Raw genomic sequence first — 57671 nt, 5'->3', positions numbered from 1 at the left:
TATTCCTGGTAATAGATGTTATAAAGGATTTAAATTAAATACTAATGAAAATCAGTTTTTAATTAGTAAAAATATTTTTTTTTTAATAAAAATAATGTCAAAATATTTTGAAAAATTAAATTTATATCCTGATTCTAATAATTTATTTTTTTTACAAATTATTAGTGTTTTTTTAAAAATAAATAAAAATAAAATTTTTATTTCAAACGGATCTGATGAAAGTTTATTTTTTATATTTTATTTATTTAAAAATTTTAAATTAAAAATTTCTAAAATTTCATATCCTTTTTATAATATTTATTTAAATTTTTACAAAATAAAAAATAAAAAAATAAATTTTAAAAAAATAATTAAATTTAAAAATATTTTATTAACAATCCCAAACTCACCCACTGGAGAAATATTTAAAAAAAAAAAAATTTTAAAAATAATAAATAAAAAAAATTTTTTAATAATAGATGAAGCGTATTCTGATTTTTATAATAAAGGTTATAAAAAATATATAAATGATAATAATAATTTATTAATAATAACAACTTTATCAAAATCATTTAGTGCTGCTGGTATAAGAATTGGTTTAGTTTTTTCTAATAAAAAAATTATTAATAAATTAAATATAATTAAAAAATGTTTTAATTCTTATAATATTAATACAATCAGTAGTTATATAGGTATAGAATGTATTAAAGATAAAAACTGGATAAATTATAATTTACAAAAAAATAATTATATACAATTATTATTTAATTTTTTTTTTAAAATAAATAATAAAGGTAATTTTATTTTTTTAAAAAAAAATGTAAATTATTATTTATTTTTTAAAAAAAAAAATTTTTTTTTTAGAAATTTTAAAAATTATATAAGAATAACAATACCAAAATTTTTTATTTTTAAATTAATAATAAATTTAAATTTTACATGGAGTTAAAGAGATTTGAACTCTTTATTTTTGCTTGCAAAGCAAATATTTTACCAATTAAATTATAACCCCTTTTTTATTCTAATGATTTTAATATTTTTATATATGGTTTTAATAAATTTAAAATTTTTGGTTGTCTAATTTTAATTATTACATTTAATTCTAATTGTCTAATTCTTTCTTTTGTTAGATTACATAATTTACCAATTTCTTCTAAAGTAAAAATTCTAATTTCTCCAATCCCAAATCTTAATCTTATTATTTTTTGTTCTTTTTTAGGTAAATTATATATTAGATTTCTAATTATATTTTTAAGTGCATTTCTAGCAAATTCAATTAAAATTGATTTTTCTTTTTCAGAAAGAAAATATTTTAATGATTGATTAAATAAAGGTTTATCAACAGATAAAAGTTCAATTTTTTTTTTATTTTTTTTTAAATTTGTTATTCTTATCGTAATTTTTTTAAATTTCCAATAACAAAATTTTAAAAAACTATTTTTATTTAAAATATTATTTTTAATAATTTTTTTAAATTCTAAATAACATTCTTGATATAAATCATTAAAAAAATTTTTGTTTTTATATTTTTTAATATTTTTATTTATAATTTTTATATTGTTATTAATAATTTTTTTATTTATTTTATTTATAATTACAAAAAAAATTTTTAATTCAAAAAAAAAAAACATGTTATTTTTTTCTATAATTTTTTCTTTAAAAATTAAATGATTGTTTTTTAATATTATTAAATTATTTTTTAAAAAATTTATTTTTTTTTCAAAAAAAACTAATAAATATCTTATTTTAATTTCATTAAAATAAAATTTAATTTTTTTAAAGTATAAATACAATATTTTACTAATAATAAAATTTTTTTTAATAATTTTTTTTTTAAAAAAAAAAATAAATTTTTTAAAAAATAATTTAATAATATAATTTTTTAATATAAAATAATTAATTAAATTAAAAATTATTATTTTTTTTTTTTGTAAATTATTTTTTAATTTAAAAATAAAATATTTTGTTTTTTTAAAATTATATTTTATATAATTATTATATTTTAAAAATTTAAAATATTTTTTACTTATTTTTTTAATTAAAAAAATGATGTTTTTTTTTTTTTTAAAAAAAAAATTTAAATTCATAATTTTAAATATTTTAAAAATGAAACAATACCAAATTTTTTAATATAATTATCTGGATCATAATTACATGGTAATGTTTTAGAAAAAATTCTTTTTTTAAATTTATTATATTTTGTTTTAATAATATAATCAGATGAATATCCTGCCAAATCTCCATCAAAACAAAAATAAATTTTTTTAAATTTATTTAATAAATTTATAATAATATTACAATTAATATTACTTCCTAATATTGAAATAGAATTATAAATCAAATTTTTTTTTAATGTTAATAAATCAAAATATCCTTCAACAATAATAATAAAATTATTATTTTTTACAGAATTAATACCATATAAATTAAAATTATTGTTTTTTGAAAAAAATAAATATTTATTTTTATTAGATAAATTTTTAATACCAATACTTTCTAATATATTATTTTCATTTAAAATAGGAAATATTAATCTATTTAATAATATATTATTAATATTTTTTATTTTTAAATTAAAATTTAAACATCCTAAATTAGCATTTAATGCAGTTATCATATTAATTTTTCTTATTAATAAATATTTTAACCAAAAATTTTTATATAAATATAAATTATATTTAGCATAATTAATTATTTTTTTATCAAAATATAATTCAAATTTTTTTACGAAAAAAATATTTTTATTAATTCCATATCTATTACAACCATAACAAATAAAAAAATTATTTTTAAAAGAAAAAGAAGCATTTTTATCATCGTGAAATGGACATTTAAAATTCATAAAATTTTTTTTATTATTTTATTTTTTTCTTTTTTTAAAATTTTAATTTTTTTTATATTTATTTTTTTAAATCTTTTTATAAAAAAATCAAAATTTTCTTTTTTATATCTTTTTAAAAAATACATTTTTATTAATTTTTTTTATTATTTTAAATATAATTTTTTTTGATTTTTCTAATTTATTTTTTATATTTATATTAAAATTTATTAAAAAAAAAAAATTTTTTTTAAAAAAAATTTTTACAATATTTATTTTAGGGGTTGGAAAAAAAAATTTTTTTAAAAAAAATTTAATTTTATAAATTTTAAATTTTTTAAAAAAAAAAAAAAAATTATAATTAATTATTATTTTAAAAAAAAATAATTTTATTTTTTTTATTTTTTTTATAAAAATTTTTATTATGTTAAAAGAAATATTTATATTTATTAATTTATATAAATAATAATTAAATAATAAAAAATTACAATAAAAAGTTTTTTTTTTATTTAAATAATTTTTATTAAAAATAAATTTTATTTTAAAATAATCAATTTCGTTATTAAAATTATTAAAATAATTATATCCTGAACATAAATCAAAATTAAATTTTAAATTAAAAATTAAATAATTTTGTCCTATTTTTTTTTTAAATTTGTATAAATTTAGTAAATTCATTTTTAAAAATAAAATTAACAATTCCTAATCCTCCATTTCTATTTTTAGCTACTATAATATCTATAAAATTAAATTTTTTTTTATGTAAAAACATTACTATATCAGCATCTTGTTCAATAGACCCTGAATCTCTTAAATCAGATAAAATAGGGATTTTTTCTACTCTATATTCAATTAATCTATTTAATTGAGATAATACAATTAAAACACAATTAAAATGTTTTGCTATTAATTTTAATGATCTTGAAATATCTGATATTTCTAATACTCTATTGTTTGAATAATACTCTGATTTCATTAATTGTATATAATCTATAATTATAATTTCAATTAAAAAATTTTTTTTTTTATAATAATCTAATTGGATTTCAATATCATTTGTAGATAAATTTGAACAATCTTTAATAATTAAATTTTCAAGTTCATAATTTTTAATTAAAAATGATAATTTTTTAAATTCTATATCTTCAAATTTATTTTCTTTAAAATTATTTTGATTTATTTTTAATATAATAGAAATTATTCTTAAAAAAATTTGTATTTTTGTCATTTCTAATGTATAAATTATTATTTTTTTATTTATTAAAATTAAATTTTGAATTAAATTTAAAGAAAAAGAAGTTTTTCCAATTGATGGTCTTCCTGCAATAATAATTAAATTTCCCCTTTGTAATCCATTTATTAATAAATCTAATTTTTTATAACCTGTTTGAAAATAATTTTCTTTTTGTAAAAAAAAATTAAATAATAATTTTTTATAATTTTGTTTTTCATTAAAAATATTGTTTTTTTTAAAATTTTGAAGAAAATCAATTTTTTTAAAAATATCTTCATTTAAATCTTCATAAAAAATTAATTCAAAAGAAATATTAAATAAATTTTTTAATATCTCTCTTTTTTTTGATTTTTCTAATAAATTTTTTAAATTTGATAATAAAATTTTTTCATCAAAAAAATCAATTTTTAAAAAATATTTTTTTTCTGAAAAAAATTTTTTTGTTGTATTAAAAAAAAAATCTTTTTCTTGTAAAATTTCATAAATAGCATTAGAAAGTGGAAGAAGGTTAAAAATATAATTTATAATTATAAATTCAGAATTTATATTAGAAATATTTTTAATCATAAAAATAATTTATTTTTTTAATATAACTTATAAAATCAATAGATAAAATATTAATTTTTTTTAAATTTTTTATTATTTTTGAATATATTTTATGAATTTTAAAATTTAATTTAATTAATATAGAAGGAAGAATTTTTAATTTTTTATTTAAAATTTTTTTAATTATATTAAAATTACTTATATAATTATTTAAATTTTTTTTTATAATTAAATAATTATATACTATATCTTTTTTTATTTTTAATAGTTTATAAATTTTTATTAAATTTTTTTTTTTACAATTAATTTTAATATAAAATAGTCTTTTAATTTTTTTATTATAAAAATAATTTCCAAAATCAATAATATTTAAAATATCATCTTTACATCTTATAAAAAACGATATTAAACTTTTTAAAAAAATACATATTTCTTTTTTTATATTTTTTAAAATAATGTATATATTATATATTTTCATAAAAAATTAAATAAAAAAATTCCATTTATAACATTTACATTTAAACTTTTTCTACAATAAGTATTAATTTTAAGTAATAAATCAAAATTAAATAATATTTTTTTTTTAATTGATTTTTTTTCATTTCCTATTAAAAAAGCAAATTTTTTTTTTATTTTAATATTATTAAAAAATAATTTCGCTTTTGTTGTTAAAGAAATTAATATATATTTTTTTTTAATAAAGAACAAAAAAAATATTATATTTTTAATATATATTATATTATTAAAAAAAGAATTTATTTTTTTTTTATAATAATAATTTATTATAGAAATAGAATTAAATATATAATTTGTTCTAACACAAACATTTATATTACCTATATTTTTTAATAAATATAAAATTGTAAAATTTTTTAAAAAAAATTTTTTTATAATATTATTTTTTATATATAAAAATAAAAATAAACTTTTAAAAAATTTTTTTTTTTTAAAAAAAAAATTAAATATTAAAAAAAAATTTTTTGTTTTTACTAAAAATTTTATTTTTTTTAATATTTTTCTAAAATTTTTTATAATCATATTTTTTTTTTTTTCGGATTGAACGGGAATCGAACCCGTGCTCTTCGACGTGACAAGCCAACATTTTAACCAACTAAACTATCAATCCATATTTAGGTAATACAAGATTTGAACTTGTAACTTTTAGTATGTAAAACTAATACTCTACCTATTGAGTTAATTACCTAATTTAATTAATTATTAATTAATTACAATTAAATTATTTCAAATTTATAAATATTAAAAAATAACATTATTATTATTAATTAATTAAAAATATTATTTTATTATTAATAAAAAAAATTTTTTTTTAAAAAAAATGAATTTTTTTCCTTTATATGATAAAATTGTTGTTACAAAAATAGAAATTAATAATAAAATTGGAGAATTATATATTCCAAATAATGAAAATAGTATTTTAAAAGGAAAAGTAATTAATATTGGAAATGGAAAAATTTTAGAAAATGGAAAATTATTTCCATTAACAGTTAAAATAAATGATATTATTTTATTTAAAGACAATTATAATATAGATAAATATAAATTTAATAATACTGAGTATTTTTTTTTGAAAGAATCTGAAATTATTTCTATAATTAAATAAAAAAAATGGGTTTTAAAAAAATAAAATTTGGAGATGAAGCAAGAAAAAATTTAGCAAATGGTGTTAATTTATTAGCAAATGCTGTTAAAACAACTTTAGGTCCTAAAGGGAGAAATGTTATTTTAGATAAAAATTTTAGTTCTCCGTTAGTTACTAAAGATGGAGTTTCGGTAGCAAAAGAGATTGAATTAAAAGATAAATTTGAAAATATGGGAGCACAAATGGTAAAAGAGGTTGCCTCTAAAACTTCTGATATTGCTGGAGATGGAACTACTACTGCTACAGTATTAGCTCAATCAATTGTTAATGAAGGTATTAAAGCTGTAATATCAGGTATGAACCCTATGGATTTAAAAAGAGGTATTGATAAAGCAATTTATCATTCAGTATTAGAATTAAAAAAAATTTCTATTCCTTGTATTGATACATTATCAATTTCTCAAGTAGGTACTATTTCTGCTAATGGAGAAAAAATAATTGGAAAAATAATTTCAGATGCTATGAATAGAGTAGGAAAAAATGGAGTTATAACTGTAGATGAAGGAAAAGGAATAGAAGATGAATTAGAAGTTGTTGAAGGTATGCAATTTGATAGAGGATATATCTCTCCTTATTTTATAAATAATCAAGAAAATATGTCATCTAATTTAGAAAATTGTTATGTTTTAATTACAGATAAAAAAATAAATAGTATTAGAGAAATTATTTCTATTTTAGAATTAATATCAAAAAAAAATAAATCTTTATTTATAATCGCTGAAGATATTGAAGGTGAAGCTTTAGCAACATTAGTAATAAATAATATTAGAGGAATATTAAAAATAAATGCTGTTAAAGCACCTGGTTTTGGAGATAGAAGAAAAGATATTTTAACAGATATTGCTATATTAACTGGATCTACTTTAATTTCTGATGAAATTGGTATTTCATTAGAAAAAATAAAAATTGAAGATTTAGGAATTGCAAAAAAAATATCTTCTAATAAAGATAATACTATTATAGTTGGTGGAAATGGAGATGAAAATAAAATTAAAGAAAGAATAAAAAATATTCAGAAACAAATTAAAGAATCTAATTCTGATTATGATAAAGAAAAATTACAAGAAAGAATGGCTAAATTATCAGGAGGTGTTGCAGTAATCAGAGTTGGTGCAGCAACAGAAATAGAAATGAAAGAAAAAAAAGCTAGAATAGAAGATGCTTTACATTCAACTAGAGCCGCAGTTGAAGAAGGTGTTGTTATTGGTGGTGGAGTTGCATTAATAAGAATTTTAGAAAAATTAAAAAATTTAAAAGGTGAAAATAATGATCAAAATTATGGTATATATATAGCATTAAAATCTTTAGAAACACCTTTAAAACAAATTGTAAAAAATTCTGGTGAAGAACCATCTATTGTTTTACACAATATAAAATCTTCATCAAAAAATTTTGGATACAACGCATCTAATGGTGTTTATGGAGATATGTTTAAAATGGGAATAATTGATCCAGTAAAAGTTACTAGAAGTGCATTACAATCTGCTGGTTCTATAGGAGGTTTACTAATCACAACTGAAGCAATGATTGCTGATTATGAAGAACAAAAAAATTAATATTTTCTTATAAATAAATAAATTTTATTTTTATAATTAATAATATTTTTTATATTTAATAAAAGAAATTTTTTTTTTATTTTTAAAAAAAAATTGTTATTTTTTAAGTAATAATTATTTTTTACAAAAATGAGTTTATTAAACTCATTATTTATATTATTGTATAAAAATAACTTATAAAAAAAAATTTCACTTATTTTAATTATACTTAATTTTTTTTTATAAATTATATTAATTTTTTTATATTTTAACAAATATAAATTTAAAGTTTTATATTTTATAATTAATTTTATATAATTTAAATTTTTTTTAATTATTTTATAATATAAACTTAAAAAATTATAATTTTCATAATTTTTTATAAAATATGCTTTAATTTTATCATTTTTTTTAAAATTTATATTATTTTTTAATATATATTTTTTACTAATATTATTATAACATAAAATTTTTTTATTTAATATTTTATTTATAATACATATAATAAATTTTTTAACAATATTTTTTTCAAAATTTTTTTTATAAATTTTTTTTAAATTTAATGAAACTTTTTTTAATTTTTTGTCAAATTTAATTATTTTTATTAAAATTAAATTTTTTATAAAAAAATAATTATATATTTTTTTTAAATTAGGAATATCTGTAATATGTAATAAACCATCAGCTTGACCAATATCAATAAAAATCCCATAATTAATAACATTTTTTATAATTCCTAAATATTTTTTATTAATTTTTATTTTATTTATTTTTTTTTTTTTTTTAAAATTAAATTTTCTAGTTGACAAAAATTTATCTTCAATATCAATTTTTTTAAATAAAATTTCAAATAATAATATTTTTTTTGGAAAAATATTTTTTTTTGTGTCTATTAAATTATTTGGTATAAAATATAAATAATATTTATCTACATAATAACCGAATTTTATTTTTTTAAATAAATAACTAAAAAAAAATTTATTTTTAATATTATTTTTTTTAACAACTTTATTTACAATATTTTTAAAATTATTATTATTATTATTATTATTATTATTATTAATTTTTTCTATTAAAACAGTTTTAATAAAATTCGTTATTATAAATTCATTAAAATATATTAATATATTATTTTTAAAATTATTTATAAACATAAAAACTATTTTTTTTATTATTAAATATAAAAATAAAATTTGGAAAAGATGATAAAATATTTTCTAAATTTGAAATTTTTAATTCTTTTTTACAAATATAAAAACTCATAAATAATCTATGATCATTTTTAGAAAAAATAAAATTATTATGAAAAATTCCTCCTTTTAAAATTAAATAATTTTTTTTAATTATAATTTTTATACCTAATAATAATAAATTATTATACATATTAATAAATCTATTTGATTCTTTATATTTTAATTCTTCTAAACCATAAATTTTTGTAATTTTTTTATAATTTATTAAGAATATTAATAATAAAGGTATTTCATCTATCATTCTAGAAATTATATTTGAAAATATTACATTATTTTTTAATTTTAATTTTAATAAAATAATTTTAACATTATGTTCATTATTTATTATTATTTTTTTAAAAAAATATATTTTTATACCACATTTTATTAAAAAATCAAAATATCCAATTCTAAATTTATTAAAATTAAAATTTAAAATTAAAATTTTTTTATTTATTATTAAATAATTAATTATAAATGATATTGAAGAAAAATCATTTGGAATAAAAATATTATTTTTATTTTTAATATTTATTATTTTTCTTTCTGTATGATCTCTAGTATTTTTTTTTTCTTTAATATATATTTTTATAAAAGAATTAATAGAATTTAATATTAAACATGATTTAATTTGCGAACTTATATTTATTAAATTATATTTTAAACCAAAATTATTTTTTTTAAATATAATAATAGGAGTAAAAAAATTTTTTTTACATTGTATAATATAACCAATTAAACATAAAGGTTTAATTACTCTATACATTGTTCTTTTATTTAAAGATTTATCTCCTATAATAAAACTATTATTTAATATTAATGATAAACTTAATCTAATTGTAGTACCAGAATTACCAATAAAATTTATTTTATTAATTATATTTTTTTTTTTTAAAAAGTTAATTACTAAATAATTGTTAATAGGTCCATAAATATTTACTGATAAATTTTTACATAAATTTATAGTAAAAATTACATCATTAGATTCTAATAAATTAAAAATTTCTATAATTTTTTTATTAATTAAAGAATATAAAATAGATCTATGAGACATAGATTTATCCCCTATATTTATTTTTTTTTTTTTTTTTAAAAAAAAATTTTTTTTAAAATATGATTTCATAATATATTGTAAAAACCTACAATTTTAATTTTTTTATATTTTAAATATTTCATAATAAATAATAAATATCTTAAACTAATTATAAAAATTTCATAAAAAAAAATTTTTTTATTATAATAAAAATTTAATATTTTATTTAAATGAAAAAAATTATTTAAAAAAAAACTTAATATTTTTTTTTTTTTATTAATATAATTATTTATTATGAATTTAGTTTTATTAATTAAATTATCTTTTAAAATAATTTTTTTAATACTTAATAAAAAAATTTTTTTTGAAGTAAAATTTGCAATATTGTATCCTTTATTAATAATTGAATTAGAATTAATAAAATTTATTTTTATTTTATTTAAAAAAAAAAAAATACTTTTTTTAATTTGTTTATAAGATTGTTTATGTAAATAAAAAAAATTATATTTTTTATATAAATATATATTATGTTTTATATTAATGATAATTACATTATTAATAAAAATATTTTTGTTTAATAATAAATTTATTGTATCTCTTACAATTCCACCATTATTATTTTCATAAGGTAATAAATTTTTTTTATTTAAATATAATAAATTTATATTTTTTATTGATAAAAAATTATATTTTTTATTTATTTTTGTAAAAAAAAGACTAAAACTATAATTTCCAATTGGTCCTAAAATTAAAAAATTTTTTTTTTTTAAATTATTTATTTTTTTAAATAAAGTAAAAATTATTTTTTTTTTTTTTTTTATATTAAACATATACTATTATCATTTTAGAATTTTTAAAACTATTATTTAAACTAATTTCAAAAAAATTTAATTTAATTATTTTTATTTTAAATTTATTTATTATTTTTATAAATAAAAAAAATTTTTTTAAATTATAATTATCAAAAATATTTATTATAAAAAAAAAATTTTTTTTAAAAAAATAAATTAATTTATTAAAGATAAATAAAAAATTTTTATTAATTAAAAATTTTTTTTCTTTATAATAATTAATTTTTAATTTATAAAAAAAATTTTTAATTTCACAACTATTAAATCCTTGATCATAAATTAATACATTTATATTAAAAATATTAAATCTTTTTAAAATAAAAAAAATTTTTTTTATTTTTATATTAAATATAAAAAAATTTTTTTTATATTTATTTCTAGATAAATATATAGAAAATAAGTTTTTATCTATAGCAATTAATTTAAAAAAATTTTTTGATAATATATAACCTCCTAATCCAAATGTTAAATCTAAAAAAAACATTTTTTTATTTAATTTATTTGGTAAAAAAGTAATATGTTTATTAATCATAAGAAAAATTTTGTTTTTAAATCTTAGCTACCTACCTTTTTTTAGTATTTTTAATTTACATTTTTTTTTAAAAAAAAATTTTTTTTATTTTTTTAAACTTTTCTTAATTATGTTATACATAAAAAAAAAAAAAAAAAAAAATTATCTTTTTGAATATTGTTCTTTTTTTCTAGATTTTTTATATCCATATTTTTTTCTTTCAACAATTCTATCATCGATAGAATAAAAATTTAATTTTCTAAAAAAGTATTTATAGTTATAATTAAACAATAAAATACATTTACATATAGATATTCTTATACTAAAAATTTGAGACATTTTTCCACCTCCTTTTGTTATTATATAAAAATTTTTATTATAAAAATTAGATAATATTAAAGGTAATAAAATAAAATTTTTATTAAAAATATTTCCAAAATATGATTTTAAATTTTTTTTATTAATAAAAATTTTACCATTTCCATTTATCATTATAACTTTTGTTTTATTAGTTTTTTTTTTTGAATATGATATATATTTCATTGTAAAAAAAATATTTTTTTCATTATTTTTTTTCTAATTTTATTTTTGGGTAACATTCTATATATACTTTTTTTTAAGAAAAAAATTTTTTTTTTAAAAGATAATTTTAAATTACCTATATATCCTGAATGACTTTTATAAAAATATTTTTTAATTAAAATTTCATTTATATTAATAAAAAAAATATTTATTGTTTTTTTTAAAAAATAAAAATTTATTAAAATTTTAACAATTACAGAACTAATTCTACCAATTATTTTATTTTTACAATTAATTATAATCATATTCTTATTAAAGATGAATAAAAATGAGAAAAAAATTTTTCAATTTTTGAAAAATATGAAGTAATTTTTTTAGAATAATTATTATTAATTGTTTTAATTATATTAATTTTTTTACAAAAATCATTAATATTTAATGAAGAAGAAAATTTAGAATTTTTGTTAGTAGGTATAATATGACTAGGTCCAATCATATAATCTCCATATGATTCACTAGTTTTATAATTTATAAAAATAGTTCCACAATTAATTATTTTATCAATAAAATAATTATATTTTTTTAAACATAACATTAAATGTTCTGGAGAAAAAAAATTTATTAATTCTAAAGAATTTATAAAATTTTTATATAATAAAAAACTATTATTTAAAGATTTAATTATTATTAATTTATTGTTTTGAAATTTTAATAATTTATATATTATAAAATATAATAAATTAATATAATTTTTATTGTTTGAAATTAAAAAACATTTTGAAAAAACATCATGTTCTAATTGAGAAAAAAAATCTAACGCTATTATATTTGGGTTAATTTTTCCATCACAAATTATCATTAATTCAGAAGGTCCTGCTAACATATCTATTCCTACATTACCAAATAATTCTTTTTTTGCTAATGTAATATAATAATTAGCAGGACCAGTTATTTTATTTATTTTATTTATATTTTTAGTTCCAAATACTACACAACTAAGAGAATGAACTCCTCCAGATAATAATATATTATTTATATTATTAATATAAGCAACTGAAATTAATAAATTTGAAATTTTAGCATTTTTTATAGGGGTTAACATTAAAGTAAATTTTGGTTTAAAAATTAAAGATGGTATACAATTCATATAAATTGATGAAGGATAAATTGTGTTACCTCCAGGTACATAAACACATATTTTTTCTATAAATACAATTTTTTGACCATAAATTATATCAATTTTATTATTTATTTGCCAAGAATTATTTAAATTATGAAAATGATATCTTTTTAATCTAATATAAATTTCTTTTATAATTTTTTTTTTATAATTACTTATTTTAAAATAACATTTTTTAATATTATAATTATTTAAAAAAATTTCTTTTACATTTTTTAAAAAAATTCCATCAATATTTTTTATATAAAATAATAATGCATTTTCACCATAATTTTTTATATCTTTTATAATATTTTTAACTTTATTTTTTATATTTATGTATTTTTTAATATAAAAATTATTTATTTTTAACATTTTTAATATATTTAATTATATTTTTTTTTAAATTATTATATATAATAAAAAAAATTATTTTTTTTATAAATTTTTTAGGAAATAATTTATTTTTTTTTAAAGTTATATTAGTTTCACTAATATCTATTATACCTATATTTTTAATTTTTAAAAAAAATTCTAATGAACTGTTAAATTTTATTATATTTATATTTAAATTATAATAATTACAAATATTAAAATATTTTGTTAATAAAAAAAAATTATTATTAATATATAAATAACTTTTTAGAAAAAATAATTTATTTTTTTTTATTTTTTTTTTAAATATTAAATCAGAACCAATAAATGAAATATTTATAATTTTATATTGATTAATTTTTTTAATATCTTTGTTTTTAATTATTATTAAAAAAATATTTTTTCTATTAGTTTTTAATATTATTTTTCTAAAAATATTGTTTATTAATTTTATATTTAAATTACTTAAAAAAAATAAAGAATTAAAAAAATTTCTACCTTTTGGAATTGAAATGAAAATCATTAAAAAATATATTTTTATAAAAAAAATAAATAATAATTCTAAAATCATAAATTATAATATCTTTTTTTATAAATTTATAAAAAAATTTTTTTTAATAAAATATGACACTAAAGAATTTATATTTAATATAAATAAAATAAAAAAAATATTTAAAAAAAATAAAAAAATTAATAAAAATGAATTATTTATGTAAAATAGGTATCAAAAAAATTTATATTTTATTAAAAAATAAAATAATTTCAAATTATGAACTTGTTAAAAATTGTTTAAATAATCTTTATAAACTAAAAAATAAAAATAATTTTAATATAGAAATTTTTTTTAAGGAATCATTAAATTTTGCAAAAAAAAATGATAAAGAAAATAAAATAAATATTCCAATTTCTATAAAAAATATTTTTAGTATAAAAAATAAATTTTTAACTTGTAATTCTAATTTATTAAAAAAATATAAATCTAAATATGATTCATATATTATAAAAAAAATAAAAAAAAATAATTTTAATATTTTATCAATAGATAATTGCGATGAATTTTGTGTTGGTGGAAATGGTTTAAATAATTGTTTAAATTATAATATATATAATAAAAAATTTATTTCTGGAGGATCATCATCAGGTTCTTCTACAAATATATCATTTGGAGGAAATTTAATTTCAATAGGAAGCGATACTGGAGGATCTATTAGAACACCTAGTTCTTATTTAAATATAATTGGTTTTAAACCAACTAATGGATCAATTTCTAGATATGGAATGGTTTCATATTCTTCATATTTAGATAATTGTTCTATTATTTCAAATAATGTAGAAGATTGTATATTTTTATTTAAATTATTAAAAAATAAAAATATAGATTTGTATTCTAATATAAATTATTTTAAAATAAATAAAAAAAAAAAAATAATATCAATAATTGATTATAAAGAATTTTATATAGAAAATGAATATATTGATATTTTTAATAATATAATATTTAATTTTGAAAAATTAAATTTTAATTTAAATAAAATAAATTTAAATTTAAAATCTTTTTTAAATATATATGATTCAATTTCTTCAAAAGAATTTTATTCGAATTCTTCTAAATTTGATGGAATTAAATTTGGTTTTAAAAAAAAAATATATAAAAATATAAATGATTTTATTAAATTAAATAGAATTTTTTCTAATAAAACAAAATTAAAAATTTTAAAAGGTTATAATTATTTACAAAATAATAATTTTAAAATAAATGAAATAAAAGAAATGAAAAAAATATTTGAAAAAATTTTTTTAAACTCAGATTTTTTAATTTTACCAACAAATATAAAACATTTTAAAATAAAAGATAATAAATTTAATGATTTAATAGATGTATTTACAACATTTTCAAATATTTTAGGTTATCCATCTATAAATATTAGATCAAAATTAAAAAATCATTTACCAATTGGTTTTCAAATTATATCTAATAAAAATTTTGATAATGATTTATTAAATATTGCTTTTTTATATGAAAATATATTATACAAAAATTATGTTTAAAAAGTATTATAAATTATTTATTGGATGTGAGATTCATATTAAATGCAATATTAATAAATTATTTACAAATAATAATTTAAATATATATGATTTTGCTTTACCAGGGTTATTACCTAAATTTAATAATAAAATTTTTAAGTTTATTTTTTTAATAAATTTTTTATTTAATGGTAATTTTTATTATTTATCATTAATAGAAAGAAAGTTATATTTTTATTATGATTTACCAAAAAATTATCAAATAACTCAAAATAATTTTCAAAATATTTTTAATTTAATTATTAAAAATAAATGTAATAAAAAAATAATTTTTAAAAAAATTCATTTTGAAGAAGATGCTGCTTCTTTAAAAAAAAATCAAAAATTAATAATAAATTATAAAAGAAGTGGAAATTCTTTATTAGAATTTGTTACAGAACCATTATTTAATGATATTAATTGTTTAATATTATTTATAAAATATTTAAAAAAAATAATTTATAATAATAAAATTTCAAATTTAAATATGCATTTAAATGAAATGAGAATAGATTTAAATCTTTCTATATTTAATTTAATAAATTTTAAAAAAACTAAAAAAATAGAAATAAAAAATTTAAATTCTTTTGATAATATAAAAAAATCTATAAGTTATGATTTTTATAGACAAATTTTATTTTTAGAAAAAAATTATTTTTTATTTCAACAAACTAGAAGTTATAATGAAAAATATACTTTTAAAATTAGAAAAAAATGTTCTAAAAATTATAATTATCATATTGATTATGATTTTGGTTATTTAATTAATTTTGATTATGAATTTTTTTTAAATAAAAATATTAAAAAAAAAATTTTATTTTTTTTTCCAAAAAAAAAATATTTTTTTTTAAAAAAAAAAAATAAATATTTTTTAAAAAATAAATATTATTTTTTTTTTTTTTTTTTTTTTAATATATATAAAAAAATAAAAAAATATAAAATTTTTATTTTATATAAAAATATCAAATTTTTTTTTAAAATTAAAAATTTTTTTTCAATTAATTTTTAAAAATTATATCTAAATCTCCATCAATAATTTTATTCAATTGAAAATAATTTTTATTATTTATATGATTTATTATTTTATTATTTGGAAAATTATAAGTTCTAATTTTTTTTGATCTTTCTGATTTAAAAATTGTATTTTTTCTATTTAAATTTAATTCTAAATTATTTTTATCTTTAATATAATTATTTATTCTAAAAATTAAAATTTTAATTGCTTTAGATTTATTTAAAAATTGTGATCTTTCATCACTACATTCTACAAAAATTTTTGTAGGTAAATGAGTTATTTTAACTGCAGAATTAGTTGTATTAACATGTTGACCTCCAGATCCACTTGATTTACAAGTTTCAATTTTTAAATCATTATTATTAATAATAAAATTTTTATTATTTGTATTTTTTATTATAAATATACTACATGTAGAAGTATGAATCCTTCCTTGATTTTCATTTTTAGGAACTCTTTGTACTCTATGAATACCTGATTCGTTAAAAATAAAATTATCATAAAAATTTTTTTCTATTTCAATAATAATTTCTTTTTCTAAATTTAATAATAATTTATAATTTATTTTTTTTTTTTGAAAAAATTTTAAATACATTTTTTTTAAATCTTGCAAAAAAAAAATTGCTTCATCTCCTCCTATCCCTTGTCTTATTTCTAGTATATATTTATTATTCATATGTATATATTTAAACCTAATATTGTTTATGGTAATCAGAATTTAAATTTTTTAAAAAATTTATTAAAAATTTTTAATATAAAAAAAAATTTTTTAAAAATTGAAAAATTTAAAAATGATGAATTTAATATTTTTTTTTTAAAAAAATTTACAAATAAAAATATTTTTATAATTCAAAATTTATCTTTTCCTATTCATGATAATATAATTAAATTATTATTAATTATTGATTTTTTAAAAAAAAATTTAATTAAAAGTTTGTATTTAATTATTCCTTATTTTTCTTATTCAAGACAAGATAAAAAATTTTCTGAAAATTCACCAATTTCTATAAAATTAATATCAAATATTTTAGATTATTTTAAAATTAAAAAAATAATAACATTAGATTCTCATTCAAATAATTTTGAATGTTATTTTAATACTTCTTTAAAAATATTAAAATCAACTTCTTTAATTGTTAATGATATTGTTAAAAATAACATTTTAGTTGATGTTATCATATCTCCAGATATAGGTGGTGTTATTAGAGCAAAAAATTTAGCAAATTATTTAAATTTAGAATTAGTTATAGTAGACAAAAGAAGACCAATAATTAATTATATTAAAATATTTTGTTTAATAGGAAATATAAAGAAAAAAAATTGTTTAATAGTAGATGATATAATAGATACATCTAATTCAATTATAGAAATTTCTAATTTTTTATTTTATAATAAAATTAATGAATTAATTGTTTATGTAACACACCCTGTATTTTCTAATAATTCTTTTTATAAAATTTTAAATTCAAATATTAAACAATTAATAATTACTGATTCTATTAATTTTAATTACAATTTTAAAAAAATTAGAATAATTACTACTAAATATATTTTTATAGAAGAAATAAAAAAATTAATTTTAGAAGAAAATGAAATTTAAATTTAAAATAAAATTATATAAAAATATAAAAAAAAATAAAAAAACTTTATTGGGTGATTTAATTTTAAATAATAATATTATTAACATTTATATTATCAAAAAAAATTTTTTAAAAAAAATATTTAAAAATAATTTTATTATTATATATTTTTTAAAAAAAAAATATTTTACTTATATAAAACATGTTAAATATAAATTTATTAATAATGAAATAGAATATTTTATTTTAGAAGAAATAAAAAATTGTTTTTTTATTAAATATGAAAATTGTAAAAAAAAAATTAACGATAAAATTAAATTTATAAATAAAGGAAAATTTCCTAGAAAAATAATTTTAAATTCTATTTATAAAAAAAAGATTTTAAAAGATATTGATTTTAATTTAAAATTATTTTTAATTAAAAAAATAAAATTATTTTTTAATTAATTTGACTTTTTATAAAAACATAAATATATATATTTGGTTATATAGCTTAGTTGGTAGAGCAAATCATTCATGATGATTAGGTCTCCTGTTCGAATCAGGATATAACTACTCCTTAGACAGGATTCGAACCTGTGACCAAATGATTAACAGTCATTTGCTCTACCAGCTGAGCTACCAAGGAAAAATTCCTTTTAAGGAATTATTTTTTTATTTTTATTTTTATTATAAAAATAATAATATTGTTATCAAAAATTATTATTATTAGAAATAATAGATTCAAAATGAAATTGATAACTTTTTATTTTTAATTTTTTATTATAAAATATAAAAAATTCATTTTTATTATTACTTATATTTTTTAAAATATAATTTTTGTTACAAGATAATGAATTATAACTTATTATTTTTTTTTTTAAAAAAATATTATATTTTTTTATATAAAAAAATAAAGATTTATATTGTGCATGATTAAATATATTTAATTTATAAATTTTTGAATTAAAATAACAACATATAATTTGATGACCTAAACATACTCCTAAAAATTTTTTTTTTCCTAAAAATTTATCTAATAAAATAGTAATTAAATTACTGTTTATTACATTATTTGGTCCAGGTCCAATTATAATTATTTTTTCAATTATAAATTTAAAAAAAAAATTTTTAATATTATATGAAATAGAATTTATTTTTAAATTTTTTAAAAATATTTTTTTTATAATATTATAAGAAAAACTATCATAGTTATCTAAAAATAAAATCATTTTATTAAAATTTGTTTTTTTAAAATTGATTCTAACCACTCAAGATAATTAACAGATTTATCTATTACACCAACACCAGATTGTATAATTTTATTATTTTTATATAAAAAAATAATTCTTATTAATATACTAGATTCTAAATTATTTTTATTCATATAATAAAAAATTCCTCCATAAATATTTCTATTTTTTTTTTCTAATTTTTTAATTAATTTAATGCAATTTTTTTTAGGAGAACCGGATAGTGTTCCTGCAGGAAACATATTTTTTATTATATTAAATTTATTTTTATTATAATTTATAAAAAATAATTCTGAAACAATATGAATTAAATTTTTATGATATTCACAAAAAATTAATCTTTTTAAAAAAATTTTTTTAATATTATTTTTAAATAAATCATTTAAACTTAAATCTAATAACATTATATGTTCGGAAATTTCTTTTTTATTTTTATATATTAAATAATTAATATGATTTTTATCTGTAGTGCCAGCTATAGGTTTAGTATAATTATTATTATTTTCTGATTTTATTAAAAATTCAGGAGAATATATTTCTATTTTTGTTTCTTTTAAATTTAAATATAAGTTATATTTTGAAAAAATAATATTTAAATTTTTAAAATAATTTTTAATAAAAATTTTATTTGAAATAACACATTGTGTTAAATTTCCATTTTTTATATTTTTTTTAATTTTACATATATTTTTAAAAAAAATATTTTTTTTAATAAAAAAATTATTTAATATATTTTTTTTAATTATTAAGTTAATAATATATATATTATTTATTTTTATAATTATATAATTTAAATATTTTGAAAAAATAATTAAATCTTTTTTTTTTTTTATAATTTTAAATATTATTATAATATTATTTTTTTTTTTAAAAAAAAAAAAAAAATTAGGAATAAAAAAAAAATTATATTCTATTTTTTTATTTTGAAAAAAATTAAAATTTATGTAATCAAAAAAAGAAAAAATAAATCTATATTTTTTTTTATTTTTAAAAATTTTTTTTTTTAAATAAAAAAAAATATTTTTAGATAAAATATTATTATTATTAAATTTTATAAAAAAATTATTTTTTATATTAATAATAAAATTAAAAATAAATAAAATATTTTTTTGTTTTAATAAAATATAATTTTTATTTATAAAATTTTTTACGAATGAATAAAATTTATTTTTTTTAAATAATAAAAATTTTTTAAATTTATGAAAAATCATGTAGGAATAATTGGTTATGGAGGAATGTCAAAAAATATTACTATTAATCTTATAAAAAAAAATATTTTTGTTTCAATATATAATAAAGAAAAAATTAAATTAAAATTAAAATTTTTCAATATAATTATAATTACAAATTGTTTAAAAAAATTTTTATTTTCTTTACCTAAAATTAAATTAATTTTTATTTTAATTAAAACTGGATTACCAATTAAAATTATTTTAATTAGATTAAAAAAAAAATTATATAAAAAAGATATTGTTATTGATTTTGGTAATTCATTTTATAAAAATACTTATATAAATAATATTTTAATAAATAAAAAATTTATTTTTTTATCTTCTGGTATATCAGGTGGTTGTTCAGGAGCATTATATGGATTATGTTGTATGATAGATTGTAATATAAAACAATATTTTTTAATTAAAAATATTTTAAAAAAAATTTTATTTAAACAAAAAAAAAAATATAGTTGTTGTATTACAATTGGAAAATCAAGTTCTCATTATATTAAAATGATTCATAATGGAATAGAATATGGTATTTTACAACTTATAGCTGAAATATATTTCATTATTAAAATTTTTGTAAAACATAAAAAAAATATAATAAATATTTTATTAAATTGGAAAAATTCAAATATTAATTGTTATTTATTAAAAGTTTTATTAAATATTTTATTAAAAAAAAAAAAAAAAATATGCGATATCGTTGAACAAAAAGGTACTGGAAGAAATACAGTATTAAATTCTTTAAATAATAATATAAATATAAATACTATTTTTGAAGCTTTAATAATTAGAATTATATCAAAAAATATTTTTTTTAGAAATATAATTTTATTTAATAATAAATATATTTTTTTAATAAATTATTCAATATTTTTAGAAAAAATAAAAAATTTTTTTTTTTTTTGTAAATTACAATGTTATATACAAGGTTTTAATCAAATTATTAAAATTAAAAAAAAATATAATTGGAAGTTAAATTTTAATAATTTAATAAAAACATATTTAAATAGTTGTATTATTGATTCTAATATTTTATTATATTTAATAAATTTTAAAAAAAATTTTTTTTTAATAAAAATTTTTTTTTATTATTTAAAAAAAATAAATTCTTTTAAAAAAATAATAATAATATGTTTAAATTTAAATTTATCAATTTTCTTCTGTTTTTCTACATATAATTTTTCATTAATTATAATAAACAAAAATTATAATTTTAAAATAATTCAAATGAAAAGAAATTTTTTTGGAAATCATTTAATTAAATATTTATGATAAAAATTAATTATAAAAATTTGTTTTTTTTAAATAATAAAAAAAAAATAATTTTTTTTTATTCTAAATATAATAATTCAAATTTTTTTTTAAAAAAAAATTTAATTAAAATTGAAAAAAAAATTAAAATTTTTATTTTTTTTATAAAAATTGAAAATAAATTAAAATTTTGTATTGAAAATAATATATTTCAAACTCCTACATTATTTTTTGATTTTAATAAAAAAATAAAAATTACAGGTATTTTAAATATAAAAAATTTATTAAATTTTTTAATTATAAAGAGATAATGGGATTCGAACCCATGAAAATTTTAATAAATTTTTTATGCTTTCCAAGCATACTCTTTAAACCACTCAGACATATCTCTAGCGAAAAACGAGATTCGAACTCGTAGCTTCCACCATGGCAAGGTGAATCTTTACCATTAAGATATTTTCGCTATCTCGTAAGGGAATCGAACCCTTTTTTTCGCCGTGAAAGAGCAAGGTCCTACCTATAGACGAACGAGACAAAAAAAATTATTTATTTTAATAATAAATGAAAAATAATAATACTTTTGAAATGGAAGGTATTGTTATCAATACTATGCCAAATGCAACATTTAAAATTAAATTAGAAAATGGAATTTTAATTAATGCTTTTATTTCTGGTAAAATTAGAAAAAATTTTATTAAAATTATGATTGGTGATAAAGTAAAAATTTTAATGTCTGATTATGATTTAACTAAAGGAAAAATTATACATAGAATTTAATGATTAACATTTTATTAAATTCTGGAGGAAAAGATTCTAATTTTTTTAATTTTAATTTATTTTGTTATAATTTATTTATAAAAATTAATAATTGTTATTCTTATTTTGAACAAAAATATTCTTTTTTAAACAGTAAATATATTAAAAAAAAAATTTTTTATATTTTTTTAAACAAAGAATATTATTATATAATTAATAATTATAAAAAAAATAATATAGATTTTTATTGTAATAAATTAATTAAAATATATTTAATAAAAATAATTTTAAATAAAAAATTATTATTTACTGGTCATTATTTTAAAAAAATAAAAAATTATTTTTTTTCTTCTATTGATCAAAAAAAAGATCAAACTTATTTTTTAAATTATAAAAATAATATATTTTCTATAAATGGTTATTTTAACAAAAAAAAAATATTATTTTTTTCTATAAAAAATAACTTTTTTTGTTCAAAAAAAAAAAATACTACAGGAGTTTGTTTTAAAAAAAAAATAAATTTTTTTTTATATATATTTTTTATTGAAAATAAAATTTTATTTAATATTATTAAAATAAAAAAAAATTTAAATTTAGGAAAAAAATTTTTTAATTTTAAAATTATATATATTAAAAAAAAAATTATTATTATTAGTAAATATAAAGTTAAATATTCAATTATAATTATAAAAAAAATAAATTTAAAAAATATTTTTTTTAAATTAAATTCTCAAAGTTTAAAAAAAAATGGAAAAATAATAAATTTTAAAGGAAAAACATTTTTAATATTTTACAAAAAAAATTTTTTTATAGAAAAAAATAATATTTTAATATTTTATAATGATCTAATAATTAATAATTTTAAAATTAAAAAAAAAAATTAAAAATTTTATTTTTATTATTTCTTTAATTTTATTAAAAAAATTATACGATAATCTACAGTTATTATTATTATTAATAAACATTTTTTTTAAAAAATTACATAAATTATCACATCTTAATATAATTTTATTTAAATCTAAAAAATCATTTAATAATTTATTATTATTTATTTTTAACAAAATTATATTTGTAAAATAAAAATTTTTTTTATAAAAAATTGAAAAAATACTTTTTTTAATATAAAAATTAATAAAAAAAATAATTTTTTTATTTCTTAAATACCATTTTAAAGAATAATAATTAGAATAAATAGAAATTATATTTTGAGTTCCAAAATAAAATTTTTCATCAAAATTTTTAAAAATAAATTTATTTGATAAAAATAAACTTCCTCCTCCAATTAAAATTGGATTAATTTTTGATAAAAAAAAAATTTTACAATACAAAACAGATACTCCTGTTAAAGAATATAATTTATGTAAAGAAAATATTAAAAAATCAATTTTTATTTTTTTTAAATTTATATTTATACTAGAAATAGATTGAGTATTATCTATAAGTGTAATAATATTATTATAATTGCAAATTTTAATTATTTTTTTAAATTTATTTATAACTCCATAATTGTTAGAATTGATATTTATTATGCATAATAATGTATATACATTTAAAAAATTACAAATTATATTTATATATATTTTATTTTTATAATTAGGAAAAATTATTAATTTTAAATTTTTATTTTTTAAAATTTTTAATAATGGTAATATAATAGAATTATGTTCTTTATTAGAAATAATAATTTCATTATTATTTTTAAAAAAATTTTTTAAATTTAAAATAATAAAATTTATAGAAAAAGTTGAATTAAAAAAAAAAATTATTTCTTCTATAAAATTAATATTTAAAATTTTTTTTATTAAAAATTTAATTTTTTTAAAAAAAAAAAAATTTTTTTGTAATAAATTATATTCACCTCTATTTAAATTAAAATTTTTTTTTTGCAATACGTTTATAATTGATTTAAATAATATTTTTGGTTTTTGATTAGTAGAAGAATTATCTAAATAAATTATTTTTTTAAAATTTATTAAAAAATAAAACATCAAAAAACAATTTTTTTAAAAATTTTTTTACTTAAAAAAAAATAATACATATTTTTTTTAAAAATAAAAGATATTTTATGTTTACAAAAAATTTTTTTAGTAAATAAATTTATATTTAAATTTACAAATATAAAATTTTTATTATAAACAATAAATTCTATATTTTGATAAATAAAATTATTTTTTACATTTTTTTTAACTTTTAAATTATTAAAAATAATGAAAAAATTTTTTTTTGAAATTATATAAAAAAATTCTAAACAATAATTATTATTATTATAAATTAAAATAATATTTTTAATTTTAACAAATAAATTATAAATTTTTGATTTAAAATAAAATAAAAAAAAATTTTTTTTAAATAAATAACTTTTAATTTTTTTATTTAAAAATTTTATAATATTTAAAAATAATATAATATTATTAAATTTTAAAAAAAAAAAATTTATTTTATTTAAATTTTTTTTAAAAATAATTTTAGAAAATAAACAAAAAAAATTAGATATAAAAACATTATTTAATTTTAAATAAATTAATGATTTTAATAAAAAAATTTTCAATAATAAAAAATTAAAAATTTTTAATTTTATGTTGTAAATATTGTTTAAAAAAATAATTTTTTTTTCATTTATAAAAAAAAATAAATAAATTTTATTATTATTAAAAAAATTTTTTTTTAAACAATTTAAATTAAAAAATTTTATTTTTTTAAAAAAAATTCTTTTTAAAATTTTAAAAAAAAAATTATTTTTATATTTATTATTATGAAAAAATTTTTTTAATATAAAAAAAAATTTTTTTTTATTATTTAAAAAAGTTAAATACATGATAAAAAACTTATTTTATTTAATTTTATTATTATATAAAAATCTATAAATAAAATATTTTTAATGTTTTTATTATGAGATATAATAACGATATATTTTTTATTTTTTATTTTATTTAAATAATTCATTATAAAAAATAAAGAATTATAATCTAATCCAGAATCAATTTCATCTAATAAAATAAACATTGGATTTATTATTAATAAAAATAAAAATTCATTTTTTTTTTTTTCTCCTCCAGAAAATCCATAGTTATACATTCTATATAAAAGTTTTTTTTTAAAATTTATGTTTTTTATATAAAAATTTAAAATTTTAAAAAAAAATTTATTATTATAGTTAAAAATATTATAACATGTTTTTAAAAAAAAAATATTTTTAATGTTATAAATTTCAATTGGATTTTGATAAGTGAAAAAAATTCCCATTCTTGCAATATAATCTGTTTTATAAAATAAAATATTAGTTTTATTAAAAAATATTTCTCCTAAATAAAGATAATTTTCATCTTTAATAAAAGATTTTATTAAAGTAGATTTTCCGATACCATTATTTCCTATTAAAACATATGTTTTTTTTTTTAAAAAAAAATTTATTTTTTTAAAAATAAAAAATTTTTCACATTTTATAGATAAATTTATAATTTTTATCATATAATAGAATATTTAATTATAGAATTTAATAAATCATTTATTTCTGAAAAAAATTCTAAAGGTAATTTTTTTATTATATCATAACAAAAATTATTTATTAACATGTTATAACATTGAAAATTAAAAATACCTTTACTTTTTAATAAATTAATTTCATTTAAAGAAATTTTAGTTACATTTGCTTCATGTTCTATTAAACAATTACTATTTAAAATTATATTTAATGGAAAAGTAAAAATTTTACCATTATTTATTATAATAGAATCACAAGATGTAAAATTTTTAGAATTATTTGCAAAAATATAATTTTTTACCATACCTCTATAAATTTGTAAAGAATTATTTAATGCTATACTTTTAGAATTAATATAAGAATTACAATTATTACCTAAATAATAAATTTTTGTACCAGTATCAATTTGTTGAAATTTGTTACTAATACTAATTGAATAAAATTCAGAATTACTAAAGTTTCCTTTTAATATAGTAGAAGGATATTTCCATGTTATTGATGATCCTGATTCAATTTGAATCCAAATAATGTTTGATTTATTATTAACACAAATACCTCTTTTTGTAACAAAATTAAAAATACCTTTTTTATTAAATTTATTTCCAGAATACCAATTTTGAACTGTTGAATATTTTATTATAGAATTAGATTTTGATATTAATTCAACAACTGCAGTATGTAATTGAAAATTTTTTTTTTTTGAAGCTGTACATCCTTCTAAATAAGAAATTGAAGAATTATTTTCACAAATAATTAAAGTTCTTTCAAATTGACCAACTTCATCATTTATTCTAAAATATGATGATAATTCAATAGGACAAATTGTATTTTTTGGTATATAAACAAAAGTTCCATCACTAAAAATTGATGAATTTAAACAAGAAAAAAAATTATCATATGGTTTAACAACACTACCTAAATATTTTTTAATAAAAAATTCAAAATTTTTAATTGATTCATTTAAAGAACAAAAAATTATACCTTTTTCTAAAAGTTTTTTTTTCATTGTTGTTTTAACAGAAATAGAATTATAAACAAAATCTATTGCTTTTTTTTTATTAATAATTTTATTAAAAGTTTTTTTTAATGAATAATTATTTTTATTATCATGAAAATTATAATAACAAGAATTTTCAAAAAAAATTTTTTTTAAAAAAAAATTACCCCATTTAGGAAAAATCATTTTTTTTAATATCTTGAAAGAATTTAATCTAAATGATTTTAACCAATTTGGTTCTTTATTAATAAAAGAAATTTCATTTATTAAATTTTCGCAAAATTTTTCTTCAATTTGATATGAATTTATTAAACTATAATAACTATATTTATTCATAAAAAAATTAAATCTTTTTCGTTTTTTCCTATTGAAATAATAATAATAGAAGTATTTGTTACTTTTTCAATAAATCTAATATATAGATGAAAATTTTTTTCATTTTTAAAATATTTTAAATTTATTTTTTTCCAAGAATTAAATATAAAATAATTATTTTTAAAAAAATTATTTTTATAATTAAAAAATTTTATTTTATTAATATTATAATTAATTAATAATTTAATATATTTTATTGTTATTAATGAATCCATTTTTGTTAAAATTAAATTTGAAATATTATTTATTTTAATCATTTCTTTTAATAAAAATAAATCATTCCAACCAGAATTTCTTAATCTTAATGAATTTGTTCCAAATTCTTTATTTATATAAGAAAAAAAAAAATTTTTTTTTTTATTTAATTTAGTGTTTAAATTTCCATTACCTACTCTAGTTGAAAAAGATTTAATTATACCAATAAATTTTAAATTATTTAAATAAAAATTTGAATTAATAAAAATAGATTTATTTATTATATTTGAATTTGTAACAAAAGGAAAAGTACCATTATTAAAATCCAACATAACACCTTGCGCGCTTTCGAATATTTTATTAATTTTAAAATTAATAATATAATTATTATTAACAATATTTTTTTTAATAATTTCAATCATAATTTTTATTTTTTTTAATAAAAAAAATAAAAATATTTTTAATTTAATTTTAAAAAAAATAAAAATTATATTATAAAAAAATAAATTTTTTTTTAATATTTTTAAAAAATATAAACAAAATATATTTCTTATATTAAAACTACATTTAATAGATTTTCTTAAATTTATTATACTAATACCATTAAAAGTAGTTCCTATTTTTATAATTTTATCAATTAAAAAATCTATAAATTCATCTATTTTATTTATAATAAATACATTTTTTGATATAAAAATATTATTAAAATTTATTTTTATTTCTTTTAATAAATTTTCTATTAAAATATAAATATTATTAGATAATAAAGAAATACAATATTTTTTAAAAACACCAGATGGTAAAATTTTAATAATTTTTTTTTTATTATTTTTATAAATAGTATGACCTGCATTATGTCCTCCATTATATCTTATAATTAAATTACTAAAATTTGAAAAAAAATCTATTATTTTACCTTTACCTTCATCTCCCCATTGTAAACCTATTAATGATAAATTCATATTTTTTTAATTTTTTTTTTTTATAAAAAAAATATAAAAAATAACCATTATTAATTATTAATTTATTCATGATAAAATTTTTATTTGATTATGATAATACAATCTTAAATTGTGATAGTGAATACATTTGGAATAAAATATTAGATAAAATATTAATTTTTAAAAAAAATAAAGTTAATATTTTTTTTTATAAATTATATAATAATAAAATAATTAATAATAATTGTTTTTGTAATTTTTTAAAAAAAAATTATTTTAAAGTAAAAAAAATTAAAATAATATATAATTATATAATAAAAATATTTAATAATAAAAATTTTTTTTATAAAAAAAGTATTTCTACAACTACTAATTTTATACTTATTAAAAATAAGAAAAAAATTTTTAATTGTTATTGTTATTGTAATAATTATAAAATAATAAATTTCAATTATAAAAAAATTTTAAATTTTAAAAAAAAAAAAAATATTTTTATATCAGATTCAATAAATGATATTTTTTTTTTTTTTTTTAACAAAAAAAACATTATATATAATTCTGATAAATTTTTATATTTTTTAAATAATATAATTTTAAATAATAATATTTATTAAAATTATTTATAAATAGGAAATTTGTCACAAATAAAATTTATTTTTTCTTTATAACAAATATTATTTTCAATTATATCACATATAATATTAGCTAAAAATTCAACTTCTAAATTTTTCATTTTTCTAGTAGTTATAGCTGATAATCCTATTCTTATAGCGCTAGGATTTATTGAATTTTTATTATCATTAGGAAAAAAATTTTTATTTAATAAAATACCATTTTTTTCTAATTTTTTTTCAATTTTTAAACTAAATTTATTTTTTAAATGTATAACAAACATATGATTAATTGTATTTAAATTTAAAGATTTATAACCTCTATATAAAAATACTTTTAACATAATTTTTGAATTAATTAAAATTTGTTTATTATAATTAATAAAATTAAAATTATTTGATTCTTTAAAAGATATAAATTTTGAAATAATTAAATTTCCAATACAACCACCTTGTTGACCAGGAAAAACAGATGAATTAATTTTTTTAAAATATTTATTATTATTTGTTAATATTATTCCTCCTTTTGTTCCTCTTAAAGTTTTATGTGTAGTAGAAGTTACAATATCACTATTTTTAATTGGATTATCAATTAATCCAGAACATATAAAACCAGAGATATGACTAATATCTGATAATAAAAAACAATTATTTTTTTTTGATATATATTGTAAATACTTCCAATCAATATTAGATTGATAACAAGAATATCCTACAATAATTAATTTTGGTTTTTCTTTTTTTATTAATAATTCAATATTGTTATTATTTAATAAATTATTTTTATCTAAACAATAATTTATAATTTTAAATATAACTCCAGAAAAATTTTTTTTAAAACCATGAGAAAGATGTCCACCAGATTTTAAATCTAAAGATAAAATTTTATCATTTTTTTGTAATAAAGTTTGAAAAGCAGAAAAATTTGCTTGAACTCCTGAATGAGGTTGAATATTAGAATATTTTGAAGAAAATAATAATTGAGACTCAATTATTGATTTAATTTCAAAAAAATCAAATAATTTACATCCTGAATAATATCTATTAAATGGATATCCTTCTATATATTTATTAATAAAACAAGATGAAGAATATATTATTGAAGCAATACTTGAATAATTTTCAGATGCTATTAAATTTATTTTTTTATTTTGTTTAATAGATTCTATTTTTAATAAATTTAAAAAATTATAAAAATTATTCATATAATAAATACATAAAAAAAATAAAAATATTTTCCATTATATTATTTTTTGGAATAATATTTAAATTATCTTTTTTTTTATTTTCTATAAAATTATCTAAATAAAGAAAAATAAATATATTATTTATTAATAATTTATAATATATAATATATAATAATATTTTTAAAAAAAAATTTTTTTTCATACAATTTAATATTTTATTAATTATTTTTATAAAAATAATAAAAACTATTTCTAAATTTTTTTTAATTTCATTTTTTTTTATATATAATAAAGTTTCTTTAAAAAATATTTTTAATAAGTTGTTTTTCATAATTTTTTATTGTTTTTTATAAATAATATTATTAATTAATTTTTTTTATATAAATAATTAATAATCAAAACTTGCACCTTTAGAGGAATCTAATGAATTTTTTCTGTATAAATTCAATATACCGAACGAAATTTTACTATAATTAAAAAAAAATTTTTTTCTATTATTGATATTGTTATTATTCACAAAAAATATTATATTATTATTAATAGTATCAATCATTAAAATATCATTTTCTTTTAAAATTGAAATTTCACCTTTATTATAAGCTTCTGGTGATATATGACCTACAACAAATCCATGACTACCACCTGAAAATCTACCATCAGTAATTAACGCTATATCTTTTTTTACACCTATTCCAATTAAAGCAGATGTAGGTGTTAACATCTCTCTCATACCTGGACCACCTTTAGGTCCTTCAAATCTAATAACAATTATTGTTTTTTTATAAATTTTTTTTTTATATATATATTCAATAGATTCTTCTTCTGAATTAAAAATTTTACTTTTTCCAAAAAATATTTCTCCTTCTTTTCCAGATATTTTTGATATACATCCATTTTTAGATAAATTACCAAATAAAATTTTTATTTGATTTGTTTTTTTTAAAGGAAAATTTATATTTTTTAAAATTTTATTAACATAATTATTTTTAATATTTTTTAAATTTTCCTTTAATGAATTACCAGTTATTGTTAAACAATCACCATCTAATAATTTTATTTCTAATAAAAATTTTAAAAATTTTTGTATACCTCCACAATTAATTAAATCAGAAATAAAAAATATACCACTAGGTTTTAAATCTGAAATTGTTGGTAAATTATTTGTTATTGATTTTATATCGTATAATGATATTTTAATATTTAAACTATTAGCAATACTTAATAAATGTAAAATACAATTTGTTGAACCTCCTAATAAAGAAATTACTTTAATAGCGTTTAATATTGATTTATAAGTAATAATATCTTTAATTTTAATATTTTTTTTTAATAAATTAAATATAATTTTTCCAGAATTAATACAATTTATAATTTTATTTATAGATTGAGCGTTTTGTAATGAACTATTTGGTAAACTAATTCCAATTATTTCAGATGCAATTGCCATTGAATTTGCTGTATACATACCACTACATGAACCGGAACCTATAATTGAATTTTTTTCAATGTTTAATAATTGATTTTCATTTATTTTTTTAGAATAATATTTTCCTAATGATTCAAAAACTGATATTATATCAGTTCTATTTTTACCTGGTAAAATAGTTCCAGAATAAATAAATATTGAAGGCAAATTTAATTTACACATACCTAAAATACAACCTGGTATATTTTTATCACAACCTCCTATACTTATTATAGAATCAAAATTTTGTGCATTACAAACTGTTTCAATAGAAGATGAAATAATTTCTCTAGATAATAAAGAGTATTTCATTCCTAAATTACCATTTGAGATACCATCTGAAACTGTAATTGTATTAAAAATTGTTCCTTTACAATATTTATTAACTCCATATTCAGTTGCTTTTGAAAGAATATTAATATGATTATTACAAGGAGTTATATTACTCCAAGTTGAAGCTATTCCAACTTGATATTTTAAAAAATCATTACTTTTATATCCAACAGCTCTTAACATAGCCCTATTTGCCGCTCTTTCAGGCCATTTCGTTATTAAATTAGATTTCATAAAATTTTTTTAAAAAAAATAATAAATGATTTTTTTTTATATTTTTTTTAACACAATTACCAATGTTTTTTATTAAAATAAAATTTATTTTATTGTTAAATTTTTTATCTAAAATTATTTTATTAATCATTTTTTTAGAAAAAAATAAAGAATTTTTTATAAAAAAATTTAATTTTAAGAATAAAAAAATATTTTTTTTTAAAATATTTAAATTTAATTTATAATAATAACTTGATAAAAAATAACAAAATATTATTCCTATAGTTACAGATTTTCCATGAGAAAAATTAATAATTTTATTATTTTCTATACAATGAGCATAAGTATGACCTAAATTTAATATTGATCTATAATTAAATTCATAATAATCTTGTGAAATTATTTTACTTTTAATATAACAAGATCTTGATATAATTTTTTTTATATTTTTTTTTTTATAAATATAAAAAAAAAATTTTTTATTATTAATAATTGAATATTTAATTATTTCTGAATAACCATCAAAAAATTCATTTTTTTTCATAAAAAAAATTATATTATAATTTATATAAATATAAATAGGATTGTTTATTATCCCAATACTATTTTTTGAAAAAAAATTAACAGCATTTTTACCCCCAATTGAAGAATCAATTTGAGATAATAAAGTTGTTGGAAATATAGAAAAAGATATTCCTCTAAAATAACTTGAACAAACAAAACCAATTATATCTCCCAATACACCACCTCCAAAAATTGTAATTAAAAAATTTTTATTAATATTTTTTTTAATCATATATTTCCATATTATTTTTAAAGTATTTATATTTTTATATTTTTCACCAAACGGAATAATAACAAATTTAAATTTTTTTATTTTTTTTTTAAAAATACTAAATAATAATATATAAATATTATAATCTATTATTATAAAAATATTATTTTTTTTAAAAATATTAATATTAAAATAACTATTAATGTATATATTTGTTAAAAATTTTTTTTTAGTTTTTATTATTTTCATATTAAATTACAATTTTTGCATTTATTTAAAATAAAATTATTTAATTTTAAATAATATTTTTTTCTTATACAAAATCTTAATTTTAAATATTTTTTTGATTTTAAAGTTGGTCTATTATAATTATCAAAAATTATTCTTTTTATTTGATTAAAAATTATATTATTTTTAAATATTAATAAATTTAAAAAAAAAATTTCACTTCCACCACCTAAAAAAATTTTTTTTTTTATATTTAAAATAATTAAAATAATTTTTTTTTCTAAAATTCTAAAAAAAAATTCAAAACATAAATTAATATTTTTATATTTTATAAGTAAATCTATATCAATATTATTATTTTTATATTTTTTAAACAAAAAAGTTTTTCCTGAACAAGAATCTCCATAAATAATTTTATTTAAAAAATTTTTCATATTTTTTATTAAATTTTTTAATTTTTTCAGAATTATCAGAAAAATTTTTTTTCTTTGTATAATATGGATGACAATTATTACAAATATTAATATTTAAATTATTTTTATAAGAAGAAAATAAAAAAAATTTTTCTTTACATATACAATTAAAAAAAATTTTCATGATAAAAATATTAAAACTAATTAAAAAAAAAATAAATGTAGGGAAATCATATTCATTATTTATATTGAAAAACAATTTAAATTTTTTAATAAAAAAAATTTTTGAAGAATTAAATGAAATCTATTTTTCTTTTATTAATTATAAAAAAAATAAAAATTGTTTTTTTAAATATGATTTATTAAAAGAAATTTGTGATTTTATATATCATTTTAATTTATTTTTAATATATAATAATATTTCTTATTTCGATATAGAAAAAGAATTGTTAAGAAGAAATAAAATATCTGGAGAAAAAGAAAAAAAAAATCGTTAAAAATTATTTTTAATAGAAATTAAAATTTTATTTATATTAATTAAAGAATGATTTAACTCATACCAATTTCTAGTTTTTAAACCACAATCTGGATTTATTAAAGATTTAATAGGATTAATAATTTTTAAGAAATTAAAAAAATTTTTTTTTAAATTGTATTTATTAATTATAACAGGACTATGAACATCATAAATACCAGCTCCTAAATTTAAATTTATCAATTTAAATATTTTTAAATTATTAAAATTTTCTCTAGTAGATTCTATAGTTAAAGTATTAATATTTATTTTTTTAATAAAATTTATTACATCATCAAATAATGAATAACAAATATGAGAATGTATTTCATTATTTTTTTTTATAAATTTAGTGCAATTATTAAAACAAAATAAAAAATTATTAATTTCTAATTTCCAATTATTTTTATTAATTGGTAAACATTCTTTAATTGTTGGTTCATCAATTTGAAATATATTAAATTTTTTTTGTAAATTTAAAATTTCTAAATTTATTATGTTTGACAATTTTAAACAATAAAAAAATTTTATTTTTTCATTAAAAAAAGACCATTTTAATATTGTAATTGGTCCAGTTAAAATTATTTTTATTTTTTTTTTAGTAATAGAATTTGAAAAAAAAAACCAATTTTCTGTAATATTATTACCATTTTCAATATTTAAAATAATAGGAGGTTTTACATATCTAGTCCCATAACTTTGAACCCATCCATTTAAAGTTATATCAATTCCTTTAATATTTTTTGAAAAATATTCTACCATATCTGTTCTTTCTAATTCTCCATGAGTTAAAATTTTATAATTAAATTTTATTTGTTTCAAAAAACATAAATAAATATTTTCTTTTAATATATTATTATATTCTATTTTATTAATTAAAAAAAATTTTTTTTGTTTTCTAGAAATTTTTATTTCTTTATTTTGAGGAAAAGATCCAATAGTATTATTTATAAAAATTTTATTATTATATTTATTATTTTTTTTTTCAATTTTATTAATATTTGTTTCTAATAAAATTTTTTTTTTATATATTTTGAAATTAATTAAATATAATAAATCATAACTGTTAATTTTTTTAATTAATAATTTATTTAATAATTTTAATTCATTTATTTTTTGAAAAAAAAAAGATAAATATTTTTTATTAAAAAATTTTTCTATATTTAAATTATAAGGTAAAAATTTACAATTTGTTATTGATAAATTATTATTTTTAATATTTTTTATTAAATATAATATATTAATTTTATTTAAATTATTTTCAATAGCAAAAAAAAAATTTTTTTCATTAAAAATATAATTAGTTATAATATTTATATTAAGATAAATTTTTTTTAATAAACTAATATTATTTAAATTTATTTCAAAAATTGAATTTATACTAAAATTTAAATTTAAATTATTATAAAATATTAAAAATAATTTTTTCCAATTATTATTTAATTTTAAGCATAATATTGGTTCTTCAAATTGAAAATTAAAATTCTTTAAATTATTAATTTTTTTTATTATTAATAAATATATTTCAAACAATTTTTTAAAATTATGTTTTTGATTTATAGATAAAAATAAATAACTTATAGGTCCAATAATTGTTATTGTTGTTTTAATTCCATTTTTTAAAAAAAATAATAAATCATTTATAAATAAATTACTATTTAATTTTAAATTATTATAATTGTTTGGTATAATATAATGATAATTAGTATTAAAAAATTTAGTCATTTTTTGAGGTATAATTTTATTATTACCTCTTGCAAAAAAAAAATATTCTTTTTTTTTTATTATTTTATTATAATCAACAGAATTAATTAAACAACTTATATCTAAAATAGAATCATACATGCTAAAATCTCCTATAATTATATTTTTAAAATTATTAATAACTTGAAATAAAATTTTTTCAATTTTTATTTTTTTTATTGTCATTAATAAAATTTTATAATTTTCAATATTTTCTTTTTTCCAATATTTTTCAGTGATTTTTTTTAATTCTCTATATTTTCCAATATTAGGAGAATTAATATAAGATATCATTTTTTTTAAAAAAAAATATTATTTAAAATAACTAATTAAACATCTTATAAAATTTCTTTTAATAGAAATATTTTTATTACTTTTATCTATTAAGTTAATTTTTTTTTTTAGAAAAATATTATAATATGGTTTTATAAAATAATATTTTTTATACCAAATATTTTTATTAATTATTTTTTTTTTTTTTAAACAATTATATAAAAAAAATTCAATTTTATCTAAATAATGATGATTTTTAATATAAAAAATATTATTTTCTTTTTTAATTAAAGAAAACCTAATTTTTCTCATTATTAATTCATTATTATATTTTTTTATTAAATTATTATTAATAAAAACATTAAAATAATAAAATAAAAAAATTTTTTTTACATTATAATAATTATAATTTATAAAATTACATTTTTTTTTTTTATAAAAACAATTTAAATAACTATAAAAACTATCTTTACCAAAAGAAAATAAAATTTTTATTTTTTTAATTAAAAAAATGTTTTTCATTTATTTACACAAATTATACAATATTTAAAAATATTTAAAAATTTTAATTTAATCATATTTTTTTCAATTAATTTTATACATAAATTAGAAAAAAAAATTTTATTTTTATATTTTAAACATACTTTATTACCAGTTAAACTAAAATTATTAAATAAAAATTTTATAATTTTATTTAAAAAAAATATATTTTTAATTAATAATATAATTATAATACCTATAGAATTTATAAAAGGAATTATATCATAATATTTTGATACTTTTATTTTAAAATCTTTTTCATCATAACAAATTAAAAACATAAATGAAGTTTCTATTTCTATTAATCTAGTATATTTTGAATAAACATTTAAATTAAATATTTTTTCATTATTAAAAATTCTATATAAATATATTTTTTTTTCAAAAAACATTTTTTTTTTTGGAACTCCTATAATAATATTTAAATATTCATTTTCAATTCTATTTAATAAATTAAATTTAATTTGTCCTATAAATAAATTACAATAATAATCAGAAGGTTGATTAGATACAAAAAATTTTAATAATTTTTTTTCTATATTTAAAATTTCAAAAGAAGTAACATCATTTATTTTTTCTTTAAATTCTGGTAAACTAGAATAATCAATAAAATTTATCATTTTATAAATTAAAGAACGATTATATTCACTTTTTAATATTAATATTTTTTGATATATAAATTGAAAATTTATATATAAAAAAACTCTATTAATTCTATAACAATCAAAAAAACCACAAAAAATTAAATTTTCAATAATTTTTTTATTTTTTATTTTAAATATACTAAATATTTTACAAAATGTTTCAAAATTATTAAAAAAAAAAATTTTATTTCTATAATATAAAATTCTATCAATAAAATCATCATCAATAAATTTTACAATAGAAAAACCATATAAAATACCATTTTTATATATTTTAAAATTATCATCAGATAAATTTATATCAGGTTTATAAAAAAAAATACCTATTGTTTTTAAATTAAAAATAACTCTATCTAAATCTAATCCTAATAATTGATCTACATAAATATTAGATATACAAAATTCTAATAAATAATTTGCTTTTAAAAAAGCAGTTTGATATACTATTTTTGAATAAGAATGAGCATGAGTTTTATTAAAACTATATCCAGCAAATACAACAATTAAATAAAAAAAATTTTTATACTCTTTTTTATTTAATTTTAATTTTAAACATTTTTTTTTAAAAATTTCAAATAAAATATTTAATTCTTTAAAAGAATTTGATATCATTATACGAAAAATTTTTTCAGAATCATACATAGTACTTTCAAAAATTGATTGAATAATAGAAATTACTTGTTCTTGAAATATTATTATACCATGAGTATAATATAAAAAATTTTTTAAAAATGTATAATTATAATTTTTATAAGGAAAATAATTTTTTTCTAAATTATTTTTTCTATTTAAAAAAATATTTACACATCCTGATTGTATCGGACCAGGTCTAAATAAAGATAAATAAAAAATAATATCATAAATATTTATTATAGGACATCTTTTTATCATTTTTTTCATACCATTTGATTCTAATTGAAAAACTAAATCTGTTTCTAATGAATTTATCATTTGATAAGTATGAAAATCATCAATATTAAATTCACCAGTACTTTTTTCAGGAATCATTGATAAAACTAAATTAATTAATGTTATTGTTTTTAATCCTAAAAAATCAAATTTTAATAATCCTATTTCTTGTAAAATTGTTTTTTCATATTGTGTTACACAATCTTCATTATCAAATAAGATTGGAGTTATGTTAAATAAATTATTTTTACAAATAACTACTCCACCAGCATGTTTACTAATATTAGCATATAATCCTTCAATTTTAGTTGATATCTTCCATATATCTAAACTTTTTTCATTGCTAGAAATAAAACTTCTTACAGATAAAAATTTTCTAAAAATATCTTCCATACATAATTCTAAAGAAAATGGTATAGATTTAGAAAATCTATCTCCAGAAATATAATCCATTCCTATTGCTCTAGATAAATCTCTTATTAAAGATTTAGTAGATAAATTATGAAACGTAATAATTTGAGCTGTGTTTATATAATCATAATATTCAAACATATGTTCTATAAGAGAATCTCTTTCTAAAACACAAAAATCTAAATCTAGATCTGGTAGACTAGGTCTTTCTGAAGTTAAAAATCTTTCAAATAATAAATTTTCATTAACAGGATCTATATCTGTAATATGTAAAGAATAACATATTAAAGATGAAGCCCCTGATCCTCTACCTGGTCCAGAAGGTATTTTTTTTTTTTTTGACCAAATCATAAATTCAAATATTATTAAAAAATAATCTAAAAGCCCCATTTTATTAACAATTATAATTTCTTTATTTATTCTATTTAAATAAGGTATTATATTTTTTTTTTTTTTTAAAATACGATTTTTTAATCCTGTTTTTAATAAATTAAAAAAAATTTTTTTTCTTACTTTAAATTTTTTAATTTTTACATTTGGTAAATTAAAATTATAACATTTAAATTTTATATTGCAATCATTAATAATAATAGAAATATTATTTATACTTTTTTTATTATCTAAAAAAAGTTTTTTCATTTGAGTATAAGTTTTTAAATATTGTTCATTTGTATATTCAAAAAAAATTTCATTATTTAAAAAACTTTCTTGACTTAATAAAACTTTACCTATACTGGCGGTATAATCTTCAAAAAATAAAAATTTTACACTATTACTAGCTACTAATTCTATTAATAATAATTTTGAATAAAAAAAAATTTTATTATTTATATATTTTTCAAATGGTAAATTAATTTTTATATATTCAAAATAAATATCTTTTTCAAAATAAAATAATAATTGTTTTAATGTGAATAATAATTCTTTTTCAGAATTATTTTTTTTATTTAAAATATAATATCTTGGATTTATTATTATAATTAAATTATTTATATAATTTATTATCCAATGTAATTTAAAAAAAACACCATTTTCTATATTTCCATACCTCCAAGCGTGAGATAATATTTGCATTAAATTTTTATATCCTAAAAAATTTTTTGCTAATAAAATTACCCCTAATAAATTTCCATTTATTAAAATAAAACATTCAATTCCAATTAATGATTTTATATTATTATCATAACAATAAAAATAATATTCATAAAAAGAACTCATTGTTAATAAATCAGTTACACAAATAGTTTTATAATTCATTTTTTTATAAATATCAATTATTTGTCCTATTTTAATAATACTATCAACAAAAGAATATTCCGAATGTAAATTTAAATGTGTAAAATTAATCATTTAATATTTTATAAGATTTTTTTTCAAAAAAAATTTTTATTTCTTCTTTTATAATTATAATTTCTTTTTCTATATTTTTTTCTAATATTTTAATTTCATCTTTACTTTTAAAATTATTTTTTATTTCTAAAAAAAAATTTTTTCTATGTTTTTCAATATTATCTTTAAATAATAAATATTCATTTTTTAAAATTTTAACAATATTTTGTCTAAATTCTAAACTTAAATTTGGTATAATTAATTCTAAATTATTTTTATTTTTTAAAATTTTAAAACCAAAATTTTCAAAAAAATTAATTTTTAAAATTTTTTTATAATAATCAATATTTTCAAATGTTAAAAAAAATTTTTTTTCTTCTAAATTTTTTATTAAACAAATATCTTTTAAAAAAAAATTTTTTTTATCAATTTTTATTTTTAAATTATTTAAAGTTTCTATATTTAAATTTTTAATATTAAAATTTTCAAATGTTTTTTTAAAATTAATTAATATTTTATTTAAAATATTTTTTTTATTATTAATAAAAATATTCATTTATTCGTAATAAAAATATTGATTTTTATTTATCAAATAAATAAAATTTATCATTTTAATATTTAATAAATTTTTAATTAATACATTGTTTTTAATAAAAAATTGATTTAATAAACTATTTTTACATTTATAATTAATAAAATTAATTTTATTAAATATTATTTGATAACATAAATTTATAATATTATTTTTATAATTAATTAAACAAAAATAATCATTTTTATGATTATAAAAAAAAATGTTTTTATTATAAAATATTAAAATTTTATCTAATAAAATTTTTTCTTTTAATTTTATTGATAATAAAAAAATTTTTTCTTTTATGTTAATAATATTATTTTTTTTTTCTAATTCTAATTTAAATTTTTCAATAATATTAGAATTTTTTATAATAATAGAATTAAATAATATTTTTAATATCATAATTTTATTATTATTTTTTATTGTTAAAATGGAAAAAAAAGAATATTTTTTTATATTTTTTAACATCATATTTTTTATAAATATTATTGTTTTATCATAATTCCAATAATTTTTTTCTAAAAATTTTTTTGAATCTCCTATACTTAAATCAAATTTTATCTTTATTTTTTTAATTAATTCAATATTTAACATATTTCACTAAATAATATTTTAAAAATTATATTTATACAATTAATAGAATTAATATTACAAGGTATAAAATAATTAATTCCTTTAATATTATCATTAGTATCTACTAATGCTAAAATTTTTATTTTTAATCTTTTTGCTTCATTTATAATTATTTTATCTTTATTAATATCAGTTATAAAAACTAAATCAGGAATTTTTTTCATTGTTTTTAATCCACCATATAAAAATTCAATTTTTTTTTCTCTTTTTAAAAAAATACTTTTTTCTTTTTTTGTAAAATTTTGTTTTCTTTTTTTTTTTAAAATAATAGATTTATTTAAATTTTTTTTAAAATTTTTTGAATTTGTTAAAATACCTCCTATTAATTTATTACAAATATAATATTGCTCTAAAGATCTAGAATATTTATAAATTATTTCTTTTAAATAATTTTTTGTACTAATAAATAAAATTTTTTTTTTTTCTATTATAATTTTTTTTAAATATTTTTTTAATAAATATAAATTAATAATTATTTTTTTTATATTAAAAAAACTAAAATTATTATAATTAAAAGAAATATAATTTTTTAAAAATTTTTTTTTAACATTTTTTATATTACCTATACAAATATTATTTAATATCATATGAAAAATAATCATATTAAAAATTTTATAAAATGTGGATATTTAAATAATTTTATTTTATCAATTATAAGTAATTATAAATATATAAATAATTTAGAATTAGATTATATAATTTTATATTATATAAAAAAAATAAATTGCAAATCTGCTACTATTAATTATAATAATTATAAATTTTCATCTTGTTTATCTATTGAAAATGTAATTTGTCACGGAATTCCTTATAAAAAAAAATATATATATTTTTTAAAAATAGATATTTCAATTATTTTTAAAAAATTATATAGTGATAATTGTTATAACAATAATTTTTTATTTAAAAAAAAAAATTTTTTTTTTAAAAAAAATTATTTTAATATTTTAAATTTAATAAAAATAAATAATAATATTACAATAGATTATAAAAAAAATAAAAATATTTTTATAAATAAAGAATATTGTAGTCATGGAATTTTTAAAAAATTACATAATAAATTAATTATATATCATTGCAATAATAATAAAAAAAATAAACTATTTAATACTTTTACAATAGAACCTATGTTTATTTTTTTTAGTAAAAAAGGATATTTATATAAAAATATTTTTTTTACAAAAAATAATAATTTTTCTTTTCAATGGGAGCATACTTTGTTTAATTTTAAAAAAAAAATAATTTTAACTACAATACGAAAAAATGAATTATGTTTTTTATAACGATTACAAATTATACTACAAATTTTAAAAAAAAAATTATTAATTCAATTTTTTATTGCGTAAAAAAAAAATTTTTTTTTTTAAAAATTAAAAAAAAACATTATTATTATTTTATAAATATAAAACAAATTATATTTTTGTTGATATTTTTTAATAATTGGAAGAAATTTTTTTTTAAAAATAATTTAATTTTAATTTCTTTTATTAAATATAATATAATATCTAATATAGATGGTATTTTTAAACTTTATTTAATAAGTAGAAAATACATTAAAAATAATATTTTAAATTTAAATAAAATTTTTAATTATTTAACAAATTTAATATGGACAAGTATTGGATTTTTTGATGTTAAAGATTTTTATAAATTTAAATTAAATAATTTTAAAATTATTATAGAAAGTATAGATAAAATCCCTTTTTTAATAAAATATATTATACCAAATAATATTAGAATTTCTAATACAAATAGAGTAAGATTAGGTGCTTATATTTCAAATGGAGTAACAATAATGTCAGAAGGATATGTGAATTTTAATACTTTTATAGGTAAAAATTGTATGATTGAAGGAAGAGTATCATCAGGAGTTTATATATCTAATAATACAGATATCGGAGGGTCATCTTCTATAATGGGAACATTATCTGGAGGTGGAAATAATATTATTAGTATAGGAAATAATTGCCTTTTAGGAGCTAATTCTGGTATAGGTATTAGTTTAGGTGATAATTGTATTATAGAAGCAGGTTTATATATAACATCTGGAATTAAAATCAGTTTAATATTAAAAAAAAAAAAAATTATTATTAAAGCTCAATTTTTATCATTTTTAAATAATTTAATTTTTTATAGAAATTCTATAAATGGAAAAATTGAATGTTGTAAAAATAATTTAAATTTAACAAAAATTAATAATTTTTTACATTTAAATTAATAATGGGATTAGATAGAATTGAACTATCGACCTTACCATTATCAGAGGTATGCTCTAACCAACTGAGCTATAATCCCATTTTTTTTAATTTTTTTAAATTATTATTTCAATAAATAAATATAACTATTAATATTTTATTATTATTATTATTTTAACTTTTTTTACATGCTATTATATTTTTTAAATTAAACAATATATATATGAAAAAAAAAAATTATATTATAATTATAAAAAAATTTTTATTTTTAAATAATATATATTTTAAAATTAATAAATATAAATCAAAAAATTTTAATATTATTTTAAATAAAAATTATTATTTAAAATATAAAATATATATATATATATATATATATATATATAAATAATAATTTTTATTTTAAATAATATTCAACATATTCTTTTTTATTAAAAGTATAAAAATGAAACATTTTACTTTTTTTTAAATTTTTAAAATAATAATTTTTAAAATTAATATAATTAAAATTTTTAATAATCCAAATAGGTAATTCAATTTTGCATTTATTTGTAAAATATATTATTTCTTTTATATTTTTTTTTGGAAAAATTCCAATTATAAAATTTTTGTTTATACCTATTTTTTTTAAAATATTTACACAATAAATAATTAAATTATAATTATAAAAAAATTGACTAATAAAAACATTTATTCCTATTTTTTTTTTTTTATAAATAAATAAAATTTCATTTAAAATATTTTTTGTTAATTTATGTTCTTCTAAATATAATCCTGAATAAATTCTTATAATATGACCAAATAAAATTCTAATCTTTTTAATTAAATTAAATGAATTTAATTTTGAATTATCTCCTGTTATAATAACAAAATCAAAAATTTTTATTTTTATAAAATTTATTATTTTTTTTACCAATAAAAAAAAATCATTACAAATAATATGAGGTATTATTTTAATATTTATACTTTTTTTTATGTTTTTTATAAAATTATAATTATCAATCTTTCCGCAAGTTATAGTTATAAATTTCGGAGATTTTTTTATTAAGTAATTAATAAATAAAATACTTTCTTTTATATTTTTATTTGGAAAAATTTCAAAACTTATATGTTTCATTAAATTGCCATTTAATTATTAATATTTTTAAATAATATTTATCAAATGTTATACTTATTTTTTTTTTATTATTTTTTATTAAAAACAAAGAAAATTTCATTCTATGTAAATCTATATATTCTTTTAAAAAAATCCATTTTTTTGAAAAATATTTATTTCTATAATAATAATGGTGATTAAAATAATCACTACCTGGATAAATACAATAAGGAACATTTTTAAAAGATAAAAATGAATTTAATTTGCATAAATGATAATTTAAAAAATTATCATTTTTTTTATTAATTTTATTTATAATTATTGAAATAGGATTTAATCTAAAATTTAAATGAAAATTAATCTCTCTCTCAATTATTAAAAAATCATTTTTAAAATTTAAAAAAATTATTTTTTTAAAGAAATTTTTAATATTATTTTTACAATTTAAAAATTTTTGAATTGTTTTTATTTCTAAATAATAAGAATTATTTCTTTTTATTAATAAATTAGCATTTTTTAAATAAAACATATTTCTTTTAAAATAATTATTTCTATCAAAAATTTTATTATGATAAAAATTATTTAATAATGAACCATTATGTTTGTTTAAATTTTTTCTATTATTAATATCTGAATATATAAAATTTATTTTATACTTTATTAAAAATAATAATAATTTTTTTGAATTAATTTCAATTTTAAAAATAGATTTATTTTTTATTATTTTTTTATATAAATTTCTAAAACTTCCATATCCAATATATTCATCATAAAAATTTTGTAAATAAAAATTATATTTATTTTTTATTTTTAATGAATCAAACAGAAACCAATTTTTTGATTTAATTATTTTTTCAATAAATAAATCAGGTATATTAATTATTAAATTAATTTTAATTTTTTTAAATAATTTACTATTTTTAACAATTTTTAAAATATCAAAATTATATATTTCTAACGATATATTAATTTTAAAATATTTTTTTTTAATTAAATTATTAATTATAAATAATATATAATAAGGAAAATTATTATTAGAATTTTTCATCATTCCAATATGTATTTTATTACTATATTCTTCATAATTAAAATACAATATAGAACAAACTTTTTTAACATTTTTTAAAAAAAAAAAAATATCTTCATCAAAATAATTAATAAAAAAATTTAAAATTTTTTTTATTTTTTCTTCAAAATTCATAAATATATATAAAAAAGATATAATGTATCTTTCTTTTAAAGTTTCATATATTTTTTTGTTTTTTTTTTTTAAAACATTAGTAAAAATTTTTTTTATTTTTTTTATTGAAATATTTTTTTTAATTTTTGTTTCATTTATAAAAAAAATAATTTCATGAAAATAATAATTTTCACTAAATTCAATTAAATAAGGAAAATTTTTATTAAAAATATATAAATTATAATTTAATTTATTATATAATTTACTTATATAATAATAAAATAAATAACTTATTTTTTTTTTATCAAAAAAAATTAAATTATTTATTATATAATAAATTTTGTTTATTTTTTTATGTTTTTTTTTTATTTTATTTAATTTTAAACTTAAAATATTTGTTTTATAATTACTAAAAGAATAAATTTTTAATAATAAAATTTTTTCTACCATAATGTTATATAATATAATTAATAATATAAGAATAATTAGTTTAAAATCTATTCAAATTGCAAAATCAGGACATCCTGGTATGCCAATGGGTATTGGAGATATTTTTGTAATTTTTTGGTATTATTTTTATAAAAAAAGTTTTTTATTAAAAAATATTAATGATGATAAAATAATAATTTCAAATGGTCATGGTGTAATTATACAATATATAATGTTATATTTAAATAAATTGTATTTTTTAATTGATATAAAAAAATTAAGAAAATTTAATTCAAAAACTCCTGCTCATCCTGAAATATCTAATTTTATAGATGCTTCTACAGGACCATTAGGGCAAGGGATTGGTATTGGTATTGGTATTGGTTTAAAAAATAAAATTTATTCTTTTAAATTTAATAAAAAAATAAATTTATTTAATAATAAAATTTGGATTTTTTGTGGAGATGGATGTTTAATGGAGGGTGTTTCAAATGAAAGTATTTCTTTTTGTGGTGTATATAATATAAATAATATAATTTTAATATATGATAGTAATAATATATCAATAGATGGAGATGTAAAAAAATATTTTTTTGAAAATTTAAATAATAAATTTAATTCAATGAATTGGAATGTTATTGGACCTATTAATGGTCATGTTTATTTAGATATATATAAAGCTATTTTAATTGCTAAAAAAAGTAAGTTTCCAACTTTTATTTATTTTAAAACTATTATTGGATTTTTATCACCAAATAAATCTTATACAAATATTGTTCATGGAAATACATTTAATAAAACTGAATTAATTAATATATATAAAAATTATTTTATAAAATATATTTTTAAAAAAAAAATTTTTTTTATAAATAAAATAAAATATTTACATTATTATAAAAAAAATTATTTTTTTAGATATTTAGAATTAATTAGAATATTAAATAATAAAATTCAAAAAATAAATATTATTAATATTTTTAATAATTTATATTTTTTATGTATTAATAAATCAACTAGATTAATTTCTTCATATATATTAAATAAATTATTTAAAATAAATGAATTTTTAGGAGGTAGTGCAGATTTAACTTCTTCAAATTTAACATTTAATAAAAATTTAATATCTATTAAAAGAAATTTTTTTAATGGAAGATATATAAATTTTGGAGTAAGAGAATTTTTAATGAGTTTAATTATTTATGGATTATCAATTAATAATTATGGTTTAAACTTTTGTTCAACTTTTTTAGTATTTTCAAATTATATTATTAGTTCAATAAGAAGTATTAGTATTTCTAAATTAAAAAATATTTTTATATTTACTCATGATTCTTTTTTTGTAGGAGAAGATGGACCATCACATCAACCTATTGAACAAATTTCATTATTAAGAAAAATTCCAAGATTTTATATTTTTAGACCTTTTAATTTTATTGAAGTAATAATATGTTGGATTATATATATAAAATTAAAAAAAAATTCTTGTTGTATTATTTTATCTAGACAAAATTATAAAAATGAAATAATTTATTATTATAATATAAAAAATATTATTAAAGGAGGATATAAAATTATAAATTGTAAAAAAAAAATAGAATTATTAATTATATCTTCTGGATCAGATTTAGAAATTGTTTTTGATTGTTATTTATATTTAAAAAAATATTTTAATATTGAAATTGTTTCAATTTATTGTAATAAATTATTTGATAAACAAAAAAAAAATTATAAAAAATTTTTAAAAAACAAAATTTTAGTGATAGAATCATCTAATGATGATATTTGGAATAAATATAATTTTAATAAAATATTTATATTAAATGTAAAAAAATATGGTAAATCAGGCTCTAATTTAGAATTGAAAAAATTTTTTAATTTTACAAAAAAAATTTTTTTAAAAATTTGTTTATTTTTAATAAAATTATGAAAATTTTATTTATAAATGGCCCAAATTTAAACTTTTTAAAAAAAAGAGAAAAAATATATTCTAATTTATCTTTAAAAAATATTAAAAAAAAAATAAATTTTTATAATAAAAATATTTTTAAAATTAATTTTTTTAATTCTAATTGTGAAGGAAAAATAGTAAATTTTATTCAAAATAATTATAATTATGATTATTTAATTTTTAACCCTGGTGCTTATAGTCATTATTCATTATCAATATTGGATTGTTTAAAAATTTTTAAAGGAATAATTATAGAATTACATATAACAAATTTATATAAAAGAGAATATTTTAGAAAAAAATCTTTAATTTCTTTAAATTCTAATATAATAATTTCAGGTATGGGGGTAGAATGTTATTATAACGCATTAGATTATATAATAAAAAAATGTTTATAAAATTTATTTTTAAAAAAAATAAAAATATATATGATTTTATAAATCATATTTCAAAATTAAAAATTATAAAAATTAATAAAAATAAAAAAATATTAAATTAAAAAATTAAAAAATGTTTTATTACTAATAAAAAAATAAGATTTAAAAAAATAAACTTTTTCAATAATTTGTTTATCAAAAAATATAAAATTAGATTCAAAAATACATTCTTCAATTTCAGAATTTATTTTTAATTTTTTTTTTTTATAAGAAGGTAAACAATGAAAAATTTTTTTTATTTTTAATATATTAAAAATTTTTTTATTAATTTGAAAATTAATTAAATTATTAATTTTTTTTTTAAAATTAGTTTCCCCCATTGAAAACCATACATCATTATAAATAATGATTTTTTTATTTATAAAAATAATTTTTTCAGTTATAATAATTTTTTTTTTACTAAATATTTTTTTTAAAAAAATATAATTCCAAAATTTTTTAGGAGAAAAAATTATTATTGTAAATTTATTTATTTTAACTAAATTTATAATTATTGATTTAAACACATTAGAATTAAAATCACCAAAAAAATAAATATAATAATTATTTAATAAAAAAATATCATTTATAGATTGAAAAGGATGATAACCATTACTTAACATATTTATTATAATAGATCCAGAAAATTTAGCTATTAATTTAACAATAATATCATTATAACTTCTAAAAAATAAATAATCATATAAAATTCCTAATGTTTTAGAAAAATCTTTTATATTTTCTTTTTTAAAATTATGTTTATTATTTATTATAGTAAATTTTATATTAAAATAATTAAAAAAATTTATTAAAGTATTTATAGTTCTTAATGATTGTTTTTCGTTAATAATACAAATTTTTTTTTTAATTAATATAAAATTTTTTTTATTTTTTATTTCATTTAATGATAATAATTCATATTTTTTAATATTAAAATCATTAATAATATGTAAATTATAAAAATTCATAATTATCGCAAATAATTTTTAATTCTTTTTTTTTTTGTACAAAAAAAGAATTTTTTAATTTTATTTTATAAAATTTATTTTTTAAATTAAAAAACAAAAAATCAATATTTCCTATAGTAGGAACGTAATTATTCATTATTTGAAACGATTTATTTTTAAAAAAAATTTTTACAATAATTAAATTTTCTAATTTAAAAAAATTATTTTCACTAAAAATATAAATTTTCATATTTTTCCTATCATATAAAAATTTTTTTCATTAATTTTATCATAAACACCATTTATAATATTTTTAAAACAATTTATTGTATCTTTTATTTTTATATATTCTCCTTTTATATTAGTAAATACTTCACCTACAAAAAATGGTTGAGATAAAAATTTTTGTATTTTTCTTGCTCTATTAACAATAATTTTATCATTTTCTGATAATTCATCTATTCCTAATATAGCTATTGTATCTTTTAACTCTTTATATTTTTGTAAATAAAATTTTACTTTATTAGCAATGTAATAATGCTCTTCTCCAACAATATAAGGATCTAATTGTTTAGAATATGATTCTAAAGGATCAATAGCAGGATAAATCCCCAATTCTGCTATTTGTCTAGATAAAACAATTGTAGAATCTAAATGAGAAAAAGTAGTACTTGGAGACGGGTCTGTTAAATCATCAGCAGGTACATAAATTGCTTGAACAGAAGTAATAGTTCCATTATTTGTTGAAGTTATTCTTTCTTGTAATTTACCCATTTCTTCTGCTAATGTTGGTTGATATCCAACAGCAGAAGGAGTTCTACCTAACATTGCTGAAACCTCTGTTCCTGCTAATGTAAATCTATAAATATTATCTATAAATAACAATACATCTTTTCCAGAATTTCTAAACTCTTCTGCTATTGTTAAACCAGTTAAAGCAACTCTTAATCTATTTCCAGAAGGTTCATTCATTTGTCCATATATTAATGAAACTTTATCTAAAACATTAGATTCTTTCATTTCATAATAAAAATCATTTCCTTCTCTAGATCTTTCTCCAACACCAATAAAAACAGAACACCCTTTATGTTCTATAGCAATATTTCTTATTAATTCCATCATATTAACAGTTTTTCCAACTCCAGCACCACCAAATAAACCTATTTTTCCTCCTTTTAAAAAAGGACATAATAAATCTATTACTTTTATTCCAGTTTCTAATATATTATTATTAAATTTTTGTTCTGAAAATTTTGGTGGAATAGAATGTATTGGTTTTTTTTTTAAAGTATTTAAATTGCCTTTATTATCAATAGGTTCTCCTAATACATTTAAAATTCTTCCAAGAGTTATATCTCCTACTGGAGTAAGTATTGGTTTACCAGTATCAATTACTAAAGTATTTCTTTTTATACCATTTGTAGTACCAAAAGCAATTGCTTTAATTAAATTTTTCCCAATTTGTTGTTGAACTTCTAAATAAATATTTAAATTTGGTATATATAACGCATTATATATTTTTGGTATATTATTTTTTTTAAATTCTATTTCTAAAATTGATCCTAAAATTTGTATAATTCTTCCAATCATAAAATACCATTTATTATTTCAAGCATCTCTTGTGTTACTTTAAATTGTCTAATTTTATTTTTTATAATATTCATATTTTTTATAATTTTTAATGAATTATCAGCAGCAGATTTCATTGTAATCATTCTTAATTTTAATTCACAATAATAATTTTTGTTAAATAAATATTTTAAAGTATAATTAATGTAATTATTTAAAATTTTTTCTTTATTTATTTTTTTTTCAAAAAAATTTTTTTTTATATTAATAAATAAATCAGTTTTTATAATTTTAACAATGTTATTTATCAAAATAGAACTAATAAAAAAAACATTTTTATACAATTTTAATAAATTTAAAATTTCTTTTGAAAAAACAATTTCATCTTTTTCATTAAATATAATTTTTTTTTTAATATATATATTTTTTTTATTAAAAAAATCTATTGCTTTTTTACCAATAATAATAATATCTATTTGTTTATTATTTTTTATAAATTTTAATAAAAATTTAATAACTTCATTATTAATACTTCCACAATAACCTTTATTTGTTGTTATCAAAACATAACAAAAAAAATTATTTTTATTAAAATTATAAATTTCTAAAATTATTTTTTTAGTTTCTAAATACAAATTATTTAAAATTAAACATTTTTTATAAAATTTATTCATTTTTGAAAATGAAATCATACTCATAGTATTTGTTAATTTATTAATATTAAATAATATATTTATTTTATATTTAATATCTCTTATATTCATATACTTTTTATAATAAAATTATTAATTATTTCATTAATATAATATTCTATATTATTATTATTTATTGAAATATAATCAGAAATATTAATATTTCTGACATATTGAATAATTTTTTCTTCAAAATATTCAATTTGATTAACTGGAATTTTTATAAAAAAATCATTTTTTATTATTAATAATATAATTAATAATTCTATAATTGAATAATTATTATGAGGTTTTTGTTTCATTAATAAAGTTATTTTTTCACCATTTTGAAGTTGATTTTTAGTTTCAGAATCTAAATCTGAAGAAAATTTTGAAAATGATTCTAATTCTCTATATTGTGCTAACATAATCCTTATATCTCCACTTAATTTTTTTATTATTTTATACTGAGCTGCCCCACCTACTCTTGAAACTGATAATCCTACATTTATTGCTGGTCTAATATTAGAATTAAATAAACTAGTATCTAAAAAAATTTGACCATCAGTAATAGAAATAACATTTGTTGGAATAAAAGAAGTAACATCTCCTTCTAATGTTTCAATTATTGGAAAAGCTGTTAATGTTCCATTTTTTTTGAAAACGTTTTTTTTTTTTAAAAATAAATTATTTACTTTTGATGATCTTTCTAATAATCTTGAATGTAAATAAAAAACATCTCCTGGATAAGCTTCTCTTCCAGGTGGTCTTTTTAATAATAATGATATTTGTCTGTATGACCAAGCATGTTTTGTTAAATCATCATAAATTATTAAACAATCTTTACCTAAATCTCTAAAATATTCCCCAATTGTACATCCTGTATAAGGAGCAATATATTGTTCTGCTGCACTATCTGATGCTGTAGCAGAAACTATAATTGTATATTCTAAACAATTATGTTTTTTTAATTTATTTACTACATTTATTAAAGAAGATATTTTTTGCCCTATACATACATAAATACAAATAACATTTTTATTTTTTTGATTAATTATAATATCTAATGCAATTGTAGTTTTACCTGTTTGCCTATCTCCTATAATTAACTCTCTTTGTCCTTTACCTATAGGTATCATAGCATCTATTGCTTTAATTCCTGTTAACAAAGGTTCATTAACAGATTCTCTATCCATTACACCAGGTGCAATTTTTTCAATTATATCTTTTTTTTTTATTTTTAATTTTTGTTTGATATTTAAACATTCACCTTTAGAATTTAAAATTTTACCTATAAGTTCTTCTCCTACTGGTACTTCAAAAACTTTATTTGTACAAAAACATTTTTGTCCTTGTTTTAAATTTTCAAAATTATTTAACAATACAATATTTACAGAATTTTTATTTAAACTAAAAACAATACCTTTTTCATAATTTTCAAAAATAATCATTTCACCATATTTTGCATTTTTTAAACCTATAATTTCTACAACACCATCATAAACTTTATTAATAAAACCGTAATTATTCATATTTTATTTATAATTATTTTTAATATATAAATTTTTTTTATATTGCAAAATATAATTTTTTTAAACAAAAAAATATTTTTTTTTTTATTTATTTTTTTAAAAAAAATAAATATAAATGTTAAAAAAATAAAAAAAAATCTTTTACTTATTTTATTCATAATTTATAATAAATTCATTATTATAATTTAAAATTTCATTATAAATATTATTAAAACTTTTTATTATTGATAATTTTAAATTAAAAAAAAAATTTTTTATTAAATATTCTTTTTTTAATTTAAATATTATAGAAATTTTATTTAAAATGTTTTTTTTTTCTAATATTATAAAATTTAAAAAATCTTGTTTTTTTTTTAAAAAAAAATTATTTATGTTTTTTATAAAAAAATTATTATTTTTTTTAATTAAAATTTCTTTTTTAATTAAATAATTATTTAATTTATTTTCAATAGTTTGATTAAATTTAATAAAAGATTTATTTTTAAAATTATTAATATTATTATCATTTATAATATTTAAAATTATAGGAAATATATAAAAACTAGAAAAATAAAAAAAAATTATAAAAGATATAAATTCATTAATTAAAGTAAAATCAAAATTCATATTATTTATTAGATAATATAAAAATTATATATAATCCAATTCCAACACTTATCATAGGAACAGCATCTAATAAACCAGTAATTAAAAATGTTCTTGTTAATAATAAATTATCAATTTCTGGTTGTCTAGAGATTGATTCTAATAATTTTCCTCCTAATATACCAAAACCAATTCCAGTTCCTACTGAAGATAACCCCATCATTATTGATGATGCTATAATTAATAAATTATCCATTTTAATGTTTTATAGTTTGTGATAAATATATAATAATCAACGTAATAAAAATAAATGATTGTAAAGGTAAAATTAAGTAATGAAATATTCCCCAAATTAAATTTAATGTAATATTACTAAATAAATTCATATTATTTATTAAATTAAAAATTATATCTGATGAAAATATATTTCCAAATAATCTTAATGATAAAGAAATTGGTTTCATTAAAAATGAAATAAATTCTATAATAAAATTAAAAAATATCATATATTTATTTTTTATTGGATATAAAAAAAAATTTAAAATAAATTTTTTTATTTTTATTTTTTTTATAGCTATATAATTAATAATTATAAAACTTATTATAGATAAACTAAAAGTTATATTTATATCAGAAGTAGGTACAATATTTATTTTTTGATTAAAAATTTTTTCAAAAATACTAATTGGAAATAAATCAAATATATTATAAAATAATATTAAATTAAATATTATAATAGAAAAAAAAAAAATTATTTTTCTATTTTTTTTATCAATTGTTTTTTTTATAAAATTATAAAAAAAAAAATGACAAAAATTAATTTCTTTTTTTATTAAAAAAAAATATAAAAAAAATTTTACTAATAATATTATTATTGTTAATTTAATATTAAATAAATCCAATAAATTATAATTTAAACAAATATTTTTTAATATATCCATAATATTTTGACATTATTATTATATTTTTGTTTATAAAAAAAATATTTTTTTTTTTTAAAAAAAATAAAATATTGTAAGTATTATATATTATATAATTATTAAATTTAATTTTAAAATTACAAGAAGTTCCTAATAAAAATGATAAATTATATAATCTATATATTGAATTATCCATTCTTAAAAATAATCTAAATTTAGACTTAGCAGTAAATATTCTATAAGGTTCTTGAACACCAAATCTAATTAAATCATTAATTAAAACTCCTATATAAGAATTCCATTTTTTAGGTTTCCATAATAATAATTTAATACTTTTTCTAGCAGCATTAACACCTGATACAAAACCTTGAACTGCTGCCTCCTCATATCCAGTTGTTCCGTTTATTTGACCAGAAAAAAAAATATTATTAGAAAATTTTATATTTAAAGATAAATTTAAACATCTAGGATCATAATAATCATATTGAATATTATAAGCATATCTTATAATTAAAGATTTTTCTAAACCATTTATTTTTTTAATAATTTTTTTTTGATTTTTTATTGATAAAGAAGTAGATAAACCATTTAAATATATTTCTTTACTAAAATAACTTTCTGGTTCTAAAAAAATTTGATGATTATTTTTAAATGGAAATTTATAAATTTTATCTTCTATACTAGGACAATATCTAGGTCCTAGTGATGATATTTTTCCTAAATATATAGATGATGATTTTATTTTTTTTTTTATAAATTTATGTAAATTAATATTAGTATAAGTAATAAAACATTTTATATTATTATTAAAATTAAAATTTTTATTAAAAAAATAAGAATAATCACTATATTGAATATTTATTTTTTTATAATTAATAGAATTAATATCTATTCTAGGAGGTGTTCCAGTTTTTAAATTATTAATAAATAATTTTATTTTTTTAAATGATTGAGATAAATTAAAAATTTTTTTATTTAGTTTATTTAAAACAAATACATTTTTTCCGATACATATTTTTGAATTTATAAATGTTCCAGCGCATAAAATTATATTTTTAGTTAAATGAATATTTTTATATTTATCAAATAAAATTATTTTTTTTTTAAATCTTAAAATTTTTTTTATATCGTTTTGTTCTATTATTATATTTTTTTTTAAAAATAATATTTTTAAAATATAATTTTTATATAAAATTCTATCAATTTGATATCTAAGAGAATGAATTGATTCTCCTTTTTTAAAATTTAAAATTTTAGAATGAATTTTAGAATAATCTGAAACTTCTCCAATTATACCACCTAAAATTTCTAATTCTTTTATTAAATGAGATTTTCCAATTCCACCAATTGAAGGATTACATGAAAGAACACCTAAATTTTCTAAATTTGAAGATATAATTTTTACTTTATTACATATTTTTGAAGATGCTATAATTGCTTCAATACCAGAATGTCCAGCACCTATTATAATAATATTGTAAATCATTATTTTCCTACACAAAAATTTCTAAATAAAAAATTAATAGATGTTTCATTTATGTATTCACCTGTTAATTTATATATTTTTTTTTGAAATCTTATTATATTTTCAGAAATAATATCATAACTACAAAAAAAATTTTTATAAAAAATTTTACAATTATCTAATAATAATTGTATATTAGAATAACAAAATTTTGAATTAATTAAAATTTTTTCATTTTCTACAATTTTACTAATAAAACATTTTATTTTATTAATTAAATTATTATTTTTTACACATATAAAAATAATAATAATATTATTTAATTTAAATATACCTTCTTTAATACCAATTATATCACATTTATTAATTAAAATAATAATTTTATTTTGTATTATTTTTTCATATATATTTAAAGGAGCATTAAATAAACTTTTTTTTAAGTTAAATTCGTCAACTATATATAATATTAAACTACTTTTAAAAATTTTATTAATATTTTTTAATATACCTATTTTTTCTATTAAATTTTTAGATTTAATTTTTATTCCTGCTGTATCATTAATATTTATTTTTTTAGAAGAAAAAAAAATTTGTTTATTTATATTATTTTTTGTTGTTCCTGGTATATTTGTAACAATAGAACCATATTGTAAACATAATTTATTAAATAAAGTAGATTTTCCTACATTTCTTCTACCTATTATCATAATTTCAAATTTATTTTTTAAATAATCAATTTTTTCTATTTTAATTTGTAATATATTAATTAATTTTTTTATTTTTTTAAAAAAATTTTTAATAAAAATAAAATCTTTTTTTAAAGAATTTTTATTAAAAATACAAAAACATTCTAAACATATTATAATAATATTAAATTTAAATTTTAAATTTTGTATTATAGAAAGATAAAAATTTTTTTGATCTTCCATTGTTAATTTAAACATATTTGTATAACTATATAAAATTTTATCATTAATAATTTCACATTCAAATAATGTAATTTTCCCACTAGAATATCTTCTTTCTAAAAATTCTCCAGGTTTAGCTGGTCTAACACCTAAAAAAATTAAATCTTTAATTAATTTATTTAATAAACAATAATTTCCATTTAAATGAAATTCTATTAAATCTTCACCTGTAAAAGTATTTGGTGATTTAAAAAAAACTATTAATATTTTTTCTGTATATTTCTCTTTTATACCATATAAATTTGTATATATCATTTTTTGTTTTTTTAATTTTTTTTTTATTAAAGGGAATATTAATTTGTTTACATTTTTTCCTGATAATTTTACTATATTTACCGCACAAATACCATCTGCTGTTACTTTTGCAAAAATAATATCATTCAT

67 protein-coding genes and 8 tRNA genes (1 of these 75 running past the window's edge) are annotated in these 57671 nt (G+C 12.9%); 20 read left to right on the top strand and 55 right to left on the bottom strand.

What is annotated here, in order from left to right; translation table 11 throughout:
• Nucleotides 1-928, top strand: the 3' portion of a protein-coding gene (locus A353_RS01060) for an aminotransferase class I/II-fold pyridoxal phosphate-dependent enzyme (protein WP_014887222.1). Its footprint begins 8 nt before the window's first position; the window shows 928 of its 936 coding nt (coding positions 9-936); its start codon lies beyond the left edge, outside the window; the stop codon is at nt 926-928.
• On the opposite strand, the gene A353_RS00350 is transcribed toward A353_RS01060, so the two are convergent.
• The 10 genes from A353_RS00350 to A353_RS00310 form a co-directional block, all read right to left on the bottom strand.
• Nucleotides 920-991, bottom strand: a tRNA-Ala gene (locus A353_RS00350). The two genes, A353_RS01060 and A353_RS00350, sit on opposite strands and share 9 nt — an antisense overlap.
• 4 nt (nt 992-995) lie before the next feature.
• Nucleotides 996-2066 carry a sigma-70 family RNA polymerase sigma factor gene (locus A353_RS00345; protein WP_014887221.1) on the bottom strand — a complete coding sequence of 357 codons (1071 nt, stop codon included), beginning with the start codon at nt 2064-2066 and terminating at the stop codon, nt 996-998.
• Nucleotides 2063-2821 (bottom strand): toprim domain-containing protein, encoded by a 759-nt coding sequence (locus tag A353_RS00340; protein ID WP_014887220.1) that lies wholly within the window; start codon nt 2819-2821, stop codon nt 2063-2065. The genes A353_RS00345 and A353_RS00340 overlap by 4 nt, the downstream gene beginning before the upstream one ends.
• The gene (locus A353_RS01165) at nt 2818-2946 is read right to left on the bottom strand and encodes a hypothetical protein (protein WP_014887219.1); all 129 of its coding nucleotides are present in this window, start codon (nt 2944-2946) and stop codon (nt 2818-2820) included. The genes A353_RS00340 and A353_RS01165 overlap by 4 nt, the downstream gene beginning before the upstream one ends.
• Entirely contained in the window at nt 2924-3475 is a 552-nt protein-coding gene (locus A353_RS00335; protein WP_014887218.1) for a hypothetical protein, read from the bottom strand. Before A353_RS00335 ends, A353_RS01165 begins: the two co-directional genes overlap by 23 nt.
• Nucleotides 3447-4598, bottom strand: coding sequence for a DnaB-like helicase C-terminal domain-containing protein (locus A353_RS01055; RefSeq protein ID WP_014887217.1), 1152 nt, complete (start codon nt 4596-4598; stop codon nt 3447-3449). The genes A353_RS00335 and A353_RS01055 overlap by 29 nt, the downstream gene beginning before the upstream one ends.
• Nucleotides 4591-5055 carry a hypothetical protein gene (locus A353_RS00325; RefSeq protein WP_014887216.1) on the bottom strand — a complete coding sequence of 155 codons (465 nt, stop codon included), beginning with the start codon at nt 5053-5055 and terminating at the stop codon, nt 4591-4593. The genes A353_RS01055 and A353_RS00325 overlap by 8 nt, the downstream gene beginning before the upstream one ends.
• Nucleotides 5052-5615 (bottom strand): TrmH family RNA methyltransferase, encoded by a 564-nt coding sequence (locus A353_RS00320; protein WP_014887215.1) that lies wholly within the window; start codon nt 5613-5615, stop codon nt 5052-5054. Before A353_RS00320 ends, A353_RS00325 begins: the two co-directional genes overlap by 4 nt.
• A 14-nt stretch (nt 5616-5629) precedes the next feature.
• Nucleotides 5630-5703 (bottom strand) — tRNA-Asp (locus tag A353_RS00315).
• A gap of 5 nt (nt 5704-5708) precedes the next feature.
• Nucleotides 5709-5781 (bottom strand) — tRNA-Val (locus A353_RS00310).
• A 132-nt stretch (nt 5782-5913) separates the two neighbouring features.
• Here A353_RS00310 and A353_RS00305 point away from each other — a divergent pair.
• A complete protein-coding gene (locus A353_RS00305; RefSeq protein WP_014887214.1) occupies nt 5914-6198 on the top strand; it encodes a co-chaperone GroES in 285 nt (94 codons plus the stop codon).
• A 5-nt stretch (nt 6199-6203) separates the two neighbouring features.
• Nucleotides 6204-7793, top strand: coding sequence for a chaperonin GroEL (groL, locus tag A353_RS00300; RefSeq protein ID WP_014887213.1), 1590 nt, complete (start codon nt 6204-6206; stop codon nt 7791-7793).
• Here groL and A353_RS00295 read toward each other — a convergent pair.
• The 8 genes from A353_RS00295 to A353_RS00260 form a co-directional block, all read right to left on the bottom strand.
• Nucleotides 7790-8926, bottom strand: a complete 1137-nt coding sequence (locus A353_RS00295; RefSeq protein WP_014887212.1) for a S1 RNA-binding domain-containing protein — start codon at nt 8924-8926, stop codon at nt 7790-7792. The genes groL and A353_RS00295 overlap by 4 nt on opposite strands.
• Nucleotides 8913-10127: a 3-phosphoshikimate 1-carboxyvinyltransferase gene (locus A353_RS00290; RefSeq protein ID WP_014887211.1), complete on the bottom strand. Its 1215-nt coding sequence runs from the start codon at nt 10125-10127 to the stop codon at nt 8913-8915. Before A353_RS00290 ends, A353_RS00295 begins: the two co-directional genes overlap by 14 nt.
• Nucleotides 10124-10867 (bottom strand): prephenate dehydratase domain-containing protein, encoded by a 744-nt coding sequence (locus A353_RS00285; protein WP_014887210.1) that lies wholly within the window; start codon nt 10865-10867, stop codon nt 10124-10126. The genes A353_RS00290 and A353_RS00285 overlap by 4 nt, the downstream gene beginning before the upstream one ends.
• Entirely contained in the window at nt 10860-11420 is a 561-nt protein-coding gene (locus A353_RS00280; protein WP_014887209.1) for a class I SAM-dependent methyltransferase, read from the bottom strand. Before A353_RS00280 ends, A353_RS00285 begins: the two co-directional genes overlap by 8 nt.
• 141 nt (nt 11421-11561) lie before the next feature.
• Nucleotides 11562-11942: an uS9 family ribosomal protein gene (gene rpsI / locus A353_RS00275; RefSeq protein ID WP_014887208.1), complete on the bottom strand. Its 381-nt coding sequence runs from the start codon at nt 11940-11942 to the stop codon at nt 11562-11564.
• Nucleotides 11939-12226 (bottom strand): uL13 family ribosomal protein, encoded by a 288-nt coding sequence (locus A353_RS00270; RefSeq protein ID WP_014887207.1) that lies wholly within the window; start codon nt 12224-12226, stop codon nt 11939-11941. Before A353_RS00270 ends, rpsI begins: the two co-directional genes overlap by 4 nt.
• Complete coding sequence (gene hisD, locus A353_RS00265) at nt 12223-13455, bottom strand: histidinol dehydrogenase (RefSeq protein WP_014887206.1); 1233 nt, start codon at nt 13453-13455, stop codon at nt 12223-12225. The genes A353_RS00270 and hisD overlap by 4 nt, the downstream gene beginning before the upstream one ends.
• On the bottom strand, nt 13439-13978 hold the full coding sequence (locus A353_RS00260) for a hypothetical protein (protein ID WP_123912606.1): 540 nt from the start codon (nt 13976-13978) through the stop codon (nt 13439-13441). The genes hisD and A353_RS00260 overlap by 17 nt, the downstream gene beginning before the upstream one ends.
• Between A353_RS00260 and A353_RS00255 the strand changes: the two genes are divergently transcribed.
• Genes A353_RS00255 through A353_RS00245 form a run of 3 tightly spaced genes read left to right on the top strand, consistent with a single transcriptional unit; the run spans nt 13968 to nt 16531 of the window.
• Nucleotides 13968-14171: a hypothetical protein gene (locus A353_RS00255; protein ID WP_014887204.1), complete on the top strand. Its 204-nt coding sequence runs from the start codon at nt 13968-13970 to the stop codon at nt 14169-14171. The two genes, A353_RS00260 and A353_RS00255, sit on opposite strands and share 11 nt — an antisense overlap.
• Entirely contained in the window at nt 14155-15504 is a 1350-nt protein-coding gene (locus A353_RS00250) for an amidase family protein (protein WP_014887203.1), read from the top strand. Before A353_RS00255 ends, A353_RS00250 begins: the two co-directional genes overlap by 17 nt.
• Nucleotides 15497-16531: a glutamyl-tRNA(Gln) amidotransferase subunit B gene (locus A353_RS00245; RefSeq protein ID WP_211118348.1), complete on the top strand. Its 1035-nt coding sequence runs from the start codon at nt 15497-15499 to the stop codon at nt 16529-16531. The genes A353_RS00250 and A353_RS00245 overlap by 8 nt, the downstream gene beginning before the upstream one ends.
• Here the strand turns inward: A353_RS00245 and A353_RS00240 are convergent.
• Nucleotides 16521-17213: a peptide chain release factor-like protein gene (locus A353_RS00240; protein ID WP_014887201.1), complete on the bottom strand. Its 693-nt coding sequence runs from the start codon at nt 17211-17213 to the stop codon at nt 16521-16523. The genes A353_RS00245 and A353_RS00240 overlap by 11 nt on opposite strands.
• Here A353_RS00240 and A353_RS00235 point away from each other — a divergent pair, their 5' ends adjacent.
• From A353_RS00235 to A353_RS00225, 3 genes are all read left to right on the top strand, one after another.
• The gene (locus A353_RS00235) at nt 17214-18137 is read left to right on the top strand and encodes a ribose-phosphate diphosphokinase (protein WP_014887200.1); all 924 of its coding nucleotides are present in this window, start codon (nt 17214-17216) and stop codon (nt 18135-18137) included.
• The gene (locus A353_RS00230) at nt 18127-18564 is read left to right on the top strand and encodes a hypothetical protein (RefSeq protein WP_014887199.1); all 438 of its coding nucleotides are present in this window, start codon (nt 18127-18129) and stop codon (nt 18562-18564) included. The genes A353_RS00235 and A353_RS00230 overlap by 11 nt, the downstream gene beginning before the upstream one ends.
• Nucleotides 18565-18599: 35 nt before the next feature.
• Nucleotides 18600-18672 (top strand) — tRNA-Met (locus tag A353_RS00225).
• On the opposite strand, the gene A353_RS00220 is transcribed toward A353_RS00225, so the two are convergent.
• The 3 genes from A353_RS00220 to A353_RS00210 all read right to left on the bottom strand — a co-directional run bounded on the left by A353_RS00220 (nt 18673) and on the right by A353_RS00210 (nt 20560).
• Nucleotides 18673-18745: transfer RNA gene (locus A353_RS00220), tRNA-Asn, on the bottom strand.
• A 64-nt stretch (nt 18746-18809) separates the two neighbouring features.
• Nucleotides 18810-19328, bottom strand: a complete 519-nt coding sequence (locus A353_RS00215; protein WP_014887198.1) for a glutamine amidotransferase-related protein — start codon at nt 19326-19328, stop codon at nt 18810-18812.
• Nucleotides 19325-20560, bottom strand: coding sequence for a chorismate-binding protein (locus A353_RS00210; protein WP_014887197.1), 1236 nt, complete (start codon nt 20558-20560; stop codon nt 19325-19327). The genes A353_RS00215 and A353_RS00210 overlap by 4 nt, the downstream gene beginning before the upstream one ends.
• Here A353_RS00210 and A353_RS00205 point away from each other — a divergent pair.
• Nucleotides 20549-21844: an NAD(P)-binding domain-containing protein gene (locus A353_RS00205; protein ID WP_045118158.1), complete on the top strand. Its 1296-nt coding sequence runs from the start codon at nt 20549-20551 to the stop codon at nt 21842-21844. The two genes, A353_RS00210 and A353_RS00205, sit on opposite strands and share 12 nt — an antisense overlap.
• A complete protein-coding gene (locus A353_RS01050; protein ID WP_014887195.1) occupies nt 21841-22134 on the top strand; it encodes a hypothetical protein in 294 nt (97 codons plus the stop codon). Before A353_RS00205 ends, A353_RS01050 begins: the two co-directional genes overlap by 4 nt.
• Here A353_RS01050 and A353_RS00200 read toward each other — a convergent pair.
• Together A353_RS00200 and A353_RS00195 are read right to left on the bottom strand one after the other, a co-directional pair.
• Nucleotides 22126-22214 (bottom strand) — tRNA-Ser (locus tag A353_RS00200). The genes A353_RS01050 and A353_RS00200 overlap by 9 nt on opposite strands.
• A tRNA-Gly gene (locus A353_RS00195) sits at nt 22215-22286 on the bottom strand. It lies immediately after the preceding tRNA gene.
• A 98-nt stretch (nt 22287-22384) separates the two neighbouring features.
• Between A353_RS00195 and infA the strand changes: the two genes are divergently transcribed.
• Together infA and A353_RS00185 are read left to right on the top strand one after the other, a co-directional pair.
• On the top strand, nt 22385-22600 hold the full coding sequence (infA, locus tag A353_RS00190; RefSeq protein ID WP_014887194.1) for a translation initiation factor IF-1: 216 nt from the start codon (nt 22385-22387) through the stop codon (nt 22598-22600).
• Nucleotides 22600-23463 carry a tRNA (5-methylaminomethyl-2-thiouridylate)-methyltransferase gene (locus A353_RS00185; protein ID WP_014887193.1) on the top strand — a complete coding sequence of 288 codons (864 nt, stop codon included), beginning with the start codon at nt 22600-22602 and terminating at the stop codon, nt 23461-23463. The genes infA and A353_RS00185 overlap by 1 nt, the downstream gene beginning before the upstream one ends.
• On the opposite strand, the gene A353_RS00180 is transcribed toward A353_RS00185, so the two are convergent.
• From A353_RS00180 to A353_RS00160, 5 genes are read right to left on the bottom strand one after another with little or no spacing between them, the layout of a single operon-like run.
• Complete coding sequence (locus A353_RS00180) at nt 23425-24567, bottom strand: aminotransferase class V-fold PLP-dependent enzyme (protein WP_014887192.1); 1143 nt, start codon at nt 24565-24567, stop codon at nt 23425-23427. The two genes, A353_RS00185 and A353_RS00180, sit on opposite strands and share 39 nt — an antisense overlap.
• Nucleotides 24567-25394, bottom strand: coding sequence for a hypothetical protein (locus A353_RS00175; protein ID WP_014887191.1), 828 nt, complete (start codon nt 25392-25394; stop codon nt 24567-24569). Before A353_RS00175 ends, A353_RS00180 begins: the two co-directional genes overlap by 1 nt.
• Nucleotides 25385-26047 carry an ATP-binding cassette domain-containing protein gene (locus A353_RS00170; protein WP_014887190.1) on the bottom strand — a complete coding sequence of 221 codons (663 nt, stop codon included), beginning with the start codon at nt 26045-26047 and terminating at the stop codon, nt 25385-25387. Before A353_RS00170 ends, A353_RS00175 begins: the two co-directional genes overlap by 10 nt.
• Complete coding sequence (gene sufB / locus A353_RS00165) at nt 26044-27393, bottom strand: Fe-S cluster assembly protein SufB (RefSeq protein WP_014887189.1); 1350 nt, start codon at nt 27391-27393, stop codon at nt 26044-26046. Before sufB ends, A353_RS00170 begins: the two co-directional genes overlap by 4 nt.
• Nucleotides 27390-28589 (bottom strand): adenylosuccinate synthetase, encoded by a 1200-nt coding sequence (locus tag A353_RS00160; RefSeq protein ID WP_014887188.1) that lies wholly within the window; start codon nt 28587-28589, stop codon nt 27390-27392. Before A353_RS00160 ends, sufB begins: the two co-directional genes overlap by 4 nt.
• Before the next feature lie 68 nt (nt 28590-28657).
• Between A353_RS00160 and A353_RS00155 the strand changes: the two genes are divergently transcribed.
• Nucleotides 28658-29182 carry a hypothetical protein gene (locus A353_RS00155; protein ID WP_014887187.1) on the top strand — a complete coding sequence of 175 codons (525 nt, stop codon included), beginning with the start codon at nt 28658-28660 and terminating at the stop codon, nt 29180-29182.
• 2 nt (nt 29183-29184) lie between these two features.
• Here A353_RS00155 and A353_RS00150 read toward each other — a convergent pair whose 3' ends face one another.
• The 6 genes from A353_RS00150 to rpmE are packed head-to-tail and all read right to left on the bottom strand — an operon-like array spanning nt 29185 to nt 33977.
• Entirely contained in the window at nt 29185-30384 is a 1200-nt protein-coding gene (locus tag A353_RS00150; protein ID WP_014887186.1) for a serine hydroxymethyltransferase, read from the bottom strand.
• The gene (locus tag A353_RS00145) at nt 30377-30697 is read right to left on the bottom strand and encodes a hypothetical protein (protein WP_014887185.1); all 321 of its coding nucleotides are present in this window, start codon (nt 30695-30697) and stop codon (nt 30377-30379) included. Before A353_RS00145 ends, A353_RS00150 begins: the two co-directional genes overlap by 8 nt.
• Before the next feature lie 57 nt (nt 30698-30754).
• Nucleotides 30755-32398, bottom strand: coding sequence for a dihydroxy-acid dehydratase (gene ilvD, locus A353_RS00140; RefSeq protein ID WP_014887184.1), 1644 nt, complete (start codon nt 32396-32398; stop codon nt 30755-30757).
• Nucleotides 32388-33401, bottom strand: coding sequence for a 3-dehydroquinate synthase family protein (locus A353_RS00135; RefSeq protein WP_014887183.1), 1014 nt, complete (start codon nt 33399-33401; stop codon nt 32388-32390). The genes ilvD and A353_RS00135 overlap by 11 nt, the downstream gene beginning before the upstream one ends.
• Nucleotides 33398-33814 (bottom strand): hypothetical protein, encoded by a 417-nt coding sequence (locus A353_RS00130; protein ID WP_014887182.1) that lies wholly within the window; start codon nt 33812-33814, stop codon nt 33398-33400. The genes A353_RS00135 and A353_RS00130 overlap by 4 nt, the downstream gene beginning before the upstream one ends.
• Nucleotides 33795-33977 (bottom strand): 50S ribosomal protein L31, encoded by a 183-nt coding sequence (gene rpmE, locus A353_RS00125; protein WP_014887181.1) that lies wholly within the window; start codon nt 33975-33977, stop codon nt 33795-33797. The genes A353_RS00130 and rpmE overlap by 20 nt, the downstream gene beginning before the upstream one ends.
• Between rpmE and A353_RS00120 the strand changes: the two genes are divergently transcribed.
• Nucleotides 33976-34290: a phosphoribosyl-ATP pyrophosphatase gene (locus A353_RS00120; protein ID WP_014887180.1), complete on the top strand. Its 315-nt coding sequence runs from the start codon at nt 33976-33978 to the stop codon at nt 34288-34290. The two genes, rpmE and A353_RS00120, sit on opposite strands and share 2 nt — an antisense overlap.
• Here A353_RS00120 and A353_RS00115 read toward each other — a convergent pair.
• Genes A353_RS00115 through rpsB form a run of 6 tightly spaced genes read right to left on the bottom strand, consistent with a single transcriptional unit; the run spans nt 34287 to nt 41968 of the window.
• A complete protein-coding gene (locus tag A353_RS00115) occupies nt 34287-36344 on the bottom strand; it encodes a 5-methyltetrahydropteroyltriglutamate--homocysteine S-methyltransferase (RefSeq protein ID WP_014887179.1) in 2058 nt (685 codons plus the stop codon). The two genes, A353_RS00120 and A353_RS00115, sit on opposite strands and share 4 nt — an antisense overlap.
• 18 nt (nt 36345-36362) lie before the next feature.
• The gene (locus tag A353_RS00110) at nt 36363-36845 is read right to left on the bottom strand and encodes a tRNA(Ile)-lysidine synthase (protein WP_014887178.1); all 483 of its coding nucleotides are present in this window, start codon (nt 36843-36845) and stop codon (nt 36363-36365) included.
• Nucleotides 36842-40177, bottom strand: a complete 3336-nt coding sequence (gene dnaE, locus A353_RS00105; protein WP_014887177.1) for a DNA polymerase III subunit alpha — start codon at nt 40175-40177, stop codon at nt 36842-36844. The genes A353_RS00110 and dnaE overlap by 4 nt, the downstream gene beginning before the upstream one ends.
• The gene (locus A353_RS00100) at nt 40170-40712 is read right to left on the bottom strand and encodes a ribosome recycling factor (protein WP_014887176.1); all 543 of its coding nucleotides are present in this window, start codon (nt 40710-40712) and stop codon (nt 40170-40172) included. Before A353_RS00100 ends, dnaE begins: the two co-directional genes overlap by 8 nt.
• The gene (locus A353_RS00095) at nt 40713-41327 is read right to left on the bottom strand and encodes a hypothetical protein (protein WP_014887175.1); all 615 of its coding nucleotides are present in this window, start codon (nt 41325-41327) and stop codon (nt 40713-40715) included. It abuts the gene before it with no gap.
• A complete protein-coding gene (gene rpsB / locus A353_RS01045; protein WP_014887174.1) occupies nt 41321-41968 on the bottom strand; it encodes a 30S ribosomal protein S2 in 648 nt (215 codons plus the stop codon). Before rpsB ends, A353_RS00095 begins: the two co-directional genes overlap by 7 nt.
• Here rpsB and A353_RS00085 point away from each other — a divergent pair.
• Together A353_RS00085 and A353_RS00080 are read left to right on the top strand one after the other, a co-directional pair.
• Nucleotides 41954-42649: a M24 family metallopeptidase gene (locus tag A353_RS00085; protein ID WP_014887173.1), complete on the top strand. Its 696-nt coding sequence runs from the start codon at nt 41954-41956 to the stop codon at nt 42647-42649. The two genes, rpsB and A353_RS00085, sit on opposite strands and share 15 nt — an antisense overlap.
• Nucleotides 42637-43584, top strand: coding sequence for a DapH/DapD/GlmU-related protein (locus A353_RS00080; protein ID WP_014887172.1), 948 nt, complete (start codon nt 42637-42639; stop codon nt 43582-43584). Before A353_RS00085 ends, A353_RS00080 begins: the two co-directional genes overlap by 13 nt.
• A gap of 3 nt (nt 43585-43587) precedes the next feature.
• On the opposite strand, the gene A353_RS00075 is transcribed toward A353_RS00080, so the two are convergent.
• Nucleotides 43588-43661, bottom strand: a tRNA-Ile gene (locus A353_RS00075).
• A gap of 123 nt (nt 43662-43784) precedes the next feature.
• Here A353_RS00075 and A353_RS01130 point away from each other — a divergent pair.
• Nucleotides 43785-43952 (top strand): hypothetical protein, encoded by a 168-nt coding sequence (locus tag A353_RS01130; protein WP_014887171.1) that lies wholly within the window; start codon nt 43785-43787, stop codon nt 43950-43952.
• 6 nt (nt 43953-43958) lie between these two features.
• Here the strand turns inward: A353_RS01130 and A353_RS00070 are convergent, their stop codons facing one another.
• Nucleotides 43959-44678 carry a methylenetetrahydrofolate reductase gene (locus tag A353_RS00070; protein ID WP_014887170.1) on the bottom strand — a complete coding sequence of 240 codons (720 nt, stop codon included), beginning with the start codon at nt 44676-44678 and terminating at the stop codon, nt 43959-43961.
• Nucleotides 44659-46287 (bottom strand): ribonucleotide-diphosphate reductase subunit alpha, encoded by a 1629-nt coding sequence (locus tag A353_RS00065; RefSeq protein ID WP_014887169.1) that lies wholly within the window; start codon nt 46285-46287, stop codon nt 44659-44661. The genes A353_RS00070 and A353_RS00065 overlap by 20 nt, the downstream gene beginning before the upstream one ends.
• A gap of 1 nt (nt 46288) precedes the next feature.
• Between A353_RS00065 and A353_RS00060 the strand changes: the two genes are divergently transcribed.
• The gene (locus tag A353_RS00060; protein ID WP_014887168.1) at nt 46289-48193 is read left to right on the top strand and encodes a transketolase-like TK C-terminal-containing protein; all 1905 of its coding nucleotides are present in this window, start codon (nt 46289-46291) and stop codon (nt 48191-48193) included.
• Complete coding sequence (locus tag A353_RS00055; protein WP_014887167.1) at nt 48190-48612, top strand: type II 3-dehydroquinate dehydratase; 423 nt, start codon at nt 48190-48192, stop codon at nt 48610-48612. The genes A353_RS00060 and A353_RS00055 overlap by 4 nt, the downstream gene beginning before the upstream one ends.
• 92 nt (nt 48613-48704) lie before the next feature.
• Here A353_RS00055 and A353_RS00050 read toward each other — a convergent pair whose 3' ends face one another.
• Genes A353_RS00050 through A353_RS00005 form a run of 11 tightly spaced genes read right to left on the bottom strand, consistent with a single transcriptional unit; the run spans nt 48705 to nt 57671 of the window.
• Nucleotides 48705-49598 (bottom strand): ornithine carbamoyltransferase, encoded by an 894-nt coding sequence (locus tag A353_RS00050; RefSeq protein WP_014887166.1) that lies wholly within the window; start codon nt 49596-49598, stop codon nt 48705-48707.
• The gene (locus A353_RS00045; RefSeq protein WP_014887165.1) at nt 49585-49827 is read right to left on the bottom strand and encodes a hypothetical protein; all 243 of its coding nucleotides are present in this window, start codon (nt 49825-49827) and stop codon (nt 49585-49587) included. Before A353_RS00045 ends, A353_RS00050 begins: the two co-directional genes overlap by 14 nt.
• The gene (gene atpD / locus A353_RS00040; RefSeq protein ID WP_014887164.1) at nt 49824-51167 is read right to left on the bottom strand and encodes a F0F1 ATP synthase subunit beta; all 1344 of its coding nucleotides are present in this window, start codon (nt 51165-51167) and stop codon (nt 49824-49826) included. The genes A353_RS00045 and atpD overlap by 4 nt, the downstream gene beginning before the upstream one ends.
• On the bottom strand, nt 51164-51910 hold the full coding sequence (locus A353_RS00035; protein WP_014887163.1) for a F0F1 ATP synthase subunit gamma: 747 nt from the start codon (nt 51908-51910) through the stop codon (nt 51164-51166). The genes atpD and A353_RS00035 overlap by 4 nt, the downstream gene beginning before the upstream one ends.
• Entirely contained in the window at nt 51907-53349 is a 1443-nt protein-coding gene (gene atpA / locus A353_RS00030) for a F0F1 ATP synthase subunit alpha (protein WP_014887162.1), read from the bottom strand. Before atpA ends, A353_RS00035 begins: the two co-directional genes overlap by 4 nt.
• A complete protein-coding gene (locus A353_RS01125) occupies nt 53346-53507 on the bottom strand; it encodes a hypothetical protein (RefSeq protein ID WP_014887161.1) in 162 nt (53 codons plus the stop codon). The genes atpA and A353_RS01125 overlap by 4 nt, the downstream gene beginning before the upstream one ends.
• Nucleotides 53500-53955 (bottom strand): hypothetical protein, encoded by a 456-nt coding sequence (locus A353_RS00025; RefSeq protein ID WP_014887160.1) that lies wholly within the window; start codon nt 53953-53955, stop codon nt 53500-53502. The genes A353_RS01125 and A353_RS00025 overlap by 8 nt, the downstream gene beginning before the upstream one ends.
• Nucleotide 53956: 1 nt before the next feature.
• Entirely contained in the window at nt 53957-54190 is a 234-nt protein-coding gene (atpE, locus tag A353_RS00020) for a F0F1 ATP synthase subunit C (protein WP_014887159.1), read from the bottom strand.
• Between the two features lies 1 nt (nt 54191).
• Nucleotides 54192-54875, bottom strand: coding sequence for a F0F1 ATP synthase subunit A (locus A353_RS00015; protein WP_014887158.1), 684 nt, complete (start codon nt 54873-54875; stop codon nt 54192-54194).
• Nucleotides 54841-56340: an FAD-dependent oxidoreductase gene (locus A353_RS00010; protein ID WP_014887157.1), complete on the bottom strand. Its 1500-nt coding sequence runs from the start codon at nt 56338-56340 to the stop codon at nt 54841-54843. Before A353_RS00010 ends, A353_RS00015 begins: the two co-directional genes overlap by 35 nt.
• Complete coding sequence (locus A353_RS00005; RefSeq protein ID WP_014887156.1) at nt 56340-57671, bottom strand: GTPase; 1332 nt, start codon at nt 57669-57671, stop codon at nt 56340-56342. Before A353_RS00005 ends, A353_RS00010 begins: the two co-directional genes overlap by 1 nt.

The organism is Candidatus Carsonella ruddii HC isolate Thao2000 (assembly GCF_000287275.1).
The sequence above is the reverse complement of the archived record's forward strand: the minus strand, read 5'-3'. Positions and strand labels throughout refer to the sequence as shown.

Bases quoted from the DNA above. Each gene is read 5' to 3' on its own strand.
- infA (WP_014887194.1), top strand. From the start codon at position 22,385: ATGAAAAATAATAATACTTTTGAAATGGAAGGTATTGTTATCAATACT.
- A353_RS00005 (WP_014887156.1), bottom strand. From the start codon at position 57,671: ATGAATGATATTATTTTTGCAAAAGTAACAGCAGATGGTATTTGTGCG.
- A353_RS00010 (WP_014887157.1), bottom strand. From the start codon at position 56,340: ATGATTTACAATATTATTATAATAGGTGCTGGACATTCTGGTATTGAA.
- A353_RS00110 (WP_014887178.1), bottom strand. From the start codon at position 36,845: ATGAAAAACATTTTTTTAATTAAAAAAATAAAAATTTTATTTTCTTTT.
- A353_RS00070 (WP_014887170.1), bottom strand. From the start codon at position 44,678: ATGAAACATATAAGTTTTGAAATTTTTCCAAATAAAAATATAAAAGAA.
- A353_RS00155 (WP_014887187.1), top strand. From the start codon at position 28,658: ATGATAAAATTTTTATTTGATTATGATAATACAATCTTAAATTGTGAT.
- A353_RS00035 (WP_014887163.1), bottom strand. From the start codon at position 51,910: ATGAATATAAGAGATATTAAATATAAAATAAATATATTATTTAATATT.
- A353_RS00060 (WP_014887168.1), top strand. From the start codon at position 46,289: ATGTTATATAATATAATTAATAATATAAGAATAATTAGTTTAAAATCT.
- A353_RS00100 (WP_014887176.1), bottom strand. From the start codon at position 40,712: ATGAATATTTTTATTAATAATAAAAAAAATATTTTAAATAAAATATTA.
- rpmE (WP_014887181.1), bottom strand. From the start codon at position 33,977: ATGAAAATTTTTTTTAATTGTATATGTAAAGAAAAATTTTTTTTATTT.
- A353_RS00205 (WP_045118158.1), top strand. From the start codon at position 20,549: ATGAAAAATCATGTAGGAATAATTGGTTATGGAGGAATGTCAAAAAAT.
- A353_RS00135 (WP_014887183.1), bottom strand. From the start codon at position 33,401: ATGAAAATAATAAAAACTAAAAAAAAATTTTTAACAAATATATACATT.
- A353_RS00185 (WP_014887193.1), top strand. From the start codon at position 22,600: ATGATTAACATTTTATTAAATTCTGGAGGAAAAGATTCTAATTTTTTT.
- A353_RS00050 (WP_014887166.1), bottom strand. From the start codon at position 49,598: ATGAATTTTTATAATTTACATATTATTAATGATTTTAATATTAAAAAA.
- A353_RS00085 (WP_014887173.1), top strand. From the start codon at position 41,954: ATGAAAAATAATCATATTAAAAATTTTATAAAATGTGGATATTTAAAT.
- A353_RS00120 (WP_014887180.1), top strand. From the start codon at position 33,976: ATGATAAAAATATTAAAACTAATTAAAAAAAAAATAAATGTAGGGAAA.
- atpD (WP_014887164.1), bottom strand. From the start codon at position 51,167: ATGATTGGAAGAATTATACAAATTTTAGGATCAATTTTAGAAATAGAA.
- A353_RS00230 (WP_014887199.1), top strand. From the start codon at position 18,127: ATGAAATTTAAATTTAAAATAAAATTATATAAAAATATAAAAAAAAAT.
- A353_RS00095 (WP_014887175.1), bottom strand. From the start codon at position 41,327: ATGTTAAATATTGAATTAATTAAAAAAATAAAGATAAAATTTGATTTA.
- rpsI (WP_014887208.1), bottom strand. From the start codon at position 11,942: ATGAAATATATATCATATTCAAAAAAAAAAACTAATAAAACAAAAGTT.
- A353_RS00115 (WP_014887179.1), bottom strand. From the start codon at position 36,344: ATGATATCTTATATTAATTCTCCTAATATTGGAAAATATAGAGAATTA.
- A353_RS00295 (WP_014887212.1), bottom strand. From the start codon at position 8,926: ATGTTTATAAATAATTTTAAAAATAATATATTAATATATTTTAATGAA.
- A353_RS00015 (WP_014887158.1), bottom strand. From the start codon at position 54,875: ATGGATATATTAAAAAATATTTGTTTAAATTATAATTTATTGGATTTA.
- A353_RS00045 (WP_014887165.1), bottom strand. From the start codon at position 49,827: ATGAAAATTTATATTTTTAGTGAAAATAATTTTTTTAAATTAGAAAAT.
- atpE (WP_014887159.1), bottom strand. From the start codon at position 54,190: ATGGATAATTTATTAATTATAGCATCATCAATAATGATGGGGTTATCT.
- A353_RS00240 (WP_014887201.1), bottom strand. From the start codon at position 17,213: ATGAATAATAAATATATACTAGAAATAAGACAAGGGATAGGAGGAGAT.
- A353_RS00290 (WP_014887211.1), bottom strand. From the start codon at position 10,127: ATGAAATCATATTTTAAAAAAAATTTTTTTTTAAAAAAAAAAAAAAAA.
- A353_RS00305 (WP_014887214.1), top strand. From the start codon at position 5,914: ATGAATTTTTTTCCTTTATATGATAAAATTGTTGTTACAAAAATAGAA.
- A353_RS00150 (WP_014887186.1), bottom strand. From the start codon at position 30,384: ATGAATAATTTTTATAATTTTTTAAATTTATTAAAAATAGAATCTATT.
- A353_RS00145 (WP_014887185.1), bottom strand. From the start codon at position 30,697: ATGAAAAACAACTTATTAAAAATATTTTTTAAAGAAACTTTATTATAT.
- A353_RS00325 (WP_014887216.1), bottom strand. From the start codon at position 5,055: ATGAAAATATATAATATATACATTATTTTAAAAAATATAAAAAAAGAA.
- A353_RS01165 (WP_014887219.1), bottom strand. From the start codon at position 2,946: ATGTATTTTTTAAAAAGATATAAAAAAGAAAATTTTGATTTTTTTATA.
- A353_RS01055 (WP_014887217.1), bottom strand. From the start codon at position 4,598: ATGATTAAAAATATTTCTAATATAAATTCTGAATTTATAATTATAAAT.
- A353_RS00065 (WP_014887169.1), bottom strand. From the start codon at position 46,287: ATGGTAGAAAAAATTTTATTATTAAAAATTTATTCTTTTAGTAATTAT.
- A353_RS00255 (WP_014887204.1), top strand. From the start codon at position 13,968: ATGAAAATCATTAAAAAATATATTTTTATAAAAAAAATAAATAATAAT.
- A353_RS00340 (WP_014887220.1), bottom strand. From the start codon at position 2,821: ATGAATTTTAAATGTCCATTTCACGATGATAAAAATGCTTCTTTTTCT.
- A353_RS00210 (WP_014887197.1), bottom strand. From the start codon at position 20,560: ATGATTTTTCATAAATTTAAAAAATTTTTATTATTTAAAAAAAATAAA.
- A353_RS00180 (WP_014887192.1), bottom strand. From the start codon at position 24,567: ATGTTTTATTTTTTAATAAATTTTAAAAAAATAATTTATTTAGATAAT.
- A353_RS00130 (WP_014887182.1), bottom strand. From the start codon at position 33,814: ATGAAAAATTTTTTAAATAAAATTATTTATGGAGATTCTTGTTCAGGA.
- A353_RS00245 (WP_211118348.1), top strand. From the start codon at position 15,497: ATGTTTAAAAAGTATTATAAATTATTTATTGGATGTGAGATTCATATT.
- A353_RS00170 (WP_014887190.1), bottom strand. From the start codon at position 26,047: ATGATAAAAATTATAAATTTATCTATAAAATGTGAAAAATTTTTTATT.
- groL (WP_014887213.1), top strand. From the start codon at position 6,204: ATGGGTTTTAAAAAAATAAAATTTGGAGATGAAGCAAGAAAAAATTTA.
- dnaE (WP_014887177.1), bottom strand. From the start codon at position 40,177: ATGATTAATTTTACACATTTAAATTTACATTCGGAATATTCTTTTGTT.
- A353_RS00345 (WP_014887221.1), bottom strand. From the start codon at position 2,066: ATGAATTTAAATTTTTTTTTTAAAAAAAAAAAAAACATCATTTTTTTA.
- A353_RS00270 (WP_014887207.1), bottom strand. From the start codon at position 12,226: ATGATTATAATTAATTGTAAAAATAAAATAATTGGTAGAATTAGTTCT.
- A353_RS01130 (WP_014887171.1), top strand. From the start codon at position 43,785: ATGAAAAAAAAAAATTATATTATAATTATAAAAAAATTTTTATTTTTA.
- A353_RS00285 (WP_014887210.1), bottom strand. From the start codon at position 10,867: ATGTTTAATATAAAAAAAAAAAAAAAAATAATTTTTACTTTATTTAAA.
- A353_RS00215 (WP_014887198.1), bottom strand. From the start codon at position 19,328: ATGATTTTATTTTTAGATAACTATGATAGTTTTTCTTATAATATTATA.
- A353_RS00080 (WP_014887172.1), top strand. From the start codon at position 42,637: ATGTTTTTTATAACGATTACAAATTATACTACAAATTTTAAAAAAAAA.
- A353_RS00025 (WP_014887160.1), bottom strand. From the start codon at position 53,955: ATGAATTTTGATTTTACTTTAATTAATGAATTTATATCTTTTATAATT.
- A353_RS00260 (WP_123912606.1), bottom strand. From the start codon at position 13,978: ATGATTTTCATTTCAATTCCAAAAGGTAGAAATTTTTTTAATTCTTTA.
- A353_RS00320 (WP_014887215.1), bottom strand. From the start codon at position 5,615: ATGATTATAAAAAATTTTAGAAAAATATTAAAAAAAATAAAATTTTTA.
- A353_RS00335 (WP_014887218.1), bottom strand. From the start codon at position 3,475: ATGAATTTACTAAATTTATACAAATTTAAAAAAAAAATAGGACAAAAT.
- hisD (WP_014887206.1), bottom strand. From the start codon at position 13,455: ATGTTAAAAATAAATAATTTTTATATTAAAAAATACATAAATATAAAA.
- ilvD (WP_014887184.1), bottom strand. From the start codon at position 32,398: ATGAAATCTAATTTAATAACGAAATGGCCTGAAAGAGCGGCAAATAGG.
- A353_RS00160 (WP_014887188.1), bottom strand. From the start codon at position 28,589: ATGAATTTATCATTAATAGGTTTACAATGGGGAGATGAAGGTAAAGGT.
- A353_RS00280 (WP_014887209.1), bottom strand. From the start codon at position 11,420: ATGATTAATAAACATATTACTTTTTTACCAAATAAATTAAATAAAAAA.
- A353_RS00175 (WP_014887191.1), bottom strand. From the start codon at position 25,394: ATGTATTTAACTTTTTTAAATAATAAAAAAAAATTTTTTTTTATATTA.
- atpA (WP_014887162.1), bottom strand. From the start codon at position 53,349: ATGAATAATTACGGTTTTATTAATAAAGTTTATGATGGTGTTGTAGAA.
- A353_RS00235 (WP_014887200.1), top strand. From the start codon at position 17,214: ATGTATATATTTAAACCTAATATTGTTTATGGTAATCAGAATTTAAAT.
- rpsB (WP_014887174.1), bottom strand. From the start codon at position 41,968: ATGATTATTTTTCATATGATATTAAATAATATTTGTATAGGTAATATA.
- A353_RS01125 (WP_014887161.1), bottom strand. From the start codon at position 53,507: ATGAATAAAATAAGTAAAAGATTTTTTTTTATTTTTTTAACATTTATA.
- A353_RS00055 (WP_014887167.1), top strand. From the start codon at position 48,190: ATGAAAATTTTATTTATAAATGGCCCAAATTTAAACTTTTTAAAAAAA.
- A353_RS01050 (WP_014887195.1), top strand. From the start codon at position 21,841: ATGATAAAAATTAATTATAAAAATTTGTTTTTTTTAAATAATAAAAAA.
- A353_RS00250 (WP_014887203.1), top strand. From the start codon at position 14,155: ATGAATTATTTATGTAAAATAGGTATCAAAAAAATTTATATTTTATTA.
- sufB (WP_014887189.1), bottom strand. From the start codon at position 27,393: ATGAATAAATATAGTTATTATAGTTTAATAAATTCATATCAAATTGAA.